The 57,671-nt window shown below is 35.1% G+C and carries 61 protein-coding genes (1 of these 61 running past the window's edge); 1 reads left to right on the forward strand and 60 read right to left on the reverse strand.

The genetic code is table 11. The features are described from left to right. Positions 1-133: 133 nt before the first annotated feature. The 28 genes from AC1VAQ_RS02570 to AC1VAQ_RS02705 all read right to left on the reverse strand — a co-directional run bounded on the left by AC1VAQ_RS02570 (position 134) and on the right by AC1VAQ_RS02705 (position 29,560). The gene (locus tag AC1VAQ_RS02570; RefSeq protein WP_302595333.1) at positions 134-1,612 is read right to left on the reverse strand and encodes a peptidoglycan D,D-transpeptidase FtsI family protein; all 1,479 of its coding nucleotides are present in this window, start codon (positions 1,610-1,612) and stop codon (positions 134-136) included. Then, entirely contained in the window at positions 1,578-2,945 is a 1,368-nt protein-coding gene (locus AC1VAQ_RS02575) for an FtsW/RodA/SpoVE family cell cycle protein (protein ID WP_302595331.1), read from the reverse strand. Before AC1VAQ_RS02575 ends, AC1VAQ_RS02570 begins: the two co-directional genes overlap by 35 nt. Before the next feature lie 12 nt (positions 2,946-2,957). Next, the gene (locus AC1VAQ_RS02580) at positions 2,958-5,297 is read right to left on the reverse strand and encodes a U32 family peptidase (RefSeq protein WP_302595330.1); all 2,340 of its coding nucleotides are present in this window, start codon (positions 5,295-5,297) and stop codon (positions 2,958-2,960) included. A 116-nt stretch (positions 5,298-5,413) separates the two neighbouring features. Continuing rightward, the gene (locus AC1VAQ_RS02585) at positions 5,414-5,791 is read right to left on the reverse strand and encodes a cell division protein ZapA (RefSeq protein ID WP_302595329.1); all 378 of its coding nucleotides are present in this window, start codon (positions 5,789-5,791) and stop codon (positions 5,414-5,416) included. A 145-nt stretch (positions 5,792-5,936) separates the two neighbouring features. Next, positions 5,937-6,932, reverse strand: coding sequence for a Holliday junction branch migration DNA helicase RuvB (gene ruvB / locus AC1VAQ_RS02590; protein WP_302595328.1), 996 nt, complete (start codon positions 6,930-6,932; stop codon positions 5,937-5,939). A gap of 12 nt (positions 6,933-6,944) precedes the next feature. Further along, a complete protein-coding gene (ruvA, locus tag AC1VAQ_RS02595) occupies positions 6,945-7,538 on the reverse strand; it encodes a Holliday junction branch migration protein RuvA (protein ID WP_302595326.1) in 594 nt (197 codons plus the stop codon). A gap of 117 nt (positions 7,539-7,655) precedes the next feature. Further along, on the reverse strand, positions 7,656-7,886 hold the full coding sequence (locus AC1VAQ_RS02600; RefSeq protein ID WP_302595325.1) for a DUF896 domain-containing protein: 231 nt from the start codon (positions 7,884-7,886) through the stop codon (positions 7,656-7,658). Between the two features lie 47 nt (positions 7,887-7,933). Beyond that, positions 7,934-8,728 (reverse strand): glutamate 5-kinase, encoded by a 795-nt coding sequence (proB, locus tag AC1VAQ_RS02605; RefSeq protein WP_302595324.1) that lies wholly within the window; start codon positions 8,726-8,728, stop codon positions 7,934-7,936. 69 nt (positions 8,729-8,797) lie between these two features. Further along, complete coding sequence (locus tag AC1VAQ_RS02610; protein WP_303243770.1) at positions 8,798-10,933, reverse strand: DNA gyrase subunit A; 2,136 nt, start codon at positions 10,931-10,933, stop codon at positions 8,798-8,800. Between the two features lie 46 nt (positions 10,934-10,979). After that, entirely contained in the window at positions 10,980-12,947 is a 1,968-nt protein-coding gene (locus AC1VAQ_RS02615; RefSeq protein ID WP_302595322.1) for a DNA gyrase/topoisomerase IV subunit B, read from the reverse strand. Positions 12,948-13,069: 122 nt separating this feature from the next. After that, positions 13,070-13,651 carry a peptidylprolyl isomerase gene (locus AC1VAQ_RS02620; RefSeq protein ID WP_479903441.1) on the reverse strand — a complete coding sequence of 194 codons (582 nt, stop codon included), beginning with the start codon at positions 13,649-13,651 and terminating at the stop codon, positions 13,070-13,072. A 272-nt stretch (positions 13,652-13,923) separates the two neighbouring features. Beyond that, entirely contained in the window at positions 13,924-14,286 is a 363-nt protein-coding gene (locus tag AC1VAQ_RS02625; RefSeq protein WP_302595320.1) for a DUF1292 domain-containing protein, read from the reverse strand. A gap of 70 nt (positions 14,287-14,356) precedes the next feature. Continuing rightward, entirely contained in the window at positions 14,357-15,277 is a 921-nt protein-coding gene (locus AC1VAQ_RS02630) for a dipeptidase (RefSeq protein WP_302595318.1), read from the reverse strand. Positions 15,278-15,286: 9 nt separating this feature from the next. Then, the gene (locus tag AC1VAQ_RS02635) at positions 15,287-15,805 is read right to left on the reverse strand and encodes a peptidylprolyl isomerase (protein ID WP_302595317.1); all 519 of its coding nucleotides are present in this window, start codon (positions 15,803-15,805) and stop codon (positions 15,287-15,289) included. Positions 15,806-15,854: 49 nt separating this feature from the next. After that, a complete protein-coding gene (locus tag AC1VAQ_RS02640; protein ID WP_302595315.1) occupies positions 15,855-17,261 on the reverse strand; it encodes an aminopeptidase in 1,407 nt (468 codons plus the stop codon). Positions 17,262-17,418: 157 nt separating this feature from the next. After that, positions 17,419-18,579 (reverse strand): SpoIIE family protein phosphatase, encoded by a 1,161-nt coding sequence (locus tag AC1VAQ_RS02645; protein ID WP_302595312.1) that lies wholly within the window; start codon positions 18,577-18,579, stop codon positions 17,419-17,421. After that, a complete protein-coding gene (locus AC1VAQ_RS02650; RefSeq protein WP_479903442.1) occupies positions 18,576-20,285 on the reverse strand; it encodes a [Fe-Fe] hydrogenase large subunit C-terminal domain-containing protein in 1,710 nt (569 codons plus the stop codon). The genes AC1VAQ_RS02645 and AC1VAQ_RS02650 overlap by 4 nt, the downstream gene beginning before the upstream one ends. Positions 20,286-20,313: 28 nt before the next feature. Beyond that, on the reverse strand, positions 20,314-20,553 hold the full coding sequence (locus AC1VAQ_RS02655; protein WP_302595306.1) for a (2Fe-2S) ferredoxin domain-containing protein: 240 nt from the start codon (positions 20,551-20,553) through the stop codon (positions 20,314-20,316). 62 nt (positions 20,554-20,615) lie between these two features. Further along, positions 20,616-22,370, reverse strand: a complete 1,755-nt coding sequence (locus tag AC1VAQ_RS02660; RefSeq protein WP_302595304.1) for an NADH-dependent [FeFe] hydrogenase, group A6 — start codon at positions 22,368-22,370, stop codon at positions 20,616-20,618. Positions 22,371-22,388: 18 nt separating this feature from the next. Next, entirely contained in the window at positions 22,389-24,176 is a 1,788-nt protein-coding gene (gene nuoF, locus AC1VAQ_RS02665; protein WP_302595301.1) for an NADH-quinone oxidoreductase subunit NuoF, read from the reverse strand. 16 nt (positions 24,177-24,192) lie between these two features. Continuing rightward, positions 24,193-24,591 (reverse strand): (2Fe-2S) ferredoxin domain-containing protein, encoded by a 399-nt coding sequence (locus tag AC1VAQ_RS02670; RefSeq protein WP_302595299.1) that lies wholly within the window; start codon positions 24,589-24,591, stop codon positions 24,193-24,195. A gap of 21 nt (positions 24,592-24,612) precedes the next feature. Continuing rightward, the gene (locus tag AC1VAQ_RS02675) at positions 24,613-25,104 is read right to left on the reverse strand and encodes an NADH-quinone oxidoreductase subunit NuoE family protein (protein WP_302595298.1); all 492 of its coding nucleotides are present in this window, start codon (positions 25,102-25,104) and stop codon (positions 24,613-24,615) included. Positions 25,105-25,233: 129 nt separating this feature from the next. Then, entirely contained in the window at positions 25,234-25,974 is a 741-nt protein-coding gene (locus tag AC1VAQ_RS02680; protein WP_302595296.1) for a PHP domain-containing protein, read from the reverse strand. 9 nt (positions 25,975-25,983) lie between these two features. After that, positions 25,984-26,316, reverse strand: a complete 333-nt coding sequence (locus AC1VAQ_RS02685) for a DRTGG domain-containing protein (RefSeq protein WP_302595294.1) — start codon at positions 26,314-26,316, stop codon at positions 25,984-25,986. Beyond that, entirely contained in the window at positions 26,317-27,645 is a 1,329-nt protein-coding gene (locus AC1VAQ_RS02690) for a [Fe-Fe] hydrogenase large subunit C-terminal domain-containing protein (RefSeq protein WP_302595291.1), read from the reverse strand. A gap of 11 nt (positions 27,646-27,656) precedes the next feature. Further along, positions 27,657-28,076 carry an ATP-binding protein gene (locus AC1VAQ_RS02695; protein ID WP_302595288.1) on the reverse strand — a complete coding sequence of 140 codons (420 nt, stop codon included), beginning with the start codon at positions 28,074-28,076 and terminating at the stop codon, positions 27,657-27,659. After that, positions 28,077-28,427 (reverse strand): hypothetical protein, encoded by a 351-nt coding sequence (locus AC1VAQ_RS02700; protein WP_302595286.1) that lies wholly within the window; start codon positions 28,425-28,427, stop codon positions 28,077-28,079. Continuing rightward, positions 28,424-29,560: an AlbA family DNA-binding domain-containing protein gene (locus tag AC1VAQ_RS02705; protein ID WP_479903443.1), complete on the reverse strand. Its 1,137-nt coding sequence runs from the start codon at positions 29,558-29,560 to the stop codon at positions 28,424-28,426. Before AC1VAQ_RS02705 ends, AC1VAQ_RS02700 begins: the two co-directional genes overlap by 4 nt. Before the next feature lie 101 nt (positions 29,561-29,661). On the opposite strand from AC1VAQ_RS02705, the gene AC1VAQ_RS02710 reads away from it, so the two are divergent. Next, complete coding sequence (locus AC1VAQ_RS02710; protein ID WP_302595282.1) at positions 29,662-30,312, forward strand: DUF4397 domain-containing protein; 651 nt, start codon at positions 29,662-29,664, stop codon at positions 30,310-30,312. Between the two features lie 9 nt (positions 30,313-30,321). Here the strand turns inward: AC1VAQ_RS02710 and AC1VAQ_RS02715 are convergent, their stop codons facing one another. From AC1VAQ_RS02715 to flhF, 32 genes are all read right to left on the reverse strand, one after another. Then, entirely contained in the window at positions 30,322-31,053 is a 732-nt protein-coding gene (locus AC1VAQ_RS02715; RefSeq protein WP_302595372.1) for a flavin reductase family protein, read from the reverse strand. A 70-nt stretch (positions 31,054-31,123) separates the two neighbouring features. Beyond that, the gene (locus AC1VAQ_RS02720) at positions 31,124-31,792 is read right to left on the reverse strand and encodes a CPBP family intramembrane glutamic endopeptidase (protein WP_302595279.1); all 669 of its coding nucleotides are present in this window, start codon (positions 31,790-31,792) and stop codon (positions 31,124-31,126) included. Positions 31,793-31,863: 71 nt separating this feature from the next. Then, entirely contained in the window at positions 31,864-33,978 is a 2,115-nt protein-coding gene (locus AC1VAQ_RS02725) for a polyribonucleotide nucleotidyltransferase (RefSeq protein ID WP_302595276.1), read from the reverse strand. A 260-nt stretch (positions 33,979-34,238) separates the two neighbouring features. Then, positions 34,239-34,502 (reverse strand): 30S ribosomal protein S15, encoded by a 264-nt coding sequence (gene rpsO / locus AC1VAQ_RS02730; RefSeq protein WP_302595274.1) that lies wholly within the window; start codon positions 34,500-34,502, stop codon positions 34,239-34,241. 131 nt (positions 34,503-34,633) lie between these two features. Further along, a complete protein-coding gene (locus AC1VAQ_RS02735; RefSeq protein ID WP_302595271.1) occupies positions 34,634-35,554 on the reverse strand; it encodes a bifunctional riboflavin kinase/FAD synthetase in 921 nt (306 codons plus the stop codon). Positions 35,555-35,671: 117 nt separating this feature from the next. After that, positions 35,672-36,571 (reverse strand): tRNA pseudouridine(55) synthase TruB, encoded by a 900-nt coding sequence (truB, locus tag AC1VAQ_RS02740; RefSeq protein ID WP_302595270.1) that lies wholly within the window; start codon positions 36,569-36,571, stop codon positions 35,672-35,674. Between the two features lie 82 nt (positions 36,572-36,653). Beyond that, positions 36,654-37,007 (reverse strand): 30S ribosome-binding factor RbfA, encoded by a 354-nt coding sequence (gene rbfA / locus AC1VAQ_RS02745; protein WP_479903454.1) that lies wholly within the window; start codon positions 37,005-37,007, stop codon positions 36,654-36,656. Positions 37,008-37,049: 42 nt separating this feature from the next. Next, the gene (infB, locus tag AC1VAQ_RS02750; protein WP_302595265.1) at positions 37,050-39,092 is read right to left on the reverse strand and encodes a translation initiation factor IF-2; all 2,043 of its coding nucleotides are present in this window, start codon (positions 39,090-39,092) and stop codon (positions 37,050-37,052) included. Positions 39,093-39,115: 23 nt separating this feature from the next. Then, positions 39,116-39,421, reverse strand: a complete 306-nt coding sequence (locus tag AC1VAQ_RS02755) for a L7Ae/L30e/S12e/Gadd45 family ribosomal protein (protein ID WP_302595264.1) — start codon at positions 39,419-39,421, stop codon at positions 39,116-39,118. Next, the gene (rnpM, locus tag AC1VAQ_RS02760) at positions 39,411-39,686 is read right to left on the reverse strand and encodes an RNase P modulator RnpM (RefSeq protein ID WP_302595261.1); all 276 of its coding nucleotides are present in this window, start codon (positions 39,684-39,686) and stop codon (positions 39,411-39,413) included. Before rnpM ends, AC1VAQ_RS02755 begins: the two co-directional genes overlap by 11 nt. Positions 39,687-39,691: 5 nt before the next feature. Further along, positions 39,692-40,882: a transcription termination factor NusA gene (gene nusA / locus AC1VAQ_RS02765; RefSeq protein WP_302595259.1), complete on the reverse strand. Its 1,191-nt coding sequence runs from the start codon at positions 40,880-40,882 to the stop codon at positions 39,692-39,694. A 179-nt stretch (positions 40,883-41,061) separates the two neighbouring features. After that, positions 41,062-41,523: a ribosome maturation factor RimP gene (locus AC1VAQ_RS02770; RefSeq protein WP_302595257.1), complete on the reverse strand. Its 462-nt coding sequence runs from the start codon at positions 41,521-41,523 to the stop codon at positions 41,062-41,064. A gap of 176 nt (positions 41,524-41,699) precedes the next feature. Beyond that, the gene (gene ispG / locus AC1VAQ_RS02775; RefSeq protein WP_302595255.1) at positions 41,700-42,758 is read right to left on the reverse strand and encodes a flavodoxin-dependent (E)-4-hydroxy-3-methylbut-2-enyl-diphosphate synthase; all 1,059 of its coding nucleotides are present in this window, start codon (positions 42,756-42,758) and stop codon (positions 41,700-41,702) included. Beyond that, positions 42,755-43,804, reverse strand: coding sequence for a M50 family metallopeptidase (locus AC1VAQ_RS02780; protein ID WP_302595253.1), 1,050 nt, complete (start codon positions 43,802-43,804; stop codon positions 42,755-42,757). Before AC1VAQ_RS02780 ends, ispG begins: the two co-directional genes overlap by 4 nt. Continuing rightward, positions 43,798-44,961 (reverse strand): 1-deoxy-D-xylulose-5-phosphate reductoisomerase, encoded by a 1,164-nt coding sequence (locus AC1VAQ_RS02785; RefSeq protein ID WP_302595251.1) that lies wholly within the window; start codon positions 44,959-44,961, stop codon positions 43,798-43,800. The genes AC1VAQ_RS02780 and AC1VAQ_RS02785 overlap by 7 nt, the downstream gene beginning before the upstream one ends. 11 nt (positions 44,962-44,972) lie before the next feature. Beyond that, complete coding sequence (locus AC1VAQ_RS02790; protein WP_302595249.1) at positions 44,973-45,782, reverse strand: phosphatidate cytidylyltransferase; 810 nt, start codon at positions 45,780-45,782, stop codon at positions 44,973-44,975. 11 nt (positions 45,783-45,793) lie between these two features. Then, positions 45,794-46,501 carry an isoprenyl transferase gene (locus AC1VAQ_RS02795; RefSeq protein ID WP_302595371.1) on the reverse strand — a complete coding sequence of 236 codons (708 nt, stop codon included), beginning with the start codon at positions 46,499-46,501 and terminating at the stop codon, positions 45,794-45,796. A gap of 54 nt (positions 46,502-46,555) precedes the next feature. After that, on the reverse strand, positions 46,556-47,110 hold the full coding sequence (gene frr, locus AC1VAQ_RS02800; protein ID WP_302595247.1) for a ribosome recycling factor: 555 nt from the start codon (positions 47,108-47,110) through the stop codon (positions 46,556-46,558). An 18-nt stretch (positions 47,111-47,128) separates the two neighbouring features. Continuing rightward, positions 47,129-47,836, reverse strand: a complete 708-nt coding sequence (gene pyrH, locus AC1VAQ_RS02805) for a UMP kinase (protein ID WP_302595246.1) — start codon at positions 47,834-47,836, stop codon at positions 47,129-47,131. Between the two features lie 263 nt (positions 47,837-48,099). Beyond that, entirely contained in the window at positions 48,100-49,008 is a 909-nt protein-coding gene (tsf, locus tag AC1VAQ_RS02810; protein ID WP_302595245.1) for a translation elongation factor Ts, read from the reverse strand. Between the two features lie 25 nt (positions 49,009-49,033). Beyond that, complete coding sequence (rpsB, locus tag AC1VAQ_RS02815; protein ID WP_302595244.1) at positions 49,034-49,774, reverse strand: 30S ribosomal protein S2; 741 nt, start codon at positions 49,772-49,774, stop codon at positions 49,034-49,036. A 151-nt stretch (positions 49,775-49,925) separates the two neighbouring features. Next, the gene (locus AC1VAQ_RS02820; protein WP_302595243.1) at positions 49,926-50,474 is read right to left on the reverse strand and encodes a hypothetical protein; all 549 of its coding nucleotides are present in this window, start codon (positions 50,472-50,474) and stop codon (positions 49,926-49,928) included. A 5-nt stretch (positions 50,475-50,479) separates the two neighbouring features. Continuing rightward, the gene (locus AC1VAQ_RS02825) at positions 50,480-50,902 is read right to left on the reverse strand and encodes a DUF6115 domain-containing protein (protein WP_479903444.1); all 423 of its coding nucleotides are present in this window, start codon (positions 50,900-50,902) and stop codon (positions 50,480-50,482) included. A gap of 13 nt (positions 50,903-50,915) precedes the next feature. Continuing rightward, the gene (locus AC1VAQ_RS02830) at positions 50,916-51,233 is read right to left on the reverse strand and encodes a hypothetical protein (RefSeq protein ID WP_302595240.1); all 318 of its coding nucleotides are present in this window, start codon (positions 51,231-51,233) and stop codon (positions 50,916-50,918) included. A gap of 63 nt (positions 51,234-51,296) precedes the next feature. Further along, complete coding sequence (locus AC1VAQ_RS02835) at positions 51,297-52,046, reverse strand: FliA/WhiG family RNA polymerase sigma factor (protein WP_302595238.1); 750 nt, start codon at positions 52,044-52,046, stop codon at positions 51,297-51,299. Between the two features lie 23 nt (positions 52,047-52,069). After that, a complete protein-coding gene (locus AC1VAQ_RS02840; RefSeq protein ID WP_302595236.1) occupies positions 52,070-52,561 on the reverse strand; it encodes a chemotaxis protein CheD in 492 nt (163 codons plus the stop codon). After that, entirely contained in the window at positions 52,558-53,181 is a 624-nt protein-coding gene (locus AC1VAQ_RS02845) for a chemotaxis protein CheC (RefSeq protein WP_302595234.1), read from the reverse strand. Before AC1VAQ_RS02845 ends, AC1VAQ_RS02840 begins: the two co-directional genes overlap by 4 nt. 21 nt (positions 53,182-53,202) lie before the next feature. Further along, positions 53,203-53,652, reverse strand: coding sequence for a chemotaxis protein CheW (locus AC1VAQ_RS02850; protein WP_302595233.1), 450 nt, complete (start codon positions 53,650-53,652; stop codon positions 53,203-53,205). Between the two features lie 11 nt (positions 53,653-53,663). Further along, positions 53,664-55,721 (reverse strand): chemotaxis protein CheA, encoded by a 2,058-nt coding sequence (locus AC1VAQ_RS02855; protein WP_302595231.1) that lies wholly within the window; start codon positions 55,719-55,721, stop codon positions 53,664-53,666. Beyond that, positions 55,711-56,343: a CheB methylesterase domain-containing protein gene (locus AC1VAQ_RS02860; RefSeq protein WP_302595228.1), complete on the reverse strand. Its 633-nt coding sequence runs from the start codon at positions 56,341-56,343 to the stop codon at positions 55,711-55,713. Before AC1VAQ_RS02860 ends, AC1VAQ_RS02855 begins: the two co-directional genes overlap by 11 nt. 108 nt (positions 56,344-56,451) lie before the next feature. After that, positions 56,452-57,330 carry a MinD/ParA family protein gene (locus tag AC1VAQ_RS02865; RefSeq protein WP_302595226.1) on the reverse strand — a complete coding sequence of 293 codons (879 nt, stop codon included), beginning with the start codon at positions 57,328-57,330 and terminating at the stop codon, positions 56,452-56,454. Then, positions 57,323-57,671 carry the 3' end of a flagellar biosynthesis GTPase FlhF gene (flhF, locus tag AC1VAQ_RS02870; protein ID WP_302595223.1) on the reverse strand. 794 nt of this gene lie beyond the right edge of the window, so 349 of the gene's 1,143 nt are visible here — the last part of the coding sequence; the start codon falls outside the window, past its right edge — the gene reads right to left on this strand; the stop codon is at positions 57,323-57,325. Before flhF ends, AC1VAQ_RS02865 begins: the two co-directional genes overlap by 8 nt.

The following is a 57,671-nucleotide window of genomic DNA, read 5'->3' on the forward strand; positions in this document are numbered from 1 at the left end:
TAGAAGAAATACTTCGACTTGGAAAAACTTAGGCTTAAATTAACGGCTATGATATTTCTATTTTAAATCGCAATATTACTTATTTTTTGCAACAAAAAAACTATTCGCATTATCCTACGAATAGTTTTTTATTTTAAGGTTTTACCTCACTATATACATTTAATATTTTTTGTACAACGCTAACTGCACGTACGCTTTGAGCACCACCTTCTACAACTACTGCAAAGGCTATGGCATCTTTCGTATCTGCATCATCTTTTGCAAACCCCATAAACCAAGAATGGTCTGCTGAAGTTTCATTTTGAGCTGTCCCTGTTTTGCCACCTACAGTCATTCCATTATAACTTAGCGAACTTGCTGTTCCGTTAGCCGTAACAGCTAACATTAATTTTTGTAACTTAGTAGCAGTTGCTTCATCTAAGACAGCCCCTTCATAAGTAGGCATATTTTTTACTTTAATGCTCCCCTTCTTACTCATACTATAATCCATAAGATAAGGTTTCATACTTACACCATCATTGGCAATCATTCCTGCAACCATGGCCATATGAAGTGGCGTTACAAGTGTTCTACCTTGTCCGATGGCTGTAGCTGCCTTTTCAAACTCACTATCACTCGAAGTAAGTTGGAATTTACTTTTTGAATATGCCATATCAAAGCTTAAGTCCTTGTTGAAACCAAGCTTTTCTGCTGCAGCCTTTAGCTCACCTACTGAAAGCTGTTCGCCTAATTTAACAAAATAGCTGTTACATGATTTTGCAAAAGCGGTTTCTAGATTTACTTCACCATGTGCTATATGATCATAACACTGAATTGTATAATCATCACCACTTACTTCTCCTGTACAGTTATAAGTAAAATCTAAAGATTCATCCCCCTGTTTCTCCATATATGCCAAAGCTGTCACAACCTTAAAGATAGAACCAGGTGGATAAAGCCCCTGAGTGGCACGGTTCACTAAAGGCGTATTTTTTTCATCAGTCCGCAGTTCGTCCCAGTTTTCTGCAATGTCATTAGGATTAAACCCAGGACTTGCATACATAGCACGTATTTTCCCCGTTGAAGGTTCTAAAATCACTACGCCACCTCGCTCTCCTGACATAGCTTCTGCCACCGCACTTTGATAGCGGTCATCTAATGTAAGTACTACATCGCGTCCTTCAAACTTTTCATCTAAAAATGCTGCCTTAAACAAAGAAGTTACGCTATAATCTGGGTAAAGTAATTGTGTATTAGCTAATGCTTCTGCACCTGTTTTTCCATTTGTGGCATAGCCAACTGCATGGGCATATAACTTGCCACGTGGATAAGTACGTTCTTCATTTTCTGTAGTTGCAAGTACTACCATATTGGTGTCATAAATAGTCCCACGAATAACTTCCTTTTCCATTGCATTTAGTCTTGTGTTTTGTGGATGAACTGCTATCTGCTTTTCTTTCACAACGGTAAAGTATATAAAATAACCTATCAGCAGCATAAACATAGCCACAAAAATGCCTGTAATCATATAAATAATCTGCTGATCTTGATTTTTTTTAGTCGTTCTTCTTGTTTCTCTCTTAACTTCCTTTTGACTTCTACTCACCTTTTCTTCCACCTTTTTTCTCTTCATTCATTCTTCCTTTATAAGAAAAATACGTAATCAGTCCAATCATTCCCATACTTACTACAATAGAAGTTCCACCAGCACTTAAAAATGGACTTGTAATCCCAGTAAGTGGAATAAGCTTCATTACGCCACCTATAATAATAAATACTTGTACGGCAAAGATTGTAGCAATCCCAATGATGATTAAGCGGTAAAAAGCATGTGTATAACGAAACGCCGCTTGCAAGCAAAGTAAGATAATCCCTAAGTAGCCTAATAAAACAACTATTCCCATAAGGTTTCCAAATTCTTCACAAATTGCTGCAAATATATAATCAGAGGTTGCTAGCGGAATTTTATTGGGTACACCTCTCGTTAATCCACTTCCAAGCCATCCCCAAGTTCCCATAGCAAAAAGTCCTTGAACTACCTGATAGCCTTTTCCATTAATATCTGCCCATGGATTTAGCCAAGCTTCTACCCTTACTCTTACGTGAGAAAAGGCAAAGTAACCAACGACACTTCCAATCGCACCTGCCAACAAGCCAAGCCCCGGTAACCATGCACTACGTGTGGCCATAAGTAACATCATAAGTGCTGTTAAATAATAAAGTAGCGCAGCACCTAAGTCCTTTTGAAGTACTAAACATCCTAAAGCACCTAGCACCACAACCCCTGGAAAAATAAATCCTCTATAACCTTTTTTATGATTTTCGCCTGCACTCAGCGTAGAAGCTAAAAATAATACTAATGCCACCTTTCCAATTTCAGATGGTTGGAAGCTAAAGCCTCCAATGCTTACCCAGTTGGTAGCACCTAGCATTGTCGTTCCTGCTACAAAAGGTAAAAACATTGTTATAATGAGTACACCCAAATAAAAATACTTATTTCCTGGCTTAATTAAGATTGAGAAAATATTTGGGAATATCAATGCCACAATAACACCTACAACATATGCAAAAAGCTGTTTTGTAGCCAAATCATGATCAAGGCGCTCAAGCATAATAAAACCTATATCCATCATAAAGAACATAATTTGCCAAAGGACTAGTTCGTGTTGTCTTTTCCAAAGTTTAAGCAGCCACAATGTCAACATAATAATGACATACATCACAAGTCCATTAATCACAATAGGTGCTCTTAAAGCTTCATCCGCCTGCTTACCAACTAAAATACTAATCCCCGCCAAATGTACAAAGGTAATACATAAACTTAAAAATCTATTTCTTTCTCTTGTTGTGCCTAAACTATAGCTTACAAATGGTTTCATAAAGCTAAAGGCAACTACCATAAATAAAACGCCAAATCCGGCAAATATATACCGACTTAGCAAAATGACTAAATTAAAATAGCCCACACCATCTCCTCCTTATAGTGCTCCTTTAAAGCTAACACCTTCTAAACTTGCTGGTGTAAATGCTTTCCCCTCTAGGTAAGCAGATAATACTTTCTGTACTTCACCTACATCTTCTTTATTGAATTGAAGGCGTACATTCATTTGATTTTTAATACGTTGTAATTCACTTGTTTTTGTTACAACAGGCTCATAACTTAAAATTTGCATCACGCAAGCTTCACAATCAGTTTGAATGGCCCATGGTGTATTCTTACGGTCTTTAATTTTATAAAGCTTCTTTTCTTTTTCTTTCTTTTGGCAATGATTTGTATGGCGAAGAATGCATTGTTGTGATGTCATAACTGGAATATAACCATAAACAATTTTTTCTAAGCTTCCTTCTAATGGTAACATTTCTTCTAAAGTAAGTTCCATTGAAACAGTTTCACCTGCCACGCCCATGTTTTCCCATAAATTGATGCATTCATTATTCATGACATTTAAATTATAGTCAACAATAATTTTTTTACTTGTATCCTTTAATAAATAATACAAGCCCGTAGTACGTATAAGATAACCTTCTATACAGCTTTCTTCCCAAGCCATAATCGCCTCTTTAAAACGTTTATAAGTCTTTTCCTTCATGATTGAAGGGAAGGCAAGATACATCTGTACGTCTTTTTCCTTACATCTTGTTAAAGCCTTTTCCGCTAAGCTTTGGTCATATTGCCACTCCCAGTAAATACGTTTAATTTGTGACCATTTTAAGCATTCTTCTAATTGCTCTAAAGTTGTCACATGGACATACCATTGTCCTACTTCTTCATTTGCTTGTACATGATGATGCACTTCTTCTAAATGCACTGGATGTTTTTGAGGCATTACCCTTAAGATTTCTGCTTCTAATAAGCTTACAGCCTGTCTTCTCACTTCATTCAGCTGACTAATTGGCATATAAGCATTTTCATCCCAAATAATTTCATGCGTTTTAGCAACAAAAGAAGTACTTCCAAGCTTAGTTAACTGTTTAATCACTTGTTCCTTTGTAAGTGGGGCATTCATTGCATTTTCTAGAATATCTCCCTTATAAACAACCTTCTTATCTCCTGCCACAAGACTTACTTCTAAAGGTTCACCAATTTTACCTACTACGCTTAAATGAATTGGCATTTTACGTTGTGGTTTCTGATAAGAAGCACGTAATACTTTTAAAAGATTATGATTCTTAGTAAGATACGCTTCACTGCCTACTTCTACAAAATGTTCAAAGTGTGCTTTGATGCTTGTCCCCTTTTCACATTTTTTAGAGATGCCCATCCCTACGCTATCTTTACCTTTTCGGATAATTTCAAGACCATCTCCAGGATTTAGATCACGCTCAAGTAAAATAGTTGCCATCCCTGTTTTAGGCACAAAGTTTGTAACTACCCCAGCTTTTAATCCAATGTGCTTTGGACTTACTGGCGTAAGCATCGCCTTTGTGCCATGTTCAAAGTAATACCCCTTTGAAAAACCACCACGGTTAAATACACCTTTTAGGACATCTAAATCTTCTTGAGCCACCTTGTATTTTTCACCACTTAAAGCAAGGTCTACATATTTGCGATAAGTTTTCACCACAGATGCCACATATTCAGGAGACTTCATGCGGCCTTCCATTTTAAGTGAATGCACACCGCATGCTAAAAGCTCTGGTAAAAATTCAATACTACAAATATCTTTTAAACTCAGTAAATACGCTTCTTTAACAAGTGTTTTATCTTCATCCATTAAGCTATATTTCATACGGCATGTTTGCGCACAGCGTCCCCTATTCCCACTTCTGCCACCAATTAAACTGCTCATAAGACATTGTCCTGAGTAACTATAACATAAGGCACCATGAACAAAAGTTTCAATCTCAATATCACATGCTTTAATAATCTCTTCAATTTCTTTAAGCCCTAATTCTCTTGCCAGTACAACACGCTTAAACCCTAATGACTTTAAGAACATGACATCTTCAATGCTATGCGCTGACATCTGTGTACTTGCATGTAGGCGAAGTTTAGGGAAATATTTCCTTGCAATTGCTGCTACACCTAAATCTTGAACAATAATGGCATGTACACCTATTTCCTCTAAGTATTTAAGATACTCATAAACCCCTTCTACTTCTGCTTCTTTAATTAAAATATTAACCGTTACATAAACACGTACACCACGTAATTTGGCGTATTGTACGATTTGTTCGAGTTCATCTTCTGTGAAGTTATCTGCGTATTGTCTTGCATTAAATAATTTGCCACCTACAAAGAGGGCATCTGCACCATTTTCTACTGCTGCAATGGCATTTTCCATTTTCCCAACAGGTGCTAATAATTCTGCTTTCATCTAATTGTCTCACCTTTTCTATTTAATATATAATCTACATATTTCTGTTTTATTGCTTTATTAGTTCTTTTTAATATATTTATTTTACAACAATACAGGGAAAGAGAAACTTTCGTTTATCTTCCCCTGTTTGTATAATCTTTTTTATGATGTGAATGGGTTGCTACTGCTAATTGCTCTCGGGTTCGGGTGATTTCTAGTGATAACTCTTGAATACGTTGTTTCAATGCGGCATTTTCTGCACTACATTTCTCAAACTCATCCATACGTGCTTCTAACTGCTGTTTCGTCTTCACATATTCATCCGCCACATTTAATGCCACTAGCATATTGGCCTTGTGACTTGTAAGCTTTGTTTTACCAGCCACCTCTTGAATCTCTAATAATTTATCATTAATGAGACGTGCCACTTTCTGAATGTGTTCTTCCGACTCCTCGCCTTGCAGTGCATAAATAGCGCCACCAATGATGACTTCAATTCTATTTTTCGCCACTGTTTAACACCTCATTATTCTAGTTATTATTTTGCTTGTCACAATTATAGCATAACCCTTTACTAAATACTACTTTCTGAATTTATTTTACAAACTTTATTTCTTACAGCACGCTATACTTCCCAATTTTTTCCCATGAGACTTCCTAAAGTTGCTCTAAATGAAAGGCTTCATAAGCTTTAGGAGTTAGCATACGACCTCTTGGTGTACGTTGCAAATACCCTTGCTGAATAAGATAAGGCTCATATACATCTTCTAGTGTATCTCTTTCCTCCCCAATAGCAGCTGCTAATGTTTCAAGGCCTACAGGACCACCTTTAAACTGTAATGCAATCGCATGAATAATACGTCTATCAATTTCATCTAATCCATTTTTATCAATATTTAAAAGTTCTAATGCCTTTTCACAGCTTTCTGAATGAATATTGTTTTCAAACTTAATTTGCGCAATATCACGTACTCGTTTTAAAAGGCGGTTTGCTACCCTCGGCGTCCCACGACTGCAACGTGCAATTTCTAAAGCTGCTTCCTCTGTAATTGGCGTATTTAAAAGACCTGCTGTACGTTTAACAATCTGTCCTAATTCCTCAGCACTATAATACTCAAGGCGTTGAATAATTCCAAATCTGTCACGAAGCGGTGAACTTAACATTCCCGCACGTGTCGTTGCCCCAATTAAAGTAAAATGTGGTAAACTTAAACGGATAGATTTCGCTGTCGGCCCCTTACCCACAACAATGTCAATACAATAATCTTCCATCGCTGAATATAAAACCTCTTCTACATGACGACTCATACGATGAATTTCATCTATAAATAATATATCACCATGTTGCAGATTATTTAAAATAGCGGCAATATCCCCTGGCTTTTCAATAGCAGGTCCTGAGGTCACTTTAATCTTCACCCCCATTTCTGCTGCAATAACCCCTGCAAGTGTCGTTTTACCTAAACCTGGTGGGCCATATAATAATACATGGTCTAAAGACTCCTCACGAATTTTAGCTGCCTCGATAAATATTTTTATATTTTCTTTAATAGCAGATTGTCCAATATATTCTTCTAAAGAAAGGGGTCTTATATTGCTTTCTATTTCATTATCTTCTAATTGTAAATCACAAGACATGATACGTCTTTCCATTTTTCATCCCCCTTACATTCCTAATAAACTCAATGCTTTCTTAATTAGTGTCTCACTATCAGAACTATAGTCAAAGATTGCTTCTACAGCCTTTCTTGCATCTGCATCTTTATAGCCTAAAGCAGTAAGTGCTTCAATCGCCTCATTTTTAGCTGTATCATCTTTAAGGCCTGTCTGAAGAAGACTTAAATCTGGTACATAAAGCTTACCAATACTATCCTTAAGTTCTAAAATAATACGTTGTGCTGTCTTTGGACCGATACCACTTACTTTGCTTAAAGCCTTGCTATCTTGTTCTAAAATAATCTCAATAACTTCCTGACTTGTGTAAGTGTTTAAAACTTGCATTCCCCCCTTAGGGCCAATGCCACTTACACTAATAAGCTTTTTAAAGATTTCACGTTCTTCTTTATTTTGAAAACCATAAAGATCATGTCCATCTTCTTTAATATGCTCATATATATAGACTTTTATGGGTTCTTTGCTTTGTCCAAGCTGACTAAAAGCCGTACCTTGACAAAACACTTCATATCCTACACCACAAGCTTCTATTACTAAACTATTTTCATTTAATTCTTCTAATGTTCCTTTTAAGTATGTGATCATGGTCTACTCCTTTATTTTTAGTAGGCAATTTCTTCTCTATTTTACCTTACTCCCATATAAATAGCAAATGCGCCTTTAAGCTCACTGAACTAGGCTTTAAAGACGCATTCCAACTCCTTAATGAAGTGTTTTTTTACTGTTATCTGGCATGTATTTTAAAGGATGAAGTTTTCCATCTGGTGTTTGTATCTTTGTATTTTGTAATTGATTTTTAAAATTTGATCTAAAAATCTTTAAGTATTCTTGTCTTAAATTATTTTGTTCAATAGTTTCACTTTCTGTTAAACCAATTGTTTTCTTTTTGTGTGCCAGTTCATTAATACGTTTGATAAGTAAATCCATTTCCATGTCGTTAAATTCCTTTCTTAAGTCAAGCAATAAATATACGCTTTATACTAAGCCTTAAACCAAGTGCCCACTGCCTCACCTTTTAAAATGTCTCGGAGCACACTAATATCTGCTGCTGAAGCAATTACAGTATGAGAACCCGCACTCTTTGCAATTTTAGCTGCAATAATTTTAGTTGTCATGCCACCTGTTCCCATTGTTGTGCCTGCATCACCAGCCAGTAACTCAATCTCAGGTGTAATTTCTTCTACCACTGGAATAAGCTTGGCTGTTGGGTCTACTTTAGGATTTGCTGTATAAAGCCCTTCTATATCTGAAAGTAAAACAAGCAAATCTGCTTCCACAAGTCTCGCAACTGTAGCTGAAAGTGTATCATTATCACCAAAGCGATAACCATCAATCTCTGAAGTTGAAATACAGTCATTTTCATTGATAATAGGAATAACCCCAAGATCAATTAAAGTTTCAAATGTATTCTTCGCATTTGTTTTCTTGATTTCATCTTCAATCACGTCTTTTGTAAGTAGTATTTGTGCTATTACCTGATTGTATTCTTCAAAGAACTTTTCATACATTTTCATTAAAATGCCTTGCCCAATAGCTGCTGTTGCTTGCTTAAGTGGCAAGTCATCTGGTCTTTTGCTTCTACCTATACGCTGCATTCCTGCATTAATAGCACCAGAAGAAACTAACATAATTTCTTTACCAGCATTATTTAAATCTGTTAAAACACGTGCAAGTCGATCCATCTTCTCTAAATCAATCCTACCATTTTCATGTGTTAATGAAGATGTACCAATCTTTATAACAATACGTTTTGCTGCTTGTATTTGCGCTCTCATGTTTTCCCCCTCATTTATGTGAGTCATCTATTTATTGTATTCCTATTTTATACAAAAACTTTGTCTAAGCTAAAGCCCACGTACACTCACTGGAATGCTCGTTGCAACTTTTTGGCTTATTTCTTCAGTAAGTTCTTGAACTTTTACAAGACGTGCCATCCCTATTTTCTTTGTAACACTTAAGGCCTGTACGCCATTTGCATCTTTCTTTTGTTTTTCTTCAATGGCACTTACAGCTACATAAGCTGTCTTACCATCTTCTCGTGTCAACGCTAAGACATCCGCATCTGTTACATAACTTATGCCGACACAAGTAGCTTTACTATAAAAAGCTTTAATAAGTTTTTTACGATTTGTTTTTGTTTCATAAACATTAACGGGTACCTTAGTCACCTTACCCGTTTCATAACCAAAAGCCATAAAGCCACTATAATCTGCTGTGGCATGAATACTTATAATTTGTTCGCCATCTTCCATATCTAATAAATTTGGCAGATAAACCCCAAATTGGCTCGCCTTAGTATCTTCAATTTCATGTAACTTTAGTTTATAGACATTACATTTATTTGTAAAGAGTAATAAATCACTACGATTGCCTGCTTCTAGTTCTTGAATAATGCTATCATTTTCTTTAAGCTTCTGTTCGCCACTACTTCTTAACGAAACAAGTGTAATTTTCTTTAAGTACTGATGGTCTGTAAAGAACAGTCTGACATTGTAATCTTCAATAAGCTCCTCTTGTTTAGGTCGTACCACTTCTGTATGATGTAAAAGTTCTGTACGCCTTGGTGTACCATATTTCTTTTGAATTTGCTTAAGTTCATCACTAATAACCTTACGGACTTTATTTGGATGGGCCACAATATCTTTTAAGCGATTAATTTCCTTTTCAAGTCCTTCTAATTCTTTTAAAGTCTCTAAAATATATTGCTTATTTAAATGACGCAGTTTAATTTCTGCCACATATTCAGCTTGCATTTCACTAATGCCAAAGTGTGCCATAAGGTTTGGCACAACTTCCTTTTCCTTCTCTGTATGACGGACAATATCAACTGCTTTATCAATATCTAATAAAATTTGCTTAAGTCCTAAAAGTAAGTGATAACGTTTCTCTAACTTTTCAATGTTAAAATTATATTTACGAATGATACATTCTTGTCTAAACTTACACCACTCAGCAATAATTTCTTTAACACCCATTACTCTTGGCATACCATCAATTAAGATATTGAAGTTACAGCTAAAACTATCTTCTAATGGCGTTGCCTTAAATAACTTTTGCATTAAAAATTCTGGATCTGTGCTACGTTTTAAATCAATTGTTAATTTAAGACCTGAGAGGTCTGTTTCATCACGTACATCCGTAATTTCTTTAATCTTTCCAGCCTTAACAAGCTCTTCAATCTTATCAATAATTGCTTCTACCGTTGTGCTATATGGTATTTCTGTAATTTCAATGCAGTTTTCTTTTTTATAATAAGTATATTTACCACGTACTTTAAAACTTCCTTTTCCAGCTTCTAACACATTTCTCATTTCCAACTCATCATAAATAATTGTACCACCTGTTGGAAAATCTGGTGCTAAAATATGGGCCAGTACATCCGCATTCTCATCTTTTAAATAAGCCATTGTCGCATTACAAATTTCACTTAAATTAAAGCTACAAATATTACTTGCCATCCCTACAGCAATTCCTTGATTTGGATTCACTAAAATATTTGGAAAACGTGTTGGCAAAAGTACAGGCTCTTTTAAAGTGCCATCATAGTTATCCATGAAGTCTACTGCATTCTCCTCAATATCACCAAAGACCTCACTACAAACTTCACTTAGCTTAGCTTCTGTATATCTTGATGCAGCATAGGCCATATCTCTTGAGTAAACTTTTCCAAAGTTTCCTTTCGAGTCTACTAAAGGGACATTTAATGCCCCATTTCCTTTTGTAAGACGTACCATTGTTTCATAAATGGCTCCATCCCCATGAGGATTAAGCTTCATGGTTTGTCCTACAATATTAGCTGATTTTGTACGTACACCTTTAATTAAATTCATCTTATACATCGTATAAAGTAATTTACGATGAGAAGGCTTAAAACCATCTATTTCAGGCAATGCCCTAGAGACAATAACACTCATTGCATAGGGCATATAATTGTTTTCTAATGTTTCTGTAATTCTTTGTTTTACTATATTTTTGTTCATCGTCCCCCGTCCTTTCTCTATCATTTAAACACTATTTATCATGATTTTAGCTCATATCAGCTAAATCTAAATAGCGATGCCCTTCATCTGCTATAAACTGTTTACGACCTTTTAAATCATCTCCAAGAAGTACATCAAACATAAATTGTGTAGCCTCAACATCTGTTGGAAGCACTTGTATGAGCCTACGGCTTTCTGGACACATTGTTGTCTTCCACATCATATCTGGATCATTTTCACCAAGTCCTTTAGAACGTTGAATCGTATATTTCGTTTTTATCTTGCTTAAAATCTCTGTTTTCTCACTTTCTGTAAAGGCAAAGTAAGTATCATTTTTTGTATTAATTTCATAAAGTGGTGTTTCAGCAATATAAACCTTACCTTCTCTAATAAGCGTTGGTGCTAAACTATAAAGCATTGTTAAAATCAGTGTACGAATTTGATAACCATCTACATCGGCATCTGTACAAATAATAACTTTATCCCATCTTAAATTATCTATATTAAAGGTATTTAAATCTTTATTATGTTTTGATGTAATTTCAACACCACACCCTAATACCTTCAGTAAATCTACAATAATATCACTTTTAAATATTTTATCATAATCTGCTTTTAAACAGTTTAAAATTTTTCCACGTACTGGCATAATTCCTTGGAAATCAGCATTACGTCCTAACTTACAAGAGCCAAGTGCAGAATCTCCCTCTACGATATAAAGTTCACGTTTTGTGACATCTTTTGAACGACAATCCACAAACTTTTTAATACGGTTGGAAATATCAATATTTCCGCTTAATTGTTTACGTACATTAATACGTGTGCGTTCTGCTTTTTCACGACTACGCTTATTTACCAAAACTTGTTTTGCAATTTTCTCTGCTTCATTTTTATTTTCTGTAAAGTAAATGAAGAGGTATTCTTTTAAATAATCTTGAATTGCTTCTTGAATAAATTTATTCGTAATTGCTTTTTTAGTTTGATTTTCATAACTTGTAATTGTTGAAAATGAGTTGACGATTAAAATTAAGCTATCTTGAATATCTACAAAAGTGATTTTCTTTTCATCTTTATTATAGATCCCTTCATTTTTAAGGTATTGGTCAATGGCATATACAAAAGCATTACGCACTGCTTTATCAGGCGAACCACCATACTCTAAGTAACTTGAGTTATGATAATATTCTAAACAGTTTGTCTCATTACAGAAAGCAAATGCCACTTGAAACTTTAGTTTATATTCTGGTCTATCTGGACTATCTTGCCCTCTTGTTTCCTGCTCTACATATACTACATCTGTAAAAGCCTTTTCACCAGCAAGCTCTTTTGCATACCCCATAATCCCATCTTCATATAAATAAACAGTTTTCTGATCTTCAATTTCATCTTTAAAAACAAATTCAATATTTTTATTAACAACAGCTTGTCTTTTTAAGACATCATGAAAATAAGCCGAACTAATGCATACATCTGTAAAAACCTCTTTATCTGGCATCCAATGGATTTTACTTCCTGTACGTTTGTAATCGGCTTTTGTCTTTCTAAGGCCACCTATATTTTCACCCTTTTCAAAGTGAAGTTCATAAATGTAACCATCTCTTTTTACTTCTACGTCCATATACTCGGAACTATATTGTGTGGCACAACTACCAAGTCCATTTAATCCTAAACTAAATTCATAGTTGTCACCATCATTATTGTTATATTTTCCCCCTGCATAAAGTTCGCAAAATACTAACTCCCAGTTATAACGTTGTTCTACTTCATTATAATCTACGGGAATCCCTCTCCCAAAGTCTTCAATGGTAATGGAGTGGTCTTTATGCAAAGTGACATTAATTGTATGTCCATAACCTTCTTTTGCCTCATCGATAGAGTTGGCTAAAATCTCAAATACTGCATGTTGACAGCCTTCAATACTATCTGAGCCAAATATAACGCTAGGACGCAGTCTGACACGATCTGCACCTTTTAAGGCAGATATACTTTGATTATCATATGTTTTTTCTTTCATCTCTCATCACCTATATATTTAGTCTCATCTACTTACTGTAAATTAAAAGCTATCCCATTGTCAAGTTTTAAATGCTCCTTCAAATCTTTCTTTTAACAAAATTTTTCCTTGCTTTTTGTCATCTAAGGCGTATCTCTCACCTGTGTCATAGCAAGTACCTTCGGCTCTTTATAAGCCACATTAAAAGTTTCCACTTCCATACTTGTAATGGTGACTTCATTCTGCTCCGTAAGGGCCATTAAATGCTCTAATCCTTCTATGACTGTCCCAAATGCTGTATAACGTCCATCTAACTCAGGAGCATCTTTTAATAAAACAAAGAACTGAGACCCTTCTGTATTAAATTTATCACTTCTTGCCATGCACACTGTTCCTTGTAAACATTTCAGTTTATTAGGATAACCATTGTCTTTACATTCACTTTTAATAAAATAGCCAGGATAACCTGTCCCATTACCTATTGTGTCTCCCGTTTGGACGAAATAATTTGGTAAAATTTTGCTAAAGCCTAAACCGTTGTAAAAACCACACCTTGCAAGATCAATAAAATTACAAACAGTATTAGGCGCTGCTTCTGGATCAAGTTGCATCTTAAATGACGTATTATTTGATAAATCTACTGTCACAATAGGACGGCTTACAAGAGAGACCTCTTCTGTATCATGACTTATATAAAAATAGCTTCCTATGCCTATTATACTCATTATTAAAAAGATTAATAGAATTATCTTTTTCATTATCCACACATTCCTTCATTTTTTTATAAGTATGGACAAGCTAGGAAATTTTATACCAAATCTACCTTCTTAAACTTATGAGCGTATTTTTATAAGCAGAAATAAAGCGACTAGTAGCACATTATCAACTCAAATTTTGAGTTTGGAGTAGAAAAGTTAAAGGTCGAACTTTCCTAGTCTATAAAAAAACAGGGTGCATGCACCCTGTTTCATTTAATTATATATTATATAATTATTAATTAGTCTTCATCATAATCAGCGAAGAAGTTTTGATCGAATAAAGAAGCTACTGCATCCCATTCTTCGTCTGTTTCGATATCATCTAATTTTACTTCTTCACCGTTTTCTGAGTAACGATAGAAGAGTACTTCAGCTTCATCAGCATTTTCAACTTCTTCAGCTGGTGCTAAAGCAATATATTCTCTACCTTCACATTCAAAAATGTCAAGAACAGCGCAAGGCACTTCTTCATCTTCATCTTCGAAAGTTACATAGATTAATGTTTCTTCTTCGTGATCGTGTCCACATCCGCAATCATGTGCTTCATGTTCATGTCCACATCCGCAACCTGTGCCACATCCGCAGTTTTTGTTTTCTTCCATTTTAAGTTCCTCCTTAGGAATGAATTCACATTCGATTATAACATAGTTTGAGAAATTTTACCAAGGCTTCTTATAAATTTTCTTTTATAAGACGCTCAGCATTGCCATAAGTAATTGCATCTATTAGATCTGCTGAGTACTCTTTAGACAATCTTGTTACTAGTTTATCCATTTTTCCAGCATCACATACCTCTAACTTACACGCCATACCATCAAAGTCTGTTCCTAATGCTAAAATCCCCTTGCCGCCTATCTTATAGAAGTGGCCGATATGCCTTGCAATATCCTCTACCAGACTCTCATCCGTTCCATTTAAAAAGACACTATAAAAATTAGCCCCAATAATGCCCCCTGTTTCAGCGATAAGACGAATAGTTTCATCGGATAAATTACGGCTATGCGGCATGAGTGCATATGCATTACAATGTGATGCAATGATTGGTTTTTTATAAATAGCCGCTACATCTCTCACCCCATACTCCGATAAGTGAGAAATATCCACAAACATTTTATAGCCATTTAGTGCCTCTGCCACTTGCTTTCCAAAAGGTGTAAGTCCTTCCTTCATGCTATGGGGTGCACCTAATTGGTTTTTGTAATTCCAGGTAAATGTCATCATACGTACGCCCATATTCCATAAGGTATCAATTTCTCCGATGTCATGACCTATGGGGGCACCTTCTTCTAAGGATAAAAAAGCTGCAATTTTCCCCTGTTTTCTTAACGCTATATATTCTTCATAGCTTGTTGCAAGTCCTATTTCTTCCTTATTTTTTTCAATTTCTTGAAGAAAATAGTCTCTCATATGCTTTACATAGTCCATTAAAGGCTCCTGTACTTTTTGCATATCTGAATAAAGGGCAAACCACTGTGCAAAGTAATTGCTTGCTCTTAACTTGCAAATATCAATATGATAATCATTAGAAAACAAATGGGTCTTGTCGTTATAGAGTCTGTCAATTGTATCACAGTGCAAATCTATAAATGGCATAGTTCCCTCCTAGAATTTGTTAGGCTCTTCGAATGTTTGTCCTTTTGTATCTACTGTAACTGTTTTGATTACAACTGGTGTTTTTGGTTTGTCACCATATGTTGTAGGTGTTTTTGCAATATAATCTACAGTGTCCATGCCCTCAATAACTTTACCAAATGCCGCATAATCACCATCTAAGTGTGGTGCTGCTGCATGCATGATAAAGAATTGTGAACCAGCTGAGTTAGGATTCATCGCACGTGCCATTGAAAGCACACCTCTTGTGTGTTTAAGCTCATTTTTGAAACCATTTGATGCAAATTCACCTTTAATATGGTAACCAGGACCACCCATTCCACTACCTTCTGGGCATCCACCTTGAATCATGAAGCCAGGGATAATACGGTGGAATGTAAGACCATCATAAAATCCTTTTTGAATAAGTGAGATAAAGTTTTTAACGCTTTCTGGTGCAACTTCTGGATAAAGCTCTGCAATAATTTGTGCACCATCTTCCATAGTAAATGTTACAATTGGGTTTTCCATTTTAATTCTCCTTTAATGCTTGTGTTTTGCTAAATGCATCTCTTTAAGCTTATGCATTTTGTAAGAAAGCAATGTATGCTTTTCTCATTTCATATAAATCGGCCTTGCTTGTAATCTCCCAAGGTGCATGCATACTATGAACTGGTACACCGCAGTCAATAACATCCATGCCATAATTTGCAAGAATATATGCAATTGTACCACCTCCACCAAGGTCGATACGTCCGAGTTCTGAAGTTTGCCATGTGACATTATTTTGATCCATAATGTTTCTAAGTTCTGCTACATATTCTGCATTTGCTTCATTTGAACCTGATTTACCTCTTGAACCTGTATATTTGTTAAATACAACCCCTTTACCAAAGTAAGCTGCATTATTTTTCTCAAGTACACTTGGATGATTTGGATCATAGCCTGCTGTAACGTCTGAAGAAAGCATTTTAGAATTTGCAAGTGTTCTTCTTAGTTTTAAGCTAGAGTATTCTCCCACAAGCTCTAATACTTCCGCAACCATATTCTCGAAAAATTTAGATTGCATACCTGAAGCGCCTACACTTCCAATCTCTTCTTTGTCTACAAGTACTGTAGCTGTTGTTTTAATTGGATTCTCAACTTCAAGCTGCGCCTCTAAAGAAGCATAACCACATACACGGTCATCTTGGCCATAACCAATAATCATACTGCGGTCAAGTCCATAGTCGCGTGCTGGACCTGCTGGTACAATTTGTAATTCAGCAGAAACAAGGTCTTCTTCCACTATACCATATTTTTCATGTAGAAGCTTTAAAATATTTGCTTTTACCTTATTTTTTTCTTCTCCTTTAAGTGGTATAGAACCTAAACAAATATTTAAGTCTTCTCCCTTAATAGCTTCACTTAATTTCTTTTGCATTTGTTCGCTGGCTAAGTGAATAAGAAGGTCTGAAATACCTACTACTGGATCTTGTTCATCTTCACCAACTGTAATATTAACAACTTCACCACTTTGTTTCACAACTACACCATGAATCGCAAGTGGTAATGATACCCATTGATATTTTTTAACACCACCATAGTAGTGTGTTTTAAACATTGCAAAATCTGTATCTTCATAAAGTGGATTTGGTTTAAGATCTAGACGTGGTGAGTCTAAATGTGCTCCTAATAAATTAAGACCTTCTGAAAGTGGTCTTTGGCCAATGCAAAATAGAATTAATGTTTTATCTTTATAGTTGGCATAAACTTTATCACCTGCTGTAAGTTTTGCATCTTTGCCAATAAGCGTTTCAATATTACGATAGCCAGCCTCTTCTGCTTGTTTTACCATACTACGTACACACTCACGTTCTGTTTTATTATACGAAATAAACTTTCTATAACGTTCACCATATGCAAATAATGCTTCTAAATCTGCTTCAGTATACTCCTCCCATACATTTTTATACTCTTTTTTTAACTCATTTATGTTATCTGACATAATTTCCTCCTTAGATAATAATAAAATATTATACCATATTACATAATTATATATCAAACTCTATTCTACTGTATAGTATAAGTTAGGTTTTTCAAATTATACATGGATTAAATCATAAAAAAAAGATAACATAATTCTATTGCTTTTTTATATCTATTTAATAATATTCTACTGTTACAATCTTACCTAGATGAATTAAAATCTCTTGTAGGCGTTTTAAAACATTTAATTTAATACTTAATGCATCTGGAAAGTCTGGGTTTTGATGGGCAGGATTAATGGCTTGCCCTACTAAAAACTTAATATGGGTGCAATCTTCAAACAGCATTCTAGCTAACTTTGAAGCACCATCTTGCCCATATAAAAACTCTAAATCATTACTATTTTTTACTTTTTCTAGTTTTTCAATAGCTGCGCCCATGGTTAGTACACCTTCTGTTACCAAGTCAATCCCATCCATATAACCAATAGGTGGAATATTACGATCAATCATCTCTATATTTGTCCTTACTTCACGTCCTAGAATTCTAGAAGCAATATTGGCGGCTGTCCCACCACAAATAATTTTCTTGCCTTTGCTATGCATGAGTGTCTGAATAAGCCGTTCGTCATTTTCCTTATTTTTAGGAGGGCCTGAAAATAATACAGCTTCTTTAGGTTTAATGGCCTGGATTGTTGCAACAGTTGTATCATCTCCAGGCTGATTAATATAAAGGTCTTCACATACACCTAATAATAAAGACGTAATCTTTTTGGAATGCAGATTAGAAACATTTAAACTCTGTAAGTAATTAGCAACCTCTGGCCAGCTCCATCCTAAGTTTAATACCATTCCCACACCTGCATGAATGACACCATCACTTACAAAGACCAAAGTATCCTTTTCTTCTAAGGTAAGGTGACTTTCTTTAATCAGTCTCCCATTAATTTCTTTTGTTTGCCCCTCAAGCTCCTGTATTTTTCCATTTCTAAGGAAGAATACACCTGGATTATCAAATTCTGCAATATACACCATTCCTTCCTTATCTACTTTCACAATAGTAAAGGTGGAATAAGCCAATTTTCTTACTGAACACACCGGAAGTGTATGTATCATTGTATCCACTACTTCTTCTATCGAAAGGCCATCCTTTAACATAGTAATTGCAATCTTAGCCGTCAGGGTTGCTAAAATATTAGCCTTCACCCCACTACCTAAGCCATCTGAAAGCACTGCAATAAAACCATCCTGCTCATTAAAAAATTCTACTTTATCTCCACATAGTTCCTCCCCATGCTTATTTAAACTTCCTGTCGCAAAATCCATAAAAAATTTCATTTTCCCAAATCCTCTTCCTCTTGTATTAATTTTTTAAGCTTAGTAAGTGTTACCTTCGTTTCAGCTGTTGTCTCTCCTAATAAGCTAGCAATTTCTTGTGCTACTGTCATTTGCTTATTAATAACCTGTTGTGCCATATCAATGGCTTCTATCTTCATATTTTGTATTTGCTTTGCCATTTTTTCATCTCTTGTAATATCATTGGCAATCCACAACATCACCTGATGATAGTCACTCCAAATAATGCTTTCTATTACAGTAGCTTCTTTTTGCCCTACATTATTTTTATGATTTAAAATACCTTGCTTTGTCGCTCTGACCTTTTCAAATAATGATACAGGTAATATTGTCTGTATATTTTCATGAACTAGGTTTTCCCCATAAGTACAAAAGAAATGTTTTGCTGCAGGATTAACCTCTAAAATTTCTAGATTTTTATCTACCATAATAATCATATTCGGCGTCGTTTCAAAAATTACATTCGTTAATGTTTCTGCCTTTTGACGCATAAAAGGCAAGCACATAGTAGCTTCAGCAATACCATTATAAACAGCTACTGCCTTTTCTCTACATGTGTGATAACCGCAACTTCCACAATTTAATTCATCCAGCTTCGTCTCCTTACCTATACTGCTTAATATAGCTTCAATCTCTTCTTCAGTTGGCATTTTAAGTTCCTTCTTTAAATTTGGAAAATCCTTATGCAGATCAATAGTTACCTTGGTTTCATCTTTTTCTTCCTCTAATACTTTAGAATTTTCCCATTGGGCATAGTCTTTCACCCGCTCACTACGCTCATAAATATTGGTACCATCTTGTGGCATTCCTGCGCCGGCTAAGCAGCTATGACGACAACCATGTACTTCTAATAGTGTATTTTTAAACCCACCATTTTTGATATAAGCAATCATATCAATACATTCATCTATGCCATGAATCTTTAAAATCCTTCTTGGCATCTCTTTAGGATTAATCTTCCTTGTGACACCACCTACTATTGGATAACCTCGCTGCCTTTTATTAATTTGGTCAAAGGGGGTTTCTTCTAATTCCCACACATTAATTTTTTCCTTTTCAAACCAATGAAACAGTTCCTCAAATGTTAAGACCGCATCCAAATCTTTTTCTTCAATACCTTCTATCTTCTTAGATATACAAGGTCCTATAAAAACAATCTTAGCCTCTTCCCCGTACTTCTGTTTTAAGAGTTTGGCATGACAAGTTGCCGGAGAAATAACTGGAATCAAATAAGGCAACATTTCTGGATAATGCTTTTGAATAAGTGCATTGACTGTGGGGCAGCAACTTGTAATATAGCACTGCTCCCCTGGCATATTTCCAAATACACCATAAGTCTGTGTCACTAAATCCGCACCCACGACAGTCTCTTCTACACTGCTAAAACCTAGCTGGCGAAGTCCTGTTATTAAACGGCGACTCTTATTTTCAAAAAGTGCCGCAAAGGCTGGTGCCACAGAAGCTACAACCTTCTTCCCTTGATTTAAGTAAGTTTTTACAATTTCAACCTCTGATTTGACCTGCTTTGCATTTTGAGGACATACCTTTAAGCATTTCCCACAACCAATACAACGTTCCTTCATAATTTTAGCCTGCTCATCTTTAACTTCTATAGCATGCACAGGGCAAGCCCTAGCACATGCATAGCAGTTTTTACAATTTGCTTTTGAAAAATTAATAATCCACATATTGCTCTCTCCTCTTACAATACGTCTTTTAAGGAACTAATTCCTTCATAAATATTTCTTCTGCATTTTCCTTATTTACGGAAAATATTTGACCATCCCAGCGTACAACTACAACAGCTTGCATACAATTTCCTGTACAAAAAGCCCCACTTAATTCTACTAGATTTTCTAAATGATTCTCTGCTATTAAGCGTTTAAAAATCTCAATGACATCATATGAACCTTTGAGATGACAAGCACTCCCTATACAAATTTTAATTGTTTTCATGTCTTCTCCTCTTATATAATATTAAATAAAGGGGCTACACGCCTTGTGCATCCCCTATTTCTTTAAATACGTTTTTTTTCTTTATAATAAGTGTGTAAAAGTTCATGAGCCTTATGACTTAATGGCGCTTTCAAATAACAATCATAAAGTTCTAGGACCTCTGGATTTTCATGAGATTTACGCATATCATTTGCCTTATCATCTGCATAAAGTGCCTGACGACGTTTTTGTAAAATTTCAGCATCTCCATGGTGATAAGGTTGCCCTGCACCGCCAATACAACCTCCAGGACAAGCCATCACTTCTATTGCATGCAGTTTTCTTGGATTACCATTTCTAATTTCATCCATCAAAACTCTTGCATTACCTAATCCATGTGCAATCCCAATATTTAAATTCATATCTCCAATTGGTACGGTGGCAACACGTATTCCCTCAAAACCTCGGAGTGCTTCAAACTCCAATCGCTCTAATGTCTTTCCCGTTATTTTCTCATAAGCAGTACGAACAGCAGCTTCTATCACCCCCCCTGTCGTCCCAAAGATTACAGCAGCACCTGTGCCTTCACCTAACGGCCTATCAAAGTCCTCCTCTGGTAAGGTTTCAAAATCAATATTCATCTGCTTAATAAGATGTGCAAGTTCCCTCGTAGAAATACTAATATCTACATCACTATTAAATTCTTCTCGTTTCACCTCATATTTCTTAGCTAAACATGGCATAACAGAAACAACTACCATATCTTCTCTTGGAATATTCATCTTCTCTGAGAAATAAGACTTAGCAATAGCCCCAAAAATTTGTTGTGGCGAACGTGCTGTAGATGGTAAGTCTAATAAATCACTGTACTGAGTTTCAAAGAAATTAACCCATGCGGGACAGCAACTCGTTAAGATAGGAAGCCTTACACTTTGATCTCCTTTTGTTACCTTTTCTATACGATCAATAAGCTCTGCTCCTTCTTCCATAATTGTTACATCTGCCGCAAAATCTGTATCAAAAACATAGTCAAATCCCATACGTTTTAAAGCAGCTACCATTTTACCTGTTATGAGGGTACCTGCCGGCCAATCAAATTCTTCACCTAATGCTGCTCTTACAGCCGGTGCTACTTGTACAATAACCGTTTTATGTGGATTTGCAAGTGCTTTGTAAACATCATTAATATTTTCTTTTTCTGTAAGTGCCCCCGTTGGACAAACGGCTACACATTGCCCACAGTGGGTACAGACTGTCTCCATAATTGGTGTCCCAAAAGCTGTTCCTACAATAGCCTTAAACCCTCTATCTACACCGGCTAGGACTCCTACACTCTGCACTTTATTACACATCGCTTCACACCGTCTGCACATAATGCATTTATCCATATCCCTTACAAGAGAAAAACTACAGTCCATAGAATAGGTAGATTGCTCCCCATTTGTACCTATTTCAATCTGACGAAGTCCAAACTTTTCTGCTAGGTTTTGCAGTTCACAGTCTCCTGATTTAACACAGGATAGGCAATCTTTAGGGTGGTCCGACAAAAGTAATTCCAACACTGTTTTTCTGGCTTTCAACACACGCATTGTATTGGTTTTTACCACCATTCCTTCCATAACAGGTGTGGCGCAGGCCGGCGCTAGATTTCTCCTACCTTCTACTTCTACTACACAAATCCTGCAAGAAGCAGCTTTACTTTCCATTTGCGTGCCATGTAAATTTAAATAACATAACGTAGGAATATCTACTTTGGCAAGCCTTGCTGCTTCTAACACAGTGCTACCTGCTGGTACTCCTACGGTAATTCCATCAATGGTGACTTTAACTTGTGCCATATATGCCTTCCCCCTCTTCTAACCTTTTATAATGGCGCCAAATTTACATTTATTCATACATGCACCACATTTAATACATTTACTTTGATCAATGCTATGTTTATGTTTTACACTGCCTGTAATCGCACCTACAGGACAGTTTCTTGCACAAGCTGTACAGCCAATACATTTATCTGTAATTTGATAAGAAAGTAATGCTGTACATTGACCTGATGGACATTTTTTATCCTTTACATGGGCAATATATTCATCTCTAAATACCTTAAGGGTAGATAGTACAGGATTAGGCGCAGTCTGACCAAGTCCGCATAAAGCAGTATCTTTTATAATCTGACCTAACGCTTCAAGCTGCTCTAAATCTTCCTTGGTTCCCTTGCCAGCTACGATTTTTTCAAGCATTTCAAGGAGCCTTTTTGTTCCTACTCGGCAAGGTGTACATTTACCACAAGATTCTTCCGCTGTAAATTCTAGATAAAATTTAGCAACAGCTGGCATACAGTCATCTTCATCCATGACAATCATACCACCTGACCCCATCATTGAGCCTTTTGCAATAAGGTTGTCAAAATCTATAGGCGTATCCAAGTCTTTTTCTGTTAGACAACCGCCAGAAGGCCCCCCTGTCTGAACAGCTTTAAATTTCTTACCATCCTTAATGCCACCACCAATATCATAAATAACTTCCCTGAGTGTAATCCCCATAGGTACCTCAATTAGACCTACATTATTAATTTTTCCTGCTAGAGCAAATACCTTGGTTCCTTTAGATTTTTCTGTACCGATCTTATTAAACCAATCTGCTCCTTTCAAGAAAATTACAGGGATATTTGCAAAGGTTTCTACATTGTTAACATTAGTCGGTTTACCCCAATAACCACTTGCTGCTGGAAATGGTGGTTTTGTAGTAGGTTCGCCACGCTTACCTTCCATAGAATGAATCAGTGCTGTCTCTTCTCCACATACAAAAGCACCTGCGCCAAAACGTATTTCTATGTCAAAACTGAAGTTAGTACCTAGTATATTTTTGCCTAATAAACCATATTCCCTAGCTGATGAAATAGCTGATTCCAATCGCTTAATAGCTAATGGATATTCTGCCCGAATATAAACAAGGCCTTGAGTTGCCCCTATAGCATAGCCACAAATCGCCATAGCTTCTACTACAGAGTTCGGGTCGCCTTCTAGAATAGAACGATCCATGAAAGCACCAGGATCGCCTTCATCTGCATTACAAACTACATATTTCTGATTTGATTGATTTTTATAAGCAAACTCCCATTTCAAACCAGTAGGAAAACCGCCACCGCCACGACCACGCAGTCCTGATGCCTTCACTTCATTAATAACATCTTCTTGTGACATGGTAAGCACCTTGGCCAGTGCAGCATATCCATCTCTAGCGATATACTCTTCAATATTAGTTGGATCAATGAAACCACAGTTTCTAAGCGCTACACGCATTTGTTTTTTATAAAATTCCATATGCTTTGAATCACTAATATGTGTATTAGTCGTAGGATCTGTATAAAGCAATCTTGCCACCTTACGTCCTTTTACAATATGTTCTTTTACAATATCCTCTGCATCTTCTGGTTTAACTTGTACATAAAACGTATTATCAGGTAATATCTTTACAACAGGTCCTTTCTCACAAAAGCCAAAGCAGCCTGTTCTCAGCACTTGTACCGCATTACTCATACCAGCCTCAGCTATGTACTTCTTTAAGTTTGCTACAATTTCAGTAGAATGTGAAGACATGCAGCCAGTTCCACCACATACTAGAATATGCATGGTATACTTAGACATCTTGCGACCTCCCTTATTATTCATCTAGGGATTTATGGCCTGTAGGAATGATTCCCTCTATCATTTCCCCACCTAAAACATGCTTCTCTAATATTTCTAAAGCACGTTGCTTTGTCACATTACCGTATACTACTGCTTCCTTCCCTGGTAACTTAACTTCTACAGTAGGTTCTGCATAGCAATATCCCATACATCCACCTTGTGTAATCACTACATTAGTAAGGTTTCGCTTTGCTACCTCTTCTGCTAAGAAATTCATCACTTCACGTGCACCTGCTGCAATGCCACAAGTGGCCATTGCTACACGAATCACTGCCATTTGTTCTACCTTCTCACCTTTTTCACGTAAGTCTACTTGATTTTTAACCTTTTCTCGCAGCACTTTTAATTCGTCTAAGGACATAATTTTAGGCATGGATGACTTCCCCCTTTAAAATTAGCGATATTCATTTAAAATATTTTTTACCTGTTCTCTAGATGTAATCTTACCATATACTTTATCTCCAATCAGTACAACCGGTGCAAGCCCACACGCTCCTACACACCTTAATGCATCTAATGAAAATACACCATCTTCTGTTGTCTCCCCAATTTGAATGTCTAATTCTTCTTTGAAAGCTTCTAATACTTTGTCTGATCCCCTTACATAACATGCTGTTCCTAAACATACAGAAATCGGATTTTTACCTTTTGGTTTCATTGTAAAAAACGAATAAAAACTTACAACACCATACACTTGTGAAACAGGTACTTCTAGCTTCTTAGCAACAAATTGCTGTACCTCTTTAGGTAAGTAGCCAAATATACCTTGTGCTTTGTGTAATACAGCAATTAATGCGCCCCTTTTCTCCGGTAACTCCTGGATAAATTGTTCTAACTCCTTATATAAGCTTTCTGTTAATTGATTGGTGCAATTTTCACACGCCATGGGTCATCCTCCTCATATAACAATGTTTTTGTTGTTATTTTACTGAATTATTTTCATATTTCTGTCTACTTTATGAAAATAACATAGCCCCACACAGTTGTCAATTAATTCATTTTTTAACAAAGTTTCTTACCAATTTCCTTCTATCTGATTTGTAATTGAACAACTTTGCGTCTTTAGTTTATCAAGTAAAGATTGCACGCGCTTCTCATTTAGTTCTAAAAAATAATTAGCTTCGCTTATATCTTGTAAGTAATGAGCATCTGAAGATATGATAATCTGATGTGCTTTATACTGTTTTGTATATTGCCTCAAATCTGCTGTTTTAGAAATCTCCAAGGTATTAAAAATAGGTTTACTAGGTAATACCCCTAACTGACTTATGATACTATAACTATTTCTATCAATATGTGCTGGATAAATTACACCACCTACTGCTGTAACACATTGAACAATTTCACTAGCAGACCACTTTGTAGCCATCAGCAACAAATCTTCTATTTCACCTATCACCTCATCCTTCTCATTTAAACACTGCTGTCTGCCAAATAATTGAATATTATTTTTAATCTTGGGCATACCTGTTTTAATATAAGCTTCTATCTGCTGTGCAATCTCATAAGATGGAAATAAAGCAATCATGTGAAATTCTTCTTCACATTCTATTTCCATCCCCGCTACTACAAGCAGATCATTATCTTGGCCTACTTTCTGCACTGCCTTACAGTTAAGGCAAGTTTGATGATCTGTAATAGCGATTACATCTAGTCCTTTAAGCTTTGCCATGTTCACAATATTATGTGGGGACATCATTTCATCTCCACACGGTGATGCAGCTGTATGGATATGCAAATCATAATAAACCTTCATAATATTGCCCTACTCTAATAGCCTTGATAATTTGCTTGCCAGTTCAAAACTGCTTTTGCTTGAAGTAAATATAGGAATCTTTTCTTCATTGGCTTTTTCAATTGTATCTGTATTTGGTTCTACCCCCTCTGCTAAAATAATGGCACCAATACCTGTCATTACACCTACTGCTATACTATTCATATGACCTTGCACTGTAATCCATACCTCTTTTGCTTGTGCATGAGCCATTACAAAGCTTAATAGATCCCCCACATAACCACCTTCTATGGGCTCATCTAATCCGCCCTCACCCCCTAATAATTTAATTTCCATCCCATTCATCATTTCTCTTACTGTCATTTAACTTCCACCTTTCATTTTTTCACTATCTGTTGGAATAACCGTTTGAGTTAACCTGTACATTTGATCAGATAATTCCTTAATTTTTTCACGTAAAATAAAAATGCATTCTTCAATATTAGACTTTTGCATCACTACATCCTCTGCAAAGCACCTACATGTAGGTGCACCACATGAACCACAATCTATTTGAGGTAACCTTTTATAAAGATTTTCAATATCCGTCATTTTCTCTAGTGCCTTATTGACATCATTATCTAATGTAAACACCAGTCTTGGCGATAAATCTTTTTCAAAACCATATGGTATTTTTCCTAAATGCTCCTGTAACTGTTTCCTATTAAGTGCCGTTTCCATCTTATTGTTACTCTCCTCATCAATCCATTTCTTTAAAGTATTACGACTCATAAAAGCATTTTCTATATTTAAAACGCCACCTAAACAACCACCGATACATGCTAAAGCCTCTATATAAGCAACCTGATTTAATGTCCCATCCTCTACCTTTTCTAAAATACCAATCACATTATCCATACCATCTACTGAAATATGATTTTTAATTCTTACTTCATCTACACCGCCAGTACGCATAGCCCAGGCAATTCCCTTCGAACCACTTTGCCGTCTTGCCCCTTTATACGTTGGGTGACCTAATATATTTAAAATCTGCTTATATAAACTTTGTATAGAAAAAACTCCATCCACAGCCGAACTTTCAATTCCCTTAGGCCGATGAATATCAGTTGCTTTTGCAGGACATGGGGAAATAAAAAATACACCAACCTCCCCCTGCCCTATTCCTTTTTCTGCATATTGCTGCTTTATAAAGCGTGCTGCCAATTCCATAGGTGAAATAATCGGTAAAATATGATGAATAAGTGAGGGAAATCGCCGCTGAATGAGGCGTATAATAACAGGGCAAGCAGAAGAAATTACAGGAAACGTTTGAGCTGTCTGTAAATACTCATAAGTATATTTTGAAATCATTTCTCCTGCTGCTGCCACTTCAAAGACTTCTGTAAAACCTATTTCATATAAAGCATCTAAAATGCTGGTAATTTGTTGAGCCTTAGGAAATTGTCCATACAACGACGGCGCTGGCAATGCCACCTTATACTTAAACTGATTCATTAAACTTATATCATCTGTCACTGCCTTCTTAGCGCCATTTCTACAGATTCGAATACAATTTCCACAATCTATACAACGTTCTTCAATAATAGTTGCTTTAGAACCTCTTACACGTATTGCCTCTGTTGGGCATCTTTTAATACAATCTGTACATCCAATGCATCGTCCTTGGTCTAAGGTTACTGAATGACTATGCACTTTTTCACCTCCTATTTCGGCATTAAAAGCACCTTAATCCTCACAGTTGTACCTTTTCCCCACTTTGAAGTGATATTCAATTCATCACTATATTTTTTAATATTAGGCAGTCCCATTCCTGCTCCAAATCCTAACTCCCTAATATGTGCAGGTGCAGTCGAATAACCTTCCTTCATAGCAAGTGCAATATCTGGTATACCTGGGCCCTCATCTTTAAGCACGATTTCCACATATTCGCTTGTTAATACCACATCTATTTCTCCGCCCTTGCCATGAATGACCATATTCATTTCCGCCTCATACATAGCTATAGCTACTTTCCTTACAATCTCTCCACTTATACCAAGCTGCTTTAAAACCCGCTTTACAGCTGCCGAGGCCTCTCCTGCGCGTAGGAAATCTTCTCCATCCACTTCATAATGTAACTGCATCTAATTCTCCCCTTTTTCTCCAAGACCTTTGCTGTATAATTTACCACACGCAATATAAAGTGGCTGTTTGGTAGAGAGCAAACAAATTTGCTTTTCCTTTGCTAGCTGCTGCATATCTTCAGTCGGTACTTTTCCCCTGACAAATACAATACCTTTTATGTCTAACATATCAGCTGTTCGAATAACCTGTAAGTTAATAAGTCCTGTAAGCAATAAAATATGGTCACTAGCAAAAGCCAGCACATCACTCATCAGATCACATCCACAGGCTGCCGAAATATCTTCATCTAATAGTTCTTCCTTTGAAAATACTTGTGCTTCTAGTATTTCTTTGACCTGCCTCAGCTTCATTGTTCTTCCCCCTTTTTATACAGTTTCATAGCTGGTAATGTGACTTCAAATAATCCCGTTAATGGATCTGCAAAAATACGGATTCCGCCTTTTTCTTTAAAAATCGCCTTTGTTTTCTCAAGCCCAATGCCTAGATGAAAATCATTCTGCTTTTGCCCCATAAGTAGTAATCTTGTATAAAGCCACGTATTCACTCTTGTTTGTCTATTTCTAGCTTCCTCCCACTCATGACTCATAGGATTTGTCACCTTTATATATTCCTCTCTAATATAAATCTTAATATATGCTTCATTATTCCAATAATTCCTATGAATGATTGCATTCGTTACAACTTCTAACAACCCTATTTTCGGATATGTACTTGGTAAAATCTTTTCCATTAGTCCTTCAAATTCGTCAATCATATTAAAAATATTTCCCCCGATAGCCTTTAACTGATTTGCCGTTTCTACCTCTAATACTGCTTGTGGAATATACATCTGTGGTAATATTCCAAATAAAAGTAAACCACCATAAGTTGGATAGTAAGACTCTTTTTCTAAATCTACTGTTATAATTCCTAATGCTTCTAAAAGTGTTTTATTTTCGCCTATTCCTCCCTGCAAATGTCCTATATGCTTTTTTATAAGGTTTTCATTTAAGTCTGCGAGGTTACTATTCCTACATGGCACATTTTCAAAACTCAACATACCATACTGTTGTAACATATTGGCAATCTCATGTCTCGTTGCTCGTCCTGTTGTAGAACCTCTCCGAATATAAAAGGCCCCCGTCATTAACATCTGATGTGGAACCTGCATGCTTTTATAAATGGTAATTACACCCAGCTTCTTTCCCTCATAAGCAATCATGTCAAAAGCAATCGGTACAGGCGGCATGCTCCTATTCGCAATAATCTGTTGCAATCTCTCTTCAATATTTTCAGGAACATCTTCTATGCCTACAACCTCCCTTGTCTTGTCCTTAACGCCAAAAATTATGTATCCTCTTCCGCCCGGTGTATTTGCCATGGCAATAATATCTCTTACCAATTCCTTTTTCTCAGAATCCAATTCAATAGATAGTTTTAGTTTAAAATCTAGCTTAAAGCTTTCTTCTTGCTTTAAAAGATGCTTTACTTTATTTGTATTCATCTTTCCCCTCCTGTATGTCCATTTCATGAAGATTAATATTCACTTTCCTTGCTTTTTACATATACTGTAATAAGTTTATTTTTAACTTCCAGGAGGTATGTATGTCCAAGAAAAATAAAGATCCAGAAGCTTATCTACGTTTCTTTCATATTGCCTGCTTTACCCCTTCTATAGATGTCTACATTGATGGTAAAAAATATTATTCAGATGTCCTATACGAAGACTTCACTCATTATAAACTGCACACCTATGGTGAGCATCAAGTCATACTTACCCTTAATCATTCAACAGAGCCTATTTATGAACGTACAATCTCTCTTAGTGCCTATAAAATTTATACACTTATCTTATTAACAGATCCTAAACATCGTGACCGTATAGGACTTTATCTGATAGAAGATGTCACACGCGGTATTCCTACTGGTCACTGCATGTGCCGCATCGGTCACTTTAATTACAGCACCTCCCTCCTAGACCTTAGATTTACTAGTCCAGAAAAAAAAGATATTTATAAAAAGGTCTCTTGCTATGAAATGACACCTTATTTTCCACTACTTCCTAATACCTATACTCTTAATATATTAGTTAATTTAACACAAAAACCATTTCTAGAGCTTAATAACTTAGAACTTAAATTAGAACGCTTTTATACACTTTATATAATTGGCAATAAAAAAGAGGAGACACCACCACAGATTATATTATCTATTGATGGTAACTCCTATTTACATTTAACCAAGCCTACCGATTAAACACATGCTTTATTTAAATTTCTTTTTCTTATTTTTAGGTTTAAATCCATTTTTTGTACTTGTCTTACTTTTACCTACTGCTTTTTCCTTATTAGGCTTAGCTTTAATACTTTTAGTGTTCTTTCTATTGTGTGCAGCTTCTTTTAAAAGTTTAGCTTTCTTTGCCTCTGCTTCTTTTGTACCACCTTTACGTACAGAATAACCAAAGGTTCCTAATGGTTCACCTAATGTAAGGTAAGTTCCATGAGAATAGGCAATTAGATCACTATCATTGAGATGGAACTTACCTTTTTCATCCATAAATTCTTCATTCACATAGATATTTAATACCTTTGCTATAAACATATCATGTGAGCCTAATTCTTTAATCTCGGTCACTTCACAAACTATACTTACAGGACTTTCACCAATCATTGGACACTTTGTATCTTCATCCCAGATAGGAGTTAGTCCCATTTCTTTGAATTTATCGTAATCACGGCCACTTTTTACACCACAATAATCCGTTGCATAAGCTAAATCTCTCGTTGTAAGGTTGATTACAAAATAACCTGTTTCCTTAATAATATTATAAGAAAATCTAGAAGGTCTTAGTGAGATATAAGTCATAGCTGGATTTGTACAAATAGTTCCTGTCCAACCGACAGTAACAATATTAGTACGCTCTAAATCACCACAACTAATCATAGCTGCTGGAATAGGATACACCATATTACCGGCTTTCCACTTTTGTTTTTTTATTTTTTTCATCTTTTAAATCCTTTCAATCTATATAACTTTAGCATATCAATATATTAGTGGTATTTCAAGTCTACACATTCGCAACTACACCAATAAACCATCCAATCAAGTTTACAGTCATATGCACTATGATAGAGCTTTGTAGTTTATTTGTTTTTTCCTTAATAGTTCCTAAAAGTATTCCCATTATACTAGCATATATCTTTTGTAAGGCTAAACTATGCAAGCTCCCAAATAATAAAGCCTGTGCAAGTATTGCAATCACTGGATTAAATTCTCTTTTAACAAATGATTGTACTTTTCCTCTAAATACATATTCTTCTAAAACAGGTGCCATAACAACAATTACAATAAAGTTTAAAATAGGTTCACTATGATCAAACATCTCACTAATTGCACTATAGCCCGGGAAATAAGGTAACAATATTAAATTAATACCTATACATATTCCGTATAATAAAACACCTATCCCTATATAAGCAAAAATTTCTTTCATACCTAACCAAATTCTATGCATTTCAAACTGCTTATTTTTATAATCAACTCCCAGTACCACCCCTAGACATACTAGCTGTGATACTAAATTTAATGCATAATGATGGGCACTATAGAAACTTTCATAAGCTGTTTTTCCTACTATTAAATAAGTGAGATTTCCTACTAAAAGCTGACTTCCTATAAACCATAGTAGCATTAAAATCACATAACCAATGACTTCTATTTTTTTATAATGTCGCATAATGCTCCTCCTAACACACATATCCTATTATCTTCACAATAAAAAGGCCTACCAAAAAGTAGGCCTTTTTATTATTGTTGTTGTTCTGGTTTTTCTACTAACACTTTATGTGATAAATTGATGCGACCTTGTTTGTCAATTTCAATAACTTTTACTTCAATTGGATCGCCAACATTTACAACATCCTCTACTTTTGCAATACGTTCATGTGCAAGTTGAGAAATGTGTACAAGACCCTCTTTACCTGGTGCAATTTCTACGAATGCACCAAAGTTCATAAGGCGTACTACTTTACCCATGAATACTTGACCTTCTTCAACAGGTTTTGCGATACCTTCAATCATTTTAATAGCTTGCTGTGCTTTATCTGCATCTGCACCACAGATAAATACACGCCCATCATCTTCTATATCAATTTTAACACCAGTTTCTTCAATAATACGGTTAATCATTTTACCCTTTGGTCCAATTACTTCGCTAATTTTCTCTGGGTCAATAGTAATTTGTGTAATAACTGGTGCGTATGGTGATAAATGATTACGTACAGCTGGAATGGCTTTTAACATAACATCATCAATAATATGGTAACGTGCTTGTCTTGTATTTTCTAAAGCACCTTTAATAATTTCTGGTGTTAAACCTTGGATTTTCATATCCATTTGGATAGCTGTAATCCCTTTGTGTGTACCACCTACTTTAAAGTCCATATCTCCAAAGAAGTCTTCTAATCCTTGAATATCTGTAAGAAGTACGAAATCATCATCTGTTTCTCCTGTTACAAGACCTACTGAAATACCTGCAACAGGTGCTGTAATAGGTACACCTGCAGCCATAAGTGCAAGTGTTGAACCACAGATACTAGCTTGTGATGTTGAACCATTTGAGCTAAGTACTTCTGATACTGTACGAATTGCATATGGGAATTCTGCTTCTGTTGGAAGTACTGGTACAAGTGCGCGTTCTGCAAGTGCTCCATGTCCAATCTCACGACGTCCTGGTGCACGTGGTGCACGTGCTTCCCCTACTGAATATGGTGGGAAGTTATAATGATGCATATAACGTTTAGAAACCTCTAATTCATCTAAGCCATCAAGTACTTGCATTTCTGATAATGCAGCAAGTGTTGCAACTGTAAGAACTTGAGTTTGACCTCTTGTGAAAAGACCTGTACCATGTGCTCTAGGAAGTAAATCTACTTCTGCAGCAAGGTGTCTAATTTCATCAAGTTTACGACCATCTGGACGTTTATGGTCTTTTAAAATCATCTTACGCACAGTTTTCTTTTCAAATTGATAAAATGCATCTTCTAAATACTCAAGGTAATCTTCTTTACCAGCTTCAGTTAATTTTTCAGTAACTAACTCTTTAAGTACTTTAAGTTGTTTTTCTCTAGTTTGTTTATCATCTGTAAAAACAGCTACTTCCATTTCTTCTGAACCAATGTAAGAAGTAATTTCATTGTAAATCTCTTCTGGTACAGCAAATCTCACATAATCCATTGCTTTTTCTTTACCACAATCATCTTTTATACTTTGGATGAATGATACCACTTGTTGGTTAAAGTCATGTGCCTTCATAATCGCATCATACATTACATCATCTGCAACTTCATTAGCACCTGCTTCAATCATCATTACTTTATCTTTTGTAGAAGATACTGTTAAAGCTAAATCTGATTTTTGACGCTCGGCTTGATTTGGATTAAATACAAGTTCACCATCTACAAGACCTACTTGTACAGAACCTACTGGACCCGCAAATGGAATATCTGAAATATCCACTACAAGTGAAGCTGCAATCATAGCTGTCACTTCTGGACTACAATCCTGATCCACAGAAAGAACTGTTGTTGTGATTACAACATCATTTCTATAATCTTTAGGGAATAATGGACGCATTGGACGGTCAATTACCCTTGATGTCAAAATAGCTTTTTCAGATGGTCTTGATTCACGTTTAATAAATCCACCCGGAAGACGTCCTACTGCATAGAACTTTTCTTCATAATTTACACTAAGAGGGAAGAAATCTACTCCTTCTTTAGGTTCTTCACTTGCTACAACTGTCGCAAGAATTACTGTATCACCATAACTTACCATTGCTGATGCATTAGCAAGTTCTGCTACTTTTCCAATCTCTACTGAAAGTTTTCTTCCAGCTAACATGGTTGAATAATTTTTTACCATATTCATTTCTCCTTTCAAGTTATCATTGTAAGAAGTAAGAAGAGAAATTTTTGTTGCGCAATCTTATAGTTCGCTTAAACTGTATTTTATACTCCTATTTTCTTTAAGCAAATTATAACATTGCACACAAAACATCATTCCTCATCTTCTTACAAATTAATTATCATCAACAACATATGTAAAGTATTTTCAAGACTTTTATATATCAAATTCTTTAGAAACTTTACAAAAAAGGGCGGAATACTCCACCCTTTTTAAAATTATTTTCTGATTCCAAGTTGAGCGATGATTGCACGGTATCTTTCGATATCTGTTTTGATTAAGTAGTCAAGAAGACCTCTTCTTTTACCAACCATCATTAATAAACCACGACGTGAGTGGTGATCTTTTTTGTGTGTTCTTAAGTGCTCTGTTAAGTGGTTGATTCTTTCTGTTAATAAAGCAATTTGAACTTCTGGAGACCCAGTGTCTTGTACTTTTCTACCGTATTGAGCAATAATCTCTTGTTTACGTTCTTTTGTCATTGTAATGACCTCCTATAATTTTAAATATTTATGCCAAGCACTAAGATATGGTCGGAGCGTCCGATATCTGAGTACTGGTCGTCAACATGGATTAGTATACCATAAGTAGACTTATTTTGCAAACATCTTTATTAGGAATTAAATATACTTTTTACAGCTATACGATCCTTAGCAATTTGCTGACTTAAGGCATCTACACTTGGGAATTTTTGCTCAGGTCTTATGGCATCATAAAATCTAACTTCTACAGTCTGACCATATATATCTTTATCAAAATTAAATATATGTGTTTCGATCATCTTTTTAGCGCCATTGACCGTAGGATTATATCCTATATTAGTCATTCCCAAATACTCTTTATTATATACAGTTACTTTCGTTGCATATACACCATTTGGTGGATAAACACGATCTGGATCTGCAATCAAATTAATTGTTGGAAAACCAATTGTACGTCCTAATTGTTTTCCCTGTACCACATTCCCTACAATTGTATAGGGATGACCTAACATCTCATTAGCAAGTTCTATATTGCCATCTATAATTAAATTTCTAATAGTCGAACTAGAAATCATTTGGGCATCGTATTTTACTGCTGGTACTACATATACTTCCACTTGATGCTTCTGCCCTAGCTCTTTCAGAAATGTAGGATTCCCTGCCTTATTTTTGCCAAAATAATAATTTTCTCCTACTACTAATACTTTTGCTTTAAGCTGTCTTATTAAAATTTCTTCAAAAAATACTTCTGGTGAAATATTAGCAAAGGCTTTTGTAAATGGGTATTCTATGAGTATATCAAGACCTAAACTTTTTATAATCTGCTTTTTATCTCTACGCGACATAATGAGTGGCTTTGGATGATTTCCGATTACCCAACTCGGATGAGGATAAAAAGAAAAAACGATGGTTTTAAGATGCTTCATCTTACCTTGCTCTTTCGCCACCTGAATTAGCATTTGGTGACCTCTATGTACACCATCAAAATTTCCAAGTACTACCACACTTTCTTCACTTTGACTTACATCAGCAGTTCCATAAATATATTCCATCCTCGTACCTCTCAAACTATTTTTCATACTGCTTTTTTACTATATCATGTTTTTTCCTCGATTAAAAGGCCAGAAAAAATGCCCCTTTCGTAACTTTATACTAAGAGGCTTTCTCCATTATTCATTATAGAACATTTTTTCTACTTGTAAACAGTTCTTTCCTTCATCCCACTTATAAAGCGCAATGAATCTGTTCTTTGTATCATAAATACGAATAAAATCTTGCTTGTAACTTTCTTCAAATGCCACAACCGCATGTAACTTTAATGCATTTCCATTATATAAAAGCCTTTCTAAAGATGGTTTCACTGTACATTTAGGTAACTCTTTAAAAATTTCTTCTAAATCCTCAATATATGCTGTAATATTTGCTTTTACTGCTTCAAGTTCAGCAAGTTTTAAACTATCCTTTAGCTCATAATGTCCTACTTTAGTACGTAGTAAAGTCCCCATATGCGCACCACAACCTAGCTTTTCACCAATGTCTGTACAAAGTGTTCGAATATAGGTTCCCTTTGAACAGTGTACACGAATCTTAAATTTATTTTCTACCAATGATTCAATGATTTCACAATCATAGATCTTTACCTGACGTTTAGGACGCTTTACAACTATTCCTTTTCTTGCAAGTTCATATAGTCTGATACCATTCACCTTAATTGCTGAATACATAGGTGGAATTTGCTCATAATCCCCAATGAAGCTTTTTACAACCTCTTCTACTTGTTGCACTGTTACCTCTACTGGGCGTGTTTCTAGAACTTCACCTGTTGCATCTTCTGTCGTTGTGGTGACACCTAAAATAACTTCTGCCTCATAGCATTTATCTGCATCAGTTAAGTAAGGCACAACTTTAGTAGCTGGCCCAATGCATAATGGCAATACCCCTTCTGCTTCAGGGTCTAATGTTCCTGTATGACCTACTCTGCGTTCTCTTAAAATACCTCTTACCTTAGCTACTACATCATGTGATGTATAACCACGTTCTTTATACACATTAATAATTCCGTTTAACATATTTAACCTTTCCTCAGTTACCTTAATTTAGCATTTTAATTCAAAAATAAAAGGCTGCTTAACGCAGCCTTTTATCCATCATTTATTTACTCATAACATCTGAAATCATTTTAGACATTTGCATACCACGTTCGATAGATTCATCTAATCTAAATAAAAATTCAGGTGTATTTCTAAGATTAATACGACGTGCTACTTCTCTACGGATATAACCTTGTGCTTTTGATAAAGCTGCCATTACATCTTGTTTTTTATTTTCTTGAAGAACACTAATATAAACTTTTGCTGTTTTTAAATCATTTGTTGTATCTACTGCTACAACACTAATCATTGCATCTTGTACAGCAGGATCTTTAATCTCACTACGTACAATCTCAGCAATTTCTCTTCTGATTTCTTCGTTAATTCTAGTTAATCTTTGACTTGCCATTTTTATCACTCCTCATTTTTAAGCTACTATAGGCGTAGTAGTTTAAAACTATCTTGGGATTTCTTCCATGATGAATGCTTCTACAGTGTCGCCTTCTTTGATGTCGTTGAATTTCTCAAACATTACACCACATTCGTAACCTGTAGCAACTTCTTTCGCATCATCTTTGAAACGTTTAAGTGAAGTAAGATTTCCTTCGTATACTACGATACCATCACGTACAATACGTACACCAGCATTTCTTACGATTTTACCATCTAATACATAAGCTCCACCAACAGTACCAAGCCCTGATACCTTGAATGTCTGACGAATTTCTGCATGGCCAACAACTTTTTCTACGAATTCAGGGTCAAGCATACCTTTCATAGCAGCTTTAATATCTTCAATTGCGTTATAGATAACACGGTATAAGCGTACATCTACACCTTCATTATCTGCCATTGCTTTTACTGTTGAATCTGGTCTTACATTGAATCCAATGATAATAGCACCTGATGCAGAAGCAAGTTGTACATCTGATTCTGTAATTGTACCTACACCACCATGAATTGTACGAATACGTACTTCTTCATTACTTAATTTTTCTAAACTTTGTTTAACTGCTTCAACTGAACCTTGAACGTCAGCTTTAATAATAATGTTCAGGTCTTTCATTTTACCTTCTTGAATTTGTGTAAACAAGTCATCAAGAGAAACCTTATTTGGTGTTTGCCCAAGCATTTGAACACGACCTTGTGCACGCATTTGTTCTGCTACTTGACGTGCTTGTTTATCACTCTTAGCTACATAGAATAAGTCTCCACCTACTGGAACTTCAGAAAGACCAAGGATTTCTACTGGTGTACTAGGACCAGCTTTTTTCACATTTCTACCTTTATCATCAATCATCGCACGTACACGACCATATGCACATCCTGCAACAATTGGGTCACCTACTTGAAGTGTTCCAGATTGTACAAGTACTGTAGCTACTGGTCCACGCCCTTTGTCAAGTTGTGCTTCGATAATTGTTCCTCTTGCTTTACGTTTTGGATTTGCTTTAAGATCACCCATTTCAGCAACAAGAAGTACCATTTCAAGAAGTGTATCAATACCTTCACCTTTAAGTGCAGATACTGGTACACAGATGATATCTCCACCCCAGTCTTCTACAAGAAGTCCTTGATCTGCAAGTTCTTGTTTTACACGGTCTGGATTTGCACCTGGTTTATCAATTTTGTTCATTGCAACAATGATTTGTACTTCTGCTGCACGTGCATGGTTAATCGCTTCAATTGTTTGTGGCATAACACCGTCATCAGCCGCAACTACAAGAATTGCAATATCTGTAACTTGTGCACCTCTTAAACGCATTGCTGTGAAAGCCTCATGTCCTGGTGTATCTAAGAAAGTGATTTTTTCACCTTTTAAACTTACTTGTGATGCACCAATATGTTGTGTAATACCACCTGCTTCTTTAGCAGTAACATGAGTTGAACGAATTGCATCAAGTAACGATGTTTTACCATGGTCAACGTGACCCATTACTACAACAACTGGAGGACGTTTTTCTAAATCTTTTTCATCATCTATGATTTCTCCAAAGATTTCTTCCATTAAGTCTTTTTCTTCTTCTGGTTCTGTAAGCACATCAAACTCTTCAGCAAGTTCTGTTGCTGTTTCAAAGCTAATTTCTTGGTTAATCATTGCCATGATTCCCTTTTTCATTAGTCTTTTGATAAGTTCTGTTGCTGTTACATCTAATTTATCCGCTAATTCTTTAATAGAAATACTAGCTGGAATTTGAATTATTTTTATTTCATCTTCATTTGTGTCTGGTTGATTATTCTTATTCTCTATCATATCTCTCTCTTTACCTTGTTTTTTTTGTGATTTATTTTTGGCTGGCTCTGTTGTCACTGTTGCGGTTTCTGTGTTGGCCTTATTTGTAACTTCTTTGTAGTAATTCATAACTAGATTTGCCTCTTCATCTTCTAAAGTACTCATATGACTATGTACTTTAAAGCCATATTCGGCTAGTATATCCATAATTTCTTTACTGCTAACATTAAGTTTTTGGGCAACTTCATACACTCTTACTTTCGACATACATCCACCTCCAAATGTGATTACTAACTTTCGCCGATTAATTCCTTAATCTTACGGGCAAAATTTTCATCGACTATTGCAATTACTGCACGTGGGTTTTTACCTACCCTGTCACCGATTTCTTCTTTTGTTCCCCACTGTACACATGGTATGTTACGGTAACTGGTTTTATCATTAAATAATTTTTTTGTATTATTTGATGCATCTGTAGCAACAATTACTAAATAAGCTGTTTGATTAAGTACTGCTTCTTTTGCTGCAAATTCACCTGTCACAAGCTTACCAGCTTTCTGACATAAACTAAGCATTTGATAAATTCTACTGTCCATCGTAAGCCTCAAACTCTTTTCTTAATTCGCCGTAAATAGATTTATCTACTGCCATTTTAAAAGATCTTTCTAATCCTTTATTTTTTTCAGCCTTATTAAGACATTCAACATCTTTACAGATATATGCCCCTCTACCTGGCTTCTTTCCATGAAAATCAAGTGAAAAATTTCCTTCTTGATCTCTTACGATACGAATCATATCTTTTTTATTTTTCATTTCGTTGCAACCTGTACATTTACGCAAAGGAATCTTTCTTGTTTTCATAGATCTTACTCCTCTACAGTTTCTTCTGCTTGCTCAGCTTCTTCTATTTCTTCAGCTTCTTCATTTTGAAGTGCTTCTAACTCTTCAGCTTTTGCACTCTTGATGTCAATTTTCCAACCCGCAAGTTTTGCAGCAAGTCTTACATTTTGACCACCCTTACCAATAGCAAGTGTTAAAATGTTTTCTGGTACGATAACTTTTGCATTTCTTTCGCCTTCAGTTTCCTCAAGCTCTACACTAAGTACTTTAGCTGGGCTAAGTGCTTCTCTGATGAATTCTTTTGGATCTTCGCTCCAATGTACAACGTCAATTTTCTCACCATTTAATTCTTGAACGATGTTATTAATACGTTTACCTTTTTCACCTACACATGCTCCTACTGAATCTACTAATGGGTCATTTGAGTAAACAGCAATTTTTGTACGAGAACCAGCTTCCCTTGCAATACTTTTAATAACAACTGTCCCATCTTTGATTTCTACTACTTCTTGTTCGAAAAGTCTTTTTACGAGTTCTGGATGTGTACGAGAAACTATAACTTGTGCACCTGCGTTTCTATTCTTACCTTCAGCTTTTCCTTCATTTTTATTGAAATCTTTTACTGCTAAAAGATAGAATGCTTTGTATTCGCCGATTCCACCATTTGCTTCCATTTGTGCATCAAAGTTATCATTTGGCATAGCTTCTGATGTTGGAAGTGAAGCTTCTGTGAAATCTAATTGGACAATATAACCATTTTTTTCTTTTCTTAAAACTTTACCTTTAATGATATCGTTTAATTTAACGCTATATTGTTCGTAAACCATTTGTCTTTCGGCTTCTTTAATCTTTTGAATAACAACTTGTTTTGCATTTTGTGCTGCAATACGGCCGAAGTTTTTAGGTGTAATTTCTACATCGATAATGTCATCTAATTCTACCATAGAATTGATTGCTCTTGCATCTGTTAAACCAACTTCTAAAAGTTCGTTATCTACCCAACCATCTTCTACAACAGTTTTTGAAGCATATACTTTAACATCTCCTGTTGTTTCATCAATGTTAATTTTAAGATTTTGTTTACCATTTGTGCTTACGCCAAAATGTTTTTTACAAGCTACTTCAATTGATTGTTTAATGGCATCAATCAGCTTCTCCTTATTAATTCCTTTTGATGCGGCAATTTGCTCAATCGCCATAATAAATTCTTGATTCATTTTAATCCTCCTCCAAGTTTATGCTTAATTCCAAGTGTCGCACATTTTGTGTATCACACATTTTCCCAAACATTCTTATGCTAAATAACTCAGCTTACAGTACATTATTCTCTTGTCCTTTTAAACTGTATCATATATTTATACTACATTATTATGCAAGGGGCTTACTATCTCTTGTATTAGAACATAATTGCAAGTCTAACTTGTGCTACATTTTTAAGATTAATTGCTAAGCGTGTGCCCTCATCATCTAAAATAAGTTCATCCGCTGTTTTTTCTACAAGCTCTGCTGTAAGATGTTTTTGCTTATTAATTGCTTCATATAATTTTACATCTACCATACGACCTTTGTATTTTACATACTCACGATCTCTTTTAAGTATACGGTCAAGCCCTGGGGAACTTACCTCTAAAATATAAGCATCTTTAATAACATCTTTTTCATCAAGTACTTCTTCAATTGCACGACTTGTAAGTCTGCAATCTTCAATGTTAATCCCGCCTTCTTTATCGATATATATTCTTAAATAATAGTTAGGACCTTCTTTAACATACTCTACATCTACAAGTTCAAAGTTGTTTTCAGCAAGTATTGGTTCTAAGTAGCCTTCTACCGTCTCTATAAGTTGTTTTTTATTCATGCCATTCATCCTTTCATACAATATAGTTTGACATAAACTAAATTATATATACATCTAAACAATACGAAAGAGTGGGTAAAAACCCACTCTTTCGGAAACGTTCATGATTATAATTATAAATTATACTACTAATAGGCGAAAAAAGCAAGTCTCTTCGAGAAATCTACATTTTTATTTTAAAGTTCAGCAATCTCTTGCATTAACGCTTCAAATAATGCTTCTTCTTTTACCTTTTTCACAATTTGACCTTTTTTAAAGATTAAGCCTTCTCCACGTCCACCTGCAATACCAATATCTGCTTCTCTTGCTTCACCTGGTCCATTGACAGCACATCCCATAACAGCAATCTTAATATCTTTTTTAATATCCTTTGTTGCTGCTTCTACTTTTTTTGCAATTTCAATCAAATTCACTTCTGTTCGTCCACAAGTTGGACATGCAATAATTTCAGGTCCAAACTTTCTAAGTTCTAATGCTTGAAGCACATTTTGTGCACATGTAATCTCTTCTACTGGGTCATCTGATAAAGAAACACGAATTGTATCCCCAATGCCCCTTGATAAAATAGCGCCAAGCCCTACTGAAGATTTAATTGTCCCTTTATAAAGTGTACCAGACTCTGTAATACCTACATGAAGTGAATAATTAAATTCCTGTGCAAATGTTGTATATGTCTCAATGGCAAGTGGTACATTCGAAGCCTTCAATGACACGACAATATCTCTAAAATCTAAGCGTTCTAGAATCTCAATATGTTTTCTAGCACTTTCAACCATAGCTCTAGCATTTACACCACCACAAGCTTCCATAACACTCTTTTCTACTGAACCAGAGTTTACACCAATACGAATTGGGATATTATATGCCTTTGCCTTTTCAACAACAGCAATAACCCTTTCCTCATTACCGATGTTCCCTGGATTAATACGTAACTTATTAATACCATTTTCAATTGCCATAAGGGCTAAACGATAATCAAAGTGAATATCTGCAACTAGGGGTACATGAATACGTGGCACAATTTTTTCAATAGCCTTTGCTGCGGTTTCATTTGGTACTGCTACACGTACCATTTCACATCCTGCTTCCTCTAAAGCTAGAATTTGTGCTACTGTTGCCTCTACATCCTCTGTTTTTGTATTTGCCATTGATTGGATAATAATAGGATTACCACCACCAATGATAAGGTCTTTAACTTTTACTGCACGTGTATTTTCTCTTGTATAAAAACTCATCGTCCAATTCCCATCCTTATTAAATCATTATATAGAACTACTACTGTTAAAAGCATTAAAAGTACCATGCCTACAAAGTGTACAGCACCTTCTTTTTCTGCTGAAATAGCTTTACCACGAATCATCTCAATCACAATAAATACAAGGCGTCCACCATCTAACGCTGGAATCGGCAATAAGTTAAAAATACCTAAGTTAGCAGATATAATTGCTCCTACATAAATAAGATTCATTACTGCCATTGATAAACCACCCATTTCAAGTCCTGCATCCCATTGTTTAGAGGTTTGATCTACCACGCCTACAATACCCGCTACCTGATTCATACCAACCTGACCTGTTGCAAGCTGAATTAAGCTGCCCCAGATTTGTTTTAACATATCAAGCATAGCTAGGAAGCCCATTTTAATATCATAAAAAATGTTATAATGTGTACGCTCTACTGTAAAACCAAAACGTGCTACACCATCTTCTTGCATTTTTGTACTTATCTGAACATCCTCTTTCGTACCATCTGTATGCTTGACAGAAAGTATATAGGTTTCTTCCTGATCACTTAACTCCTTAGACAAATCTGCAAGTTTACTTACCTTTACACCATTCACGGCTATGATTTGATCACCAGCTATAAGCCCTACCGTAGCAGCTGGCATATCATCCTGCACAGTTGCAACTATATTACTACTGTAGCCTAAATATCCTACCACAATACTCATTAAAATCCAAGCCAAAACAAAGTTCATCACAGCACCAGCTACAACAATGACAAACTTTTGCCAAGGTTTTTTGGAACTCATTGCCTTAGGGTTATCACTTACCCCTACCTCTTCTTCCATACTGCAGAAGCCGCCTATAGGAAGAAGACGAATAGAATAAAGTGTTTCACCCTTTTGAATTGACCATACTTTAGGTCCCATTCCAATAGCAAATTCATGGACTAATACGCCATTTTTCTTTGCCATAATAAAGTGCCCCCATTCATGAATAATGACGACACAAGCAAATATTAAAACAAGCATGATTACAAACAACACTTTGTCTAACATTTATCTACCTTCTTTCTACTACACGCTCTTGCCCAAGCATCACTCTCTAAAATTTGTTCTAAAGTTGGACTACTTATACATATGTGTTCTTCCATCACGTTATGTATAATTTGAGGTATTTCCATAAAACTAATTTTTCCATTTAAGAAGGCTTCTACAACTACTTCATTAGCAGCATTTAAGACAGCTGGCATTGTCCCCCCTACTTTTAATGCATCATAAGCATATTGTAAGCAAGGAAATACATCTTTTCTAGGATGTTCAAAAGATAAATTTTTAATCTCTGCTAATTTCAGTTTAGAAATACAGTCTAAATGCGTACGTTCTGGATAATAAAGCGCATAACCAATAGGATGTCTCATATCTGGCATACCAAGTTGTGCAATAGTTGAACCGTCTACGTATTCTACCATAGAATGGACAATACTTTCTTTATGCACAACCACATCAATCTGCTCTGGTGCTACATCAAATAAATGTTTTGCTTCAATCACTTCTAACCCCTTATTCATCAACGTTGCTGAGTCAATAGTAATCTTACTTCCCATCTTCCAGTTTGGATGATTAAGCGCCTGCTCAACAGTTACATTTTCTAATTGCTCTTTAGTATACTCCCTAAAAGGGCCACCTGAAGCAGTTAAAATGATATTTTCAATTTCACCATGTTTGTTTCCTCTTAAACATTGGAACACTGCAGAATGCTCACTATCTACTGGTAAAATAGATACGCCATGTTTCTTAGCTAAATTCATAACCAGTTCACCAGCTGTAACAAGTGTTTCTTTATTTGCAAGTGCAATTGTCTTTTTAGCTTCAATGGCACGAATTGTAGGAAGTAGACCAATCATCCCTACTACAGCAGTTACAACAATTTCTGCTTCATTTAATGTCGCAACTTCTATAAGTCCTTCTACACCTGTTACCACATCAATCTCATATGATGTTCGTTTAAGACGCTTCTTTAATTCTTCCGCCTTTTCCTCTTTCATCACACATACAAGCTGTGGTCTAAATTCTTTAATTTGTTCCTCTAATAAATCAATATTACTATGTGCACTAAGGCTTACAACTTCCATATTCGGATCACGTCTTACAATATCTAATGTCTGTGTACCGATAGAACCTGTTGAACCTAGAATAGCAATTTTCTTTTGCATTTTAAAAACTCCTATCTTACTATTTTTTCTGCGACTACAACGGCTAAATAAATCATAGGTGCAACAAATAAAATACTATCAAATCGATCTAATATGCCACCATGACCTGGTAATAAATTCCCAAAGTCCTTTTTACCAAAAGTGCGTTTAATTGCAGAAGCTGCCAAATCTCCAAATTGAGAAATTAAAGCTGCAACTACTACAGCAATCACTACAAGTATCATGTAGTCACTTAATATAGTATATCTATAATGTGTATAAATTATGGTGTAAATGAACCCAAGCACACCTGCACCAATCATACCGCCTATACTACCTTCTATAGTTTTCTTAGGACTTAAAACAGGTGCTAACTTATGCTTTCCAAATGCACGACCAGTAAAGTATGCAAATGTGTCAGATCCCCATGAACTTAGGAAAATAAGCCAAATCCAAAAATCACCATACTGCATTTTTCTAATAAGTACTATAAAGCTAAAAAGTAAAGGAATATATAATACGCCTATTACAGTTAAAGCTACATCAACAATAGAATATTTAGGATAGCAAATTACCATGGTCATAAGTGTTGCAACTATTAAAAGACTTAAGTAAATTGTAAAATAATTTTCTACCAAACCAAAAAATAAAAAGTACACCACGGTAGCAACATATCCAATATATTTCATAGGTTTATGTGTATCTTCTATGGCACGATAAAATTCAAATAATCCAATTAAGCTAATTCCTAATATTGTAAACTGAAGTACCGGATTTCCTAATAATATAAGTCCAATAATAATAGGTAGTCCAATAACTGCTGTTAATACTCTTGTACCCACAGGTTTTCCTCCTATTCGCTTTTACCAAATCTTCTCTTACGTGTAGTATATGCTTCTAATGCCTTATCAAATTCTTTTTTCGTAAAATCTGGCCATAAACAATCTGTAAAGTAAAATTCAGAATACGTCAGCTGCCATGGTAAAAAATTACTTGTACGGACTTCACCACTTGTACGAATCATAAGATCTGGGTCAGGCATATTAGCTGTATCCAAATACCCACTAATCATCTCTTCTGTAATTTCTTCTATAGTCATTTTTTCTGCTTTAACATCTTCTGAAATTTTTTGAATCGCACGCTTCAATTCATCACGACCACCATAGTTAAATGCCATATTAAAGCAAATCCCTGTTTTATCTTTAGTAACTTTCATTAACTGCTTCATCTTTTCTTTAACATCTTCTGGAATATTCGTTGATTCTAAGTCGCCAATAACATTAAAACGTAAGTTTTTCTTTGCTGCTGATTTAAGATTATTATCTAAATATCTTCTAAATAAACTCATTAGTCCATTTACTTCTGACTCTGGTCTGCGCCAGTTTTCAGTTGAAAATGCATAAACAGTTAAGTATTTAATACCTTTTTTATCTGCATAGTCTAATATAGTCTCTAATGTCTTGGTGCCACGACGATGTCCCTCATTACGCGGTAAATTTCTTTCTTTTGCCCATCGTCCATTGCCATCCATAATAATTGCAATATGCTCTGGTAAATTCATCATATTTTATTTCCTCCTATACTAAAAAACTCCTCATAAAGAGGAGCTTTTATATTATACAGATAAAATGTCTTTGCTTTTTGCTTCTACAATTTTATCAATTTCATCCACAAATTTATCTGTCATTTTTTGGATATCTTTATCTGCAACTTCTTGTTCATCTTTGCTAATTGCATTATCTTTTTCCATTTTTTTGATTGCATCCATTGCATCACGACGGATATTTCTAATAGCCACTTTAGAAGCTTCGCCTTTTTTCTTAATTTCTTTTGTAAGATCTTTACGACGTTCTTCTGTGAGTTCTGGGAATACTAAACGAATTACTTTCCCATCATTTGTTGGGTTGATACCAAGGTCTGATTCATTAATTGCTTTTTCAATTGCTTTTAAAACTGTTGCATCCCATGGTTGAATTTGTAAAATACGTGCTTCTGGTACACTTACATTACCTACTTGCTGAATAGGTGTTGGCGAACCATAATATTCCACCATAATACGATCTAAAACGTGTGGATTAGCACGTCCTGCACGGATTGTTGCTAAATCAGCTTTTAACGCATTAATTGATTTATCCATTTTTTCTTCAAATTTTTTTAATGTTTCTTTCACTCTAATATCCTCCTTATATTACCCTTCTATATAAATAGTTGTACCTATTTCTTCACCTTCAGAAACTCTTATAATACTATTTTCTGCACCTAAGTCAAATACAATAATAGGTAACCTTTGCTCTATACAAAGCGTAGCAGCTGCTGCATCAATAGCTTTTAAATCTTGGCGCAACATATCTTGACAAGAAATACGTGTATATTTCTTAGCATCTTTATTTGTTTTAGGATCACTGTCATAAACACCATCAATATTTTTTGCAAATAATAATGCATCAGCTTCAATCTCACATCCACGAAGTGCAGCACCTGTATCTGTTGAAAAGAATGGATGCCCTGTTCCTCCAGCAAAAAATACGATTTTCCCTTGTGCCATATGTTCTAAGGCCTTATCTTTAGAAAAAAGCTCTGTCATACTTCCTAATACAAATGGTGTTTGCACAACACTACCAATACCTTCCGCACGGCACACATCCGCAACATAAATAGCATTCATTACAGTTGCAAGCATACCAATTTGATCAGCTTTTGTGCGGTCCATATCACCTGATGTACGACCTCTCCAGAAATTCCCACCTCCAATGACTACAGCAACCTCTGTGCCATTTTCAGCAATTTGTTTAAGCTGTTTGACAACACTTACAATGATGCCATGGTCGAAGCCTCTTTGTGCTGCACCAGCTAATGCCTCACCACTTAATTTTACTAATACACGTTTATGTTTCATTGTCTTCTCCTTTCTGCTACCACTACTCTATCATAAAAAATTGCTAATTTCTAGATATATTTTACGTTAATTCTTAAAGAAAATGTCTATTATATCTTCTTCATAAGTAAGCAGCATAAAAAAATATATTCTCTATCCTGAAATAAATTGGCTGATGCCGCATTATCTATGGATAAAGGAAAGTTAAAGCTTAGACTTTCCTACTCCATAAAAAAGGGGACACACGAGTGTCCCCCTTATCATTTATCCAGTCGTTAATAAAATTAACCTTGGATTTGTTTTGCAACTTCTTCAGCGAAGTTTTCTTCTTTTTTCTCGATACCTTCACCAGTTTCAAAACGAACGAAACCTTTAACTGCATCTGCACTACCAAGTTCAGCAGCTACGTATTTACCTACTGTGAAGTCTGGATCTTTTACGTATTCTTGTTCTAATAAACAGATTTCTTTAAGCTGTTTATTAAGTCTACCGATAACCATTTTTTCAATGATGTTTTCTGGTTTACCTGGATTTTCGTTAAGTGCTTGGTGCATTAAAATTTCTTTTTCATGGTTTTTCTTTTCTTCAGAAACGTCTGCTGTAGACACGAATTCTGGGTTAACAGCAGCTACTTGCATAGCTACGTTTCTTCCTACTTCGTGAGCTTTTTCACCTTCAGCAGCAACTTCTACTAAAGCAACGATTTTTCCACCACCGTGTGTGTAAGCTGCAATAGTTCCATCTGTTGTTACTTTTTGGAAACGACGAATTGTTAAGTTTTCACCAATTGTTGCAATTTTTTCTGTTAATACATCACCAACAGTTTTAGATGCATCTTCTGGCCAAGCTAAAGCTTTTAATGCTTCAACATCAGCTACATCGTTGTTAAGAACGATGTTTGCTACTTCGTTTACGAATGATACGAATTGATCATTTTTAGCAACGAAGTCTGTTTCTGAGTTGATTTCTACGATAGCAGCTGTTTTACCATCAGCAGAGATAGCTTCTTTTACAAGACCTTCTGCAGCAACACGGTCAGCTTTTTTAGCAGCTTTTGCTAAACCATTTTCACGTAAATACTCGATAGCTTTTTCCATATCACCATCTACAGCATTTAATGCTTTTTTGCAGTCCATCATACCTGCTTGTGTTCTTTCACGTAATTCTTTTACCATAGCAGCTGTAATTGCCATTTTTGTTCCCTCCAATAATCTATAATTACTCAGCGATTGTTTCGCTAGCTTCTTCTTTAACTTCTTCAGCTGTTTCTAACATTTCGCCTTGGTTAGCTTCAATGATAGCATCAGCCATTTTAGCTACGATTAATTTAACGGCACGAATAGCATCATCGTTACCTGGGATTACATAGTCAACTTCTTCTGGATCACAGTTTGTATCTACGATTGATACTACTGGAATTCCTAAGATATGAGCTTCTTGGATAGCAATTTTTTCTTTGCGTGGATCAACTACGAACATAAGGCTTGGAAGTTCTTTCATTTCTTTAATACCGCCTAAGTTCTTTTCAAGTTTATCCATTTCTTTTTTAAGTTCAATTACTTCTTTTTTAGGAAGTACTTCAAATGTACCGTCTTCTTGCATTGTTTCTAATTGTTTAAGTCTTGCAATACGGCTTTTAATTGTAGAGAAGTTTGTAAGCATACCACCTAACCATCTGTTGTTTACGTAGTACATACCACTTCTTTCAGCTTCAGATTTAATTGATTCTTGAGCTTGTTTTTTAGTACCAACGAATAATACTTTACCGCCTTCAGCTGCTGTTTCACGAATTACATTGTAAGCTTCGTCAACTTTTTTAGCTGTTTTTTGTAAGTCGATAATGTAGATACCGTTTCTTTCTGTGAAGATGTATTCTTTCATTTTTGGGTTCCATCTTCTTGTTTGGTGACCGAAATGTACACCTGCTTCTAATAATTGTTTCATTGAAATTACACTCATTGTAATACCTCCTGGTTTTTTCCTCCGTATATATTGAATACAAATGGACTTTTTATAAGCACCCCATACGTACATCTATATACGTGCGTTTTTCTGACTTAGTATATCACACCTTATTTATAAGTTCAATTGTTTTTATAAACTTTTTTACCTAATCTATCATAAGTTTCTCAAGTAATTCATTATATGACATATTTTTACTTAAAACAAAGGTACCTTCATTTAACTTCGTTGTCATTTTTCTTTCACTTATATAATCTCTAAAATCTTTAGCATCATCTATTACCCCTGCTGCCTCTAAAATCTCACATGTATCAGATGCTGTCATTTTAGGTGGAATTGTTACAGTCACTTCTTCAACTATATCTTTGTCTGTAGACTTCTTAACTTCAATAGCTTCTTCTTGATTATCACTTGCTTCTTTGTTTTCAGCTACTTGCTCATTCACTTTTTTGACTTCCACTTTCTCACCTTGTGCTATTTCTTCTGCTGCATCTTCCACTTCTGCCGGCAAAGTAGCTACAGTTTCTTTATTTTCACCTTCTAGGATACTCTGTGCCTTTTGGCTTGCATTTAAGGTTATGCCCTTTTTATATTCTGTTGTATTTAATAATAATAATAAGTTTAAAATGCCCGATAAAACAATGCCACAGCCAAGTCCAATTAGTCCAAATATAAATTGTCTTTTTTTCCCTTGCATCTTCACTACCTCATTTTATAAAGTGATAAAATCAGTTGAACTTCACCTACCCCTTTGCCTAACTTTCTTGCAATATCTTCTACTTCTAGTCCTTCATCTGCTAATTTTGTAATATCATTTATATGATTTACTTTTTTGCTTTCATCATTTTTCTTGACTTCTTCTGATGATTGCGTTGCCATTTCTTTTGCGTAAGACTCTAATGTTTCTCTAAAACCTTGATTCTTCTTTTCTTCTTCCTCTAAGAAATAACTTAAAATGCCTTCTAGATCTTCCTTACCTTCACTTGGCTTATTCGTCATGCTCGTATAATAGCCTGATTCATTTTCATGATATACAAGCATAAAAATACCAATTACTATGAGTACAACACCTATTGTAATCCATAGTAAATAGAAAAAGGGAAGATTTTGCAATGTCATCTCCATCTGTTTTCTCCTTTTAAATCCTTATATCAATTGATGTATGCTTTTTTTCTTCTATGCCCTGTTTTTTAGGGGTAGTAACTGATTTATTTTTTTTCTTATCCTGACTTTCTTTTCCTTGCTGCTGTTTCTTTTTACTTTTATTAAGATCATTCTCCACACGTTCACCCTTTTGTAATTCATTTACCTTTTCACGCTTATTCTGTACCTCTTTCTTTAACAATGTAGAAAATTGATCTTGCTGAAGTACCTGTGCTTGTTGTTGCATTTGTTGTCTTGATGCTACTTCTTGCGTTTGCTGGTAAACTGTTTGTGTATCAATTGGTCTTAACATCTTATCTCACCCCAAATTTATATTTTATCCTTACCACTTAATCCTATCATATCTAGTGATATCTTATAGTGGTAACATCATATTATATTTTCCAAGATTAGCTCTTAGTCTAGATACTGCCTTCGTATGGAGCTGAGATACTCTTGACTCTGACACTTCTAGTACCTTACTTATTTCTTTTAATGTAAGTTCTTCAAAATAATAAAGGAAAATAACCTTTTTTTCTCTTTCTGGTAACTTATCAATAAGTTCACTTAGCGCATTTTTCATTTCCTTATCTTCTACATAATCATCTGGAAGTGGTGCTTTAGGATCTTTAATCGTCTCAAATTGAAAGGTATATTCATCAATGGAGACAAGTGCACTAATATTTACATCTTTTAATAAGTCATTATATTCTTCTAATGAGATACCTAAAAAAGAGGCTACCTCTGCATCTTCTGGTCTTCTACCTAACTTTGTTTCGAGTTCCACATATATTTTATCTAATTCTTTTTGTTTTTTTCTTAATGTACGTGGTACCCAATCTAATTTACGAATAGCATCTAATATAGATCCTCTAATTCTTAAAGAAGCATAAGTTTCAAACTTAACGTTTTTTTCTAAATCAAACTTGTCAATCGCATCTATAAGCCCTAATATGCCATACCCTACTAAGTCATCTAAATCTACATATTGATTTAAATATATTCCTAATCTACCTGCAACTAATTTTACAAGATATACATAATGTTCAATAATCATGCTTTTAGCTTGTGCATCTCTTGTTTTACTATATTTTAACCAAATAGCATCCATTTCTCTCTTGTCCATATAAGAACCCCCATTGTCTCTACCTATATTTCTTTTACGCCATGCCCTATGGTTTTTACAACAAATACACCCGTTGCTGTATGAAGTTCTACTGTACGACCATAATTGCTTCCTGTGTCACTTGCTATAATAGGAATACGAAAGGCTTCTAAACAGTCTATAACTGCACTTACATTCCTTGTTCCTATACGCATCATATCATCCATATTTTTAAATTCGAACATATGTGCGCCACCTGCAATCTTAGCTACTAAACGCGTATTTCGTGCACCCTGACTCACAAGTTCTTCAATAAGCTGTTCAATAGCTGTATCTGCAAATTTTGCTACATTGCTATTATTTTTAATCTGCGTACTATCTGGTAACATAATATGGGCAAGGCCACCGATTTTAGCTACATTATCATATAATGCAATGCCTACACATGAACCTAGCCCTAATGTTGTTAAAATATCTGGTGCCTTTGCAACTTTTAAGTCAGCCATTCCTACTTTTATTATCTTTGCTTCACTCATAAATTATCTCCTAATGAGTCAAGTACTTTATTGTAAGAGTTATTATCCAAAATCAATATATATGTACCACTAAGTACGCCATTTTTATCATGAAAAACCGTTTCTATAAATAACATGGTATTGTCACTTCTTACAAATTCTATAGCTGGATAACTTAAAATTGCACCTGCCATATCAATGGCCATTTGTGGTGTAGAAACATCAAACTGCAATCCTGTAAATGTATTTAGGGCACTTAGATAAGAGCCTGCTAAAATATTACCTGTCTCACAAAGTGCTGAATAATCAAGTTCATCTAGCTGCTCTATCCCTGTTGCATTTTTGCCTAGCATTAGGTTTATAATCTTAAGTGCACTTTCTGTTTCAAAGGCGAGAAGTAACATGGCATTAAAATCACCATATACATTAATGATCATTCCAGCAATGACTTCTTCTGCACTTCCTAACACTTCACTTAATTCTTGTATTTGCTCAATACGTACCCTTGCCACATTCATGTCAAGGGTACAACCTAAAAGTTTACCTAATGAAGTCATTGCATTCCCAGAAGCAATATTCCCCGCTTCTCTTAGCACATCCATCTCTTCATCAGTAATATTTTGGTAATTTCTTTTCCCCATTTTTCTCCCCCTTAATCACATTTAATTTTCGAAAGCTTCTTCAATGATATTAGGAAGGTTTAAAAGTGTTACAATATTATCTTCCACTTTCCCAACGCCAAGTATATGATTTACTTTCATCTTGCCTTGAATATTTTGTACGTTTTCAATTTGTGTTTCTTCAATTTCAATAACTTCTTTTACCTCATCTACAATAATGCCTACCATAGCATCTTCTATTTTAACAATAATAATTCTTGTTTTATCTGTATATTCTACTTTTTCAAGCCCAAATTGATCACGAAGACTCACTACAGGAATAATTTCACCACGAAGATTCATAACACCTTTTACACAATATGGTGCCTTTGGCACACGCATAACTGCTTTCATCTTCTCGATAATTTGAACACTTTGGATATCAATCCCATAAGATTGTTCACCTAATTTAAACACGATATATTGTGTAATGCTCTCTAATGTGTTTTCCATTTACTTCACCCCTAGATTAATGAATTAATATCTAAAATTAATGCAACTTCACCATTTCCTAAGATTGTTGCACCTGCAATAATATCTATACCGCTTAAATACTTGCCTAATGATTTAATAACGATTTCTTGTTGACCTATTAATGAATCAATGATAAATCCTACTTGACGTTCACCTTTTTTAACAATAACGCCCATCATTAAGTCTTTATCTTCCTCTTCTGGAAGACCTAGTACACTATGTAATCTTACAATTGGAATAATCTCGTTTCGAACCATAATAACTTCTTGATTCTGAACAAGCTTAATATCTTCTTTATGTACATCTTCAATGTTTTGAATATTACTAAGTGGAATAGCATATTTTTCATTTCCGATACTAATCATAAGTGCTTGGATAATTGCAAGTGTAAGTGGTAATCTTACAATGAACTTACTTCCTTTTCCAAGTTCTGTTTGGACTTCAACATGTCCACCAAGTTCTGTAATCTTACTTTTTACAACATCTAGCCCAACACCACGACCTGAAAGATCTGAAATTTTCTCAGCAGTACTGAAACTTGGTCTAAATAATAGTTCAATAGCTTCTTGTTCATTCATAGCTGCTGCTTCTTCTTTTGTGATTGTGCCTTTTTGAACTGCTTTATTTTTAATAGCTTGAACATTAATACCTTTACCATCATCTTCAACTTCGATAACTACACTATTACCATCTTGATAAGCTTGTAGTTTAATGGTTCCTTTTCTAGGTTTACCAATTGCAACACGCTCTTCAATTGTCTCAAGTCCATGGTCTGCTGCATTTCTAAGTAAGTGAATAAGTGGATCACCAATCTCATCAATTACAGTACGGTCAAGTTCTGTTTCTTCCCCTGACATTACAAGATCAATATCTTTCCCCAATTTACGTGAAATATCACGAATCATACGTGGAAAACGATTAAATACAATTTCTACTGGTACCATTCGTACTTTCATAACTGCATCATGTAAACTTGTTGTTACACGTTCTAAGTATTCAACTGAATCATTATAATTTGCACTAGCGTCTTGAGCATTTACATTTAACCCTTCTAATTGTGTTTTAACTATAATAAGCTCACTCACTAAGTTCATTAATGTATCAAGTCTATCAATATTAACTCTTACTGTTTTATTTGATACTTGTTTATTATTGTTATTAGCTGCCTCATTAGCTACTGGATGGGCTGATGTTGGCGCTGCTGATGTCTCTGTATGTTCTTCTTTTTTAGGTTCTTCTACTTCTACTTTAGCATCTTTATCTTTTTCAAATGCTTCTACCACTACTGCATCAATTTCTGAAACACCCATAATGACTTCTTCAAGTTTTTCTCTAGTTTCTTTTGTAACAAATACAATTGTAAAGTCATTCTCAAATTTCTCATCTTCAATATCTTGTGTACTAGGTACACAGTGGATAATTTCTCCAAAACGCTCTAAGTCTGTAAAGATTACAAAAGCTCTTGCTGACTTTAACACACAGTTTGGAGATAATGTTACTTTGATTTGGAATACATTCATACCCATTTCAATTGCATTATTTTTTACTAATTTTTGTGTATCAGGTAATTCAATTAAATTTTCATTAGCTTTTTCTTCTGTCTCTTTTACATCTTTGCTTTGCGTATGTTCTGTTACTGGTGTTTCTGCATGAGCCACCTCACCCTTACTTTTAATAATCTCAGCAAGGCTTTCAATAAGATCTGTATGATCATCTGTGCCTTCACTTGATGTATTAATAATTTCTTCTACATAGTTCTCTAAGGCATCTAAGCACATAAATAATGTATCTACCATATCTGAATTAATTTTAATCACACCTGAACGGATATCTGAAAGTACATTCTCAATATTATGTGTAAGCTTTTGCATTCTTACAAATCCCATTGTTCCTGCCATACCTTTTAAAGTATGTGCAACCCTAAAAATTTCATTGAGAATTTGAATATCATCTGGATTATTCTCTAATTTAAGTAAATTCTCATTTAATCTCTGTAAGTTGTCTTTTGATTCCTCAATAAACATATTTAAATATTGACTAACTTCCATTTTGATCCCCCGCTATCTTTTTAATCATTTTTGTAATTTCATGACTAGGACATATATAGTCTGCTAGTCCAGCATTAATAATTGCTTTTGGCATACCATAGACTGTGCAAGTAGCTTCATCCTGTGCAATGACTATGCAGCTTTGACTTTTTTTTAGATTCATAACACCTTCTAAGCCATCAGATCCCATACCTGTCATAATAATAGCTATATATTTTTTATGACATTCAGCGTTCTGAGCTAAAGCATTCATCATTACATTTACTGACGGTTTATGTCCTTTATAAGGCTCCTCATCTGTAATGATAATATGTGGAGTCATTGTATTACTTACCTTAAGTTGCTTGCCCCCTGGTGCAATATACACTTCACCTCGTTTAAGCACCTCACCATGTACTGCTTCCTTTACTGTAAGTGCTGTCATTGTATTTAGTCTTTCAGCTAGTGTTTTAGTAAATCCTGGTGGCATATGCTGCACAACAATATATGTTGCAGATAAGTTCTCATCTAAGTTTTTAATAAGTTCACTAAGCAGCTTTGGCCCACCTGTTGATATACCCATTGCTACAATATACTCATAATTTTTTTCATATATTGGCTTTTTAGTTGTCTCATTATTCATCTAATTAATTCTCCTATTACTATGGAGTATATAGTTACTATAAATGTTTTTATTGTTTATTTTTATGCATACTTGATTGACATGCTTTTTTTTGTTAAGAATTGGCAACTAATGAGAAAATAAACCTTTAAATCTATTTAGCCAATGACCTCTTGTTGATTCATTTTCTACTGGCATTTCACAAATACATTTAGCAATCTCTTTATATGCAACGCTTGACTTAGCCTTCTTATCATAAATACTAATAGGTACTTGAGCTTTTCCTGCCATAAATAACTTCTCATCATATGGTACAAAGCCGCTATAATGAATATCTAAACTTAAAAAGGCCTTTGCCACACCTTGTAAGTTTTGAAAAACTTGTACAGCTTCTTGTTTTGATACAGCTTTATTAATGATGATATTGATTTTGACCTTCTCTACCATATGACTTGCAATTGTTTTAATAAGTGCATAACCATCTGTAATAGATGTAGGTTCTGGCGTAATTACAATATATACTTCTTGTGCAAGCTTACAAAACTTTAATACAATCTCATTAATACCAGCACCTGTGTCCACAACTAAAAGATCGCCTACTTCTTCTAATGAAGCTAAGGCACGGCTTACCTTTTCAATTTGTGCGGGTGTTAAAAACAACATTTCTTTAATGCCCGACCCACCAGAAATAAATGAAATATCATATTTACTCTGTGTCACAAGTTCCTTTATTTCACATTGTTCATTTAATAAATGAGAGAGATTATATTTCGGTCTTTCTCCTAATATAATCTCTACATTAGCAAGTCCAAAGTCTGCATCTAAAATAATAGGCTTTTTGCCTAGTTCTTTAAGTGCAAGTGCTAAATTAACACTTAAGTTACTTTTTCCTACACCGCCCTTTCCGCTAGCTACTGTAATAACTTTCATATTGCCATTGGTTTCAAGCGGTTCATTTCCCATATTATTTGCCACTAGTGTTCTTAATACCTGTGCTTGATCATTCATACTGTATTCTCCCTAGTAAATCAACAATGTATTCTTCTTCATTAAACAGTTTAATATCGGCTGGTACATTTTGACCTGTTGTTACATATTTAATTGGACGTTGTGCATAGCAAGAAATATTTAATATATTTCCCACTTCATCAGTTTCATCTAACTTGGTAATAATCAGTTCAAAGTCATTTGAATCTCTTCCATAAGTATCAATAATATTCATAACATCCTTAGCTGCTGTATTGGCATTCATAACTAAAAATACCCTTTTCTCATTCACACAGTTTAACAGATTCCATAATTCTTCAACTTGTTCCTTGTTTTTATGAGAACGTCCTGCTGTATCTATG

It is taken from the genome of Cellulosilyticum sp. (assembly GCF_982396655.1).

Excerpts from the sequence above, each read along its gene's own strand:
- AC1VAQ_RS02570 (WP_302595333.1), bottom strand. The coding sequence starts at position 1,612 with ATGAAGAGAAAAAAGGTGGAAGAAAAGGTGAGTAGAAGTCAAAAGGAA.
- AC1VAQ_RS02580 (WP_302595330.1), bottom strand. The coding sequence starts at position 5,297 with ATGAAAGCAGAATTATTAGCACCTGTTGGGAAAATGGAAAATGCCATT.
- ruvB (WP_302595328.1), bottom strand. The coding sequence starts at position 6,932 with ATGGAAAGACGTATCATGTCTTGTGATTTACAATTAGAAGATAATGAA.
- ruvA (WP_302595326.1), bottom strand. The coding sequence starts at position 7,538 with ATGATCACATACTTAAAAGGAACATTAGAAGAATTAAATGAAAATAGT.
- AC1VAQ_RS02600 (WP_302595325.1), bottom strand. The coding sequence starts at position 7,886 with ATGGAAATGGATTTACTTATCAAACGTATTAATGAACTGGCACACAAA.
- proB (WP_302595324.1), bottom strand. The coding sequence starts at position 8,728 with ATGAGAGCGCAAATACAAGCAGCAAAACGTATTGTTATAAAGATTGGT.
- AC1VAQ_RS02610 (WP_303243770.1), bottom strand. The coding sequence starts at position 10,933 with ATGAACAAAAATATAGTAAAACAAAGAATTACAGAAACATTAGAAAAC.
- AC1VAQ_RS02615 (WP_302595322.1), bottom strand. The coding sequence starts at position 12,947 with ATGAAAGAAAAAACATATGATAATCAAAGTATATCTGCCTTAAAAGGT.
- AC1VAQ_RS02620 (WP_479903441.1), bottom strand. The coding sequence starts at position 13,651 with ATGAGTATAATAGGCATAGGAAGCTATTTTTATATAAGTCATGATACA.
- AC1VAQ_RS02625 (WP_302595320.1), bottom strand. The coding sequence starts at position 14,286 with ATGGAAGAAAACAAAAACTGCGGATGTGGCACAGGTTGCGGATGTGGA.
- AC1VAQ_RS02630 (WP_302595318.1), bottom strand. The coding sequence starts at position 15,277 with ATGCCATTTATAGATTTGCACTGTGATACAATTGACAGACTCTATAAC.
- AC1VAQ_RS02635 (WP_302595317.1), bottom strand. The coding sequence starts at position 15,805 with ATGGAAAACCCAATTGTAACATTTACTATGGAAGATGGTGCACAAATT.
- AC1VAQ_RS02640 (WP_302595315.1), bottom strand. The coding sequence starts at position 17,261 with ATGTCAGATAACATAAATGAGTTAAAAAAAGAGTATAAAAATGTATGG.
- AC1VAQ_RS02645 (WP_302595312.1), bottom strand. The coding sequence starts at position 18,579 with ATGAAATTTTTTATGGATTTTGCGACAGGAAGTTTAAATAAGCATGGG.
- AC1VAQ_RS02650 (WP_479903442.1), bottom strand. The coding sequence starts at position 20,285 with ATGTGGATTATTAATTTTTCAAAAGCAAATTGTAAAAACTGCTATGCA.
- AC1VAQ_RS02655 (WP_302595306.1), bottom strand. The coding sequence starts at position 20,553 with ATGAAAACAATTAAAATTTGTATAGGGAGTGCTTGTCATCTCAAAGGT.
- AC1VAQ_RS02660 (WP_302595304.1), bottom strand. The coding sequence starts at position 22,370 with ATGGCACAAGTTAAAGTCACCATTGATGGAATTACCGTAGGAGTACCA.
- nuoF (WP_302595301.1), bottom strand. The coding sequence starts at position 24,176 with ATGTCTAAGTATACCATGCATATTCTAGTATGTGGTGGAACTGGCTGC.
- AC1VAQ_RS02670 (WP_302595299.1), bottom strand. The coding sequence starts at position 24,591 with ATGCCTAAAATTATGTCCTTAGACGAATTAAAAGTGCTGCGAGAAAAG.
- AC1VAQ_RS02675 (WP_302595298.1), bottom strand. The coding sequence starts at position 25,104 with ATGGCGTGTGAAAATTGCACCAATCAATTAACAGAAAGCTTATATAAG.
- AC1VAQ_RS02680 (WP_302595296.1), bottom strand. The coding sequence starts at position 25,974 with ATGAAGGTTTATTATGATTTGCATATCCATACAGCTGCATCACCGTGT.
- AC1VAQ_RS02685 (WP_302595294.1), bottom strand. The coding sequence starts at position 26,316 with ATGACAGTAAGAGAAATGATGAATGGGATGGAAATTAAATTATTAGGG.
- AC1VAQ_RS02695 (WP_302595288.1), bottom strand. The coding sequence starts at position 28,076 with ATGCAGTTACATTATGAAGTGGATGGAGAAGATTTCCTACGCGCAGGA.
- AC1VAQ_RS02700 (WP_302595286.1), bottom strand. The coding sequence starts at position 28,427 with ATGAAGCTGAGGCAGGTCAAAGAAATACTAGAAGCACAAGTATTTTCA.
- AC1VAQ_RS02705 (WP_479903443.1), bottom strand. The coding sequence starts at position 29,560 with ATGAATACAAATAAAGTAAAGCATCTTTTAAAGCAAGAAGAAAGCTTT.
- AC1VAQ_RS02710 (WP_302595282.1), top strand. The coding sequence starts at position 29,662 with ATGTCCAAGAAAAATAAAGATCCAGAAGCTTATCTACGTTTCTTTCAT.
- AC1VAQ_RS02720 (WP_302595279.1), bottom strand. The coding sequence starts at position 31,792 with ATGCGACATTATAAAAAAATAGAAGTCATTGGTTATGTGATTTTAATG.
- AC1VAQ_RS02725 (WP_302595276.1), bottom strand. The coding sequence starts at position 33,978 with ATGGTAAAAAATTATTCAACCATGTTAGCTGGAAGAAAACTTTCAGTA.
- rpsO (WP_302595274.1), bottom strand. The coding sequence starts at position 34,502 with ATGACAAAAGAACGTAAACAAGAGATTATTGCTCAATACGGTAGAAAA.
- AC1VAQ_RS02735 (WP_302595271.1), bottom strand. The coding sequence starts at position 35,554 with ATGGAATATATTTATGGAACTGCTGATGTAAGTCAAAGTGAAGAAAGT.
- truB (WP_302595270.1), bottom strand. The coding sequence starts at position 36,571 with ATGTTAAACGGAATTATTAATGTGTATAAAGAACGTGGTTATACATCA.
- infB (WP_302595265.1), bottom strand. The coding sequence starts at position 39,092 with ATGTCGAAAGTAAGAGTGTATGAAGTTGCCCAAAAACTTAATGTTAGC.
- AC1VAQ_RS02755 (WP_302595264.1), bottom strand. The coding sequence starts at position 39,421 with ATGGACAGTAGAATTTATCAAATGCTTAGTTTATGTCAGAAAGCTGGT.
- rnpM (WP_302595261.1), bottom strand. The coding sequence starts at position 39,686 with ATGAAAACAAGAAAGATTCCTTTGCGTAAATGTACAGGTTGCAACGAA.
- nusA (WP_302595259.1), bottom strand. The coding sequence starts at position 40,882 with ATGAATCAAGAATTTATTATGGCGATTGAGCAAATTGCCGCATCAAAA.
- AC1VAQ_RS02770 (WP_302595257.1), bottom strand. The coding sequence starts at position 41,523 with ATGAATAAAAAACAACTTATAGAGACGGTAGAAGGCTACTTAGAACCA.
- ispG (WP_302595255.1), bottom strand. The coding sequence starts at position 42,758 with ATGAGTTTTTATACAAGAGAAAATACACGTGCAGTAAAAGTTAAAGAC.
- AC1VAQ_RS02780 (WP_302595253.1), bottom strand. The coding sequence starts at position 43,804 with ATGTTAGACAAAGTGTTGTTTGTAATCATGCTTGTTTTAATATTTGCT.
- AC1VAQ_RS02785 (WP_302595251.1), bottom strand. The coding sequence starts at position 44,961 with ATGCAAAAGAAAATTGCTATTCTAGGTTCAACAGGTTCTATCGGTACA.
- AC1VAQ_RS02795 (WP_302595371.1), bottom strand. The coding sequence starts at position 46,501 with ATGAATTTACCAGAGCATATTGCAATTATTATGGATGGCAATGGACGA.
- pyrH (WP_302595246.1), bottom strand. The coding sequence starts at position 47,836 with ATGAAACATAAACGTGTATTAGTAAAATTAAGTGGTGAGGCATTAGCT.
- tsf (WP_302595245.1), bottom strand. The coding sequence starts at position 49,008 with ATGGCAATTACAGCTGCTATGGTAAAAGAATTACGTGAAAGAACACAA.
- rpsB (WP_302595244.1), bottom strand. The coding sequence starts at position 49,774 with ATGAGTGTAATTTCAATGAAACAATTATTAGAAGCAGGTGTACATTTC.
- AC1VAQ_RS02820 (WP_302595243.1), bottom strand. The coding sequence starts at position 50,474 with ATGCAAGGGAAAAAAAGACAATTTATATTTGGACTAATTGGACTTGGC.
- AC1VAQ_RS02825 (WP_479903444.1), bottom strand. The coding sequence starts at position 50,902 with ATGGAGATGACATTGCAAAATCTTCCCTTTTTCTATTTACTATGGATT.
- AC1VAQ_RS02830 (WP_302595240.1), bottom strand. The coding sequence starts at position 51,233 with ATGTTAAGACCAATTGATACACAAACAGTTTACCAGCAAACGCAAGAA.
- AC1VAQ_RS02835 (WP_302595238.1), bottom strand. The coding sequence starts at position 52,046 with ATGGACAAGAGAGAAATGGATGCTATTTGGTTAAAATATAGTAAAACA.
- AC1VAQ_RS02840 (WP_302595236.1), bottom strand. The coding sequence starts at position 52,561 with ATGAGTGAAGCAAAGATAATAAAAGTAGGAATGGCTGACTTAAAAGTT.
- AC1VAQ_RS02845 (WP_302595234.1), bottom strand. The coding sequence starts at position 53,181 with ATGGGGAAAAGAAATTACCAAAATATTACTGATGAAGAGATGGATGTG.
- AC1VAQ_RS02850 (WP_302595233.1), bottom strand. The coding sequence starts at position 53,652 with ATGGAAAACACATTAGAGAGCATTACACAATATATCGTGTTTAAATTA.
- AC1VAQ_RS02855 (WP_302595231.1), bottom strand. The coding sequence starts at position 55,721 with ATGGAAGTTAGTCAATATTTAAATATGTTTATTGAGGAATCAAAAGAC.
- AC1VAQ_RS02860 (WP_302595228.1), bottom strand. The coding sequence starts at position 56,343 with ATGAATAATGAGACAACTAAAAAGCCAATATATGAAAAAAATTATGAG.
- AC1VAQ_RS02865 (WP_302595226.1), bottom strand. The coding sequence starts at position 57,330 with ATGAATGATCAAGCACAGGTATTAAGAACACTAGTGGCAAATAATATG.